The 52046-nt window shown below is 71.6% G+C and carries 37 protein-coding genes, 6 tRNA genes, 2 pseudogenes and 1 riboswitch (1 of these 46 running past the window's edge); of the genes and pseudogenes, 23 read left to right on the top strand and 22 right to left on the bottom strand.

Annotated elements, in window-relative coordinates:
* The 3 genes from AB0D74_RS05925 to purM form a co-directional block, all read left to right on the top strand.
* Positions 1-262 carry the 3' portion of an META domain-containing protein gene (locus AB0D74_RS05925; RefSeq protein ID WP_362580925.1) on the top strand. 86 nt of this gene lie to the left of the window's left edge, so only the last 262 of its 348 coding nucleotides appear in the window; its start codon lies beyond the left edge, outside the window; its stop codon occupies positions 260-262.
* Positions 263-505: 243 nt separating this feature from the next.
* Positions 506-2035: an amidophosphoribosyltransferase gene (purF, locus tag AB0D74_RS05930; RefSeq protein WP_362580927.1), complete on the top strand. Its 1530-nt coding sequence runs from the start codon at positions 506-508 to the stop codon at positions 2033-2035.
* 31 nt (positions 2036-2066) lie between these two features.
* On the top strand, positions 2067-3137 hold the full coding sequence (purM, locus tag AB0D74_RS05935; protein WP_362580929.1) for a phosphoribosylformylglycinamidine cyclo-ligase: 1071 nt from the start codon (positions 2067-2069) through the stop codon (positions 3135-3137).
* Between the two features lie 81 nt (positions 3138-3218).
* Here purM and AB0D74_RS05940 read toward each other — a convergent pair whose 3' ends face one another.
* Entirely contained in the window at positions 3219-3482 is a 264-nt protein-coding gene (locus tag AB0D74_RS05940) for a DUF3073 domain-containing protein (protein WP_046733692.1), read from the bottom strand.
* 300 nt (positions 3483-3782) lie between these two features.
* Entirely contained in the window at positions 3783-4874 is a 1092-nt protein-coding gene (locus AB0D74_RS05945; protein WP_362580931.1) for a Glu/Leu/Phe/Val dehydrogenase dimerization domain-containing protein, read from the bottom strand.
* A gap of 255 nt (positions 4875-5129) precedes the next feature.
* On the opposite strand from AB0D74_RS05945, the gene AB0D74_RS05950 reads away from it, so the two are divergent.
* Both AB0D74_RS05950 and bldC read left to right on the top strand, forming a co-directional pair.
* A complete protein-coding gene (locus AB0D74_RS05950; protein WP_362580933.1) occupies positions 5130-5972 on the top strand; it encodes a hypothetical protein in 843 nt (280 codons plus the stop codon).
* Between the two features lie 655 nt (positions 5973-6627).
* A complete protein-coding gene (gene bldC / locus AB0D74_RS05955; RefSeq protein WP_003949541.1) occupies positions 6628-6834 on the top strand; it encodes a developmental transcriptional regulator BldC in 207 nt (68 codons plus the stop codon).
* 538 nt (positions 6835-7372) lie between these two features.
* On the opposite strand, the gene AB0D74_RS05960 is transcribed toward bldC, so the two are convergent.
* The 4 genes from AB0D74_RS05960 to AB0D74_RS05975 form a co-directional block, all read right to left on the bottom strand.
* Positions 7373-7564, bottom strand: coding sequence for a DUF6274 family protein (locus tag AB0D74_RS05960; protein ID WP_362580934.1), 192 nt, complete (start codon positions 7562-7564; stop codon positions 7373-7375).
* 153 nt (positions 7565-7717) lie between these two features.
* Positions 7718-7792, bottom strand: a tRNA-Asp gene (locus AB0D74_RS05965).
* Positions 7793-7886: 94 nt separating this feature from the next.
* Complete coding sequence (hrpA, locus tag AB0D74_RS05970) at positions 7887-11855, bottom strand: ATP-dependent RNA helicase HrpA (RefSeq protein ID WP_362580936.1); 3969 nt, start codon at positions 11853-11855, stop codon at positions 7887-7889.
* Between the two features lie 161 nt (positions 11856-12016).
* Entirely contained in the window at positions 12017-12322 is a 306-nt protein-coding gene (locus tag AB0D74_RS05975; protein WP_362580938.1) for a hypothetical protein, read from the bottom strand.
* Between the two features lie 247 nt (positions 12323-12569).
* Here AB0D74_RS05975 and AB0D74_RS05980 point away from each other — a divergent pair.
* Positions 12570-12656, top strand: a pseudogene (locus tag AB0D74_RS05980) (PH domain-containing protein); the annotation flags it as partial.
* 109 nt (positions 12657-12765) lie between these two features.
* Here the strand turns inward: AB0D74_RS05980 and AB0D74_RS05985 are convergent.
* The 4 genes from AB0D74_RS05985 to AB0D74_RS06000 all read right to left on the bottom strand — a co-directional run bounded on the left by AB0D74_RS05985 (position 12766) and on the right by AB0D74_RS06000 (position 14740).
* Positions 12766-12839 (bottom strand) — tRNA-Phe (locus AB0D74_RS05985).
* A 24-nt stretch (positions 12840-12863) separates the two neighbouring features.
* A tRNA-Asp gene (locus AB0D74_RS05990) sits at positions 12864-12938 on the bottom strand.
* A 37-nt stretch (positions 12939-12975) separates the two neighbouring features.
* Positions 12976-13048: transfer RNA gene (locus AB0D74_RS05995), tRNA-Glu, on the bottom strand.
* Positions 13049-13129: 81 nt separating this feature from the next.
* Positions 13130-14740, bottom strand: a complete 1611-nt coding sequence (locus tag AB0D74_RS06000) for a metallophosphoesterase (protein WP_362580940.1) — start codon at positions 14738-14740, stop codon at positions 13130-13132.
* A gap of 105 nt (positions 14741-14845) precedes the next feature.
* Between AB0D74_RS06000 and AB0D74_RS06005 the strand changes: the two genes are divergently transcribed.
* The 6 genes from AB0D74_RS06005 to AB0D74_RS06030 all read left to right on the top strand — a co-directional run bounded on the left by AB0D74_RS06005 (position 14846) and on the right by AB0D74_RS06030 (position 22433).
* A complete protein-coding gene (locus AB0D74_RS06005; RefSeq protein WP_218162377.1) occupies positions 14846-15199 on the top strand; it encodes a metallopeptidase family protein in 354 nt (117 codons plus the stop codon).
* A gap of 85 nt (positions 15200-15284) precedes the next feature.
* Positions 15285-15809 (top strand): hypothetical protein, encoded by a 525-nt coding sequence (locus AB0D74_RS06010; protein ID WP_362580941.1) that lies wholly within the window; start codon positions 15285-15287, stop codon positions 15807-15809.
* 367 nt (positions 15810-16176) lie between these two features.
* Complete coding sequence (locus AB0D74_RS06015) at positions 16177-18372, top strand: DEAD/DEAH box helicase (protein WP_362580943.1); 2196 nt, start codon at positions 16177-16179, stop codon at positions 18370-18372.
* Positions 18373-18540: 168 nt separating this feature from the next.
* Entirely contained in the window at positions 18541-20664 is a 2124-nt protein-coding gene (locus AB0D74_RS06020; RefSeq protein WP_362580945.1) for a VCBS repeat-containing protein, read from the top strand.
* A 48-nt stretch (positions 20665-20712) separates the two neighbouring features.
* Positions 20713-22251, top strand: coding sequence for an amino acid permease (locus AB0D74_RS06025; protein ID WP_362580947.1), 1539 nt, complete (start codon positions 20713-20715; stop codon positions 22249-22251).
* Between the two features lie 109 nt (positions 22252-22360).
* A tRNA-Lys gene (locus AB0D74_RS06030) sits at positions 22361-22433 on the top strand.
* Positions 22434-22819: 386 nt separating this feature from the next.
* Here AB0D74_RS06030 and AB0D74_RS06035 read toward each other — a convergent pair.
* A complete protein-coding gene (locus tag AB0D74_RS06035) occupies positions 22820-23164 on the bottom strand; it encodes a winged helix-turn-helix domain-containing protein (protein ID WP_362580949.1) in 345 nt (114 codons plus the stop codon).
* A gap of 216 nt (positions 23165-23380) precedes the next feature.
* Between AB0D74_RS06035 and AB0D74_RS06040 the strand changes: the two genes are divergently transcribed.
* Complete coding sequence (locus AB0D74_RS06040) at positions 23381-24034, top strand: anti-sigma factor antagonist (RefSeq protein WP_362580951.1); 654 nt, start codon at positions 23381-23383, stop codon at positions 24032-24034.
* A gap of 72 nt (positions 24035-24106) precedes the next feature.
* Here AB0D74_RS06040 and AB0D74_RS06045 read toward each other — a convergent pair.
* The 3 genes and pseudogenes from AB0D74_RS06045 to AB0D74_RS06055 all read right to left on the bottom strand — a co-directional run.
* Positions 24107-24469: pseudogene (locus tag AB0D74_RS06045) on the bottom strand (class I SAM-dependent methyltransferase); the annotation flags it as partial.
* 46 nt (positions 24470-24515) lie between these two features.
* Positions 24516-25157 (bottom strand): GTP cyclohydrolase II, encoded by a 642-nt coding sequence (gene ribA, locus AB0D74_RS06050; protein WP_362580953.1) that lies wholly within the window; start codon positions 25155-25157, stop codon positions 24516-24518.
* A 166-nt stretch (positions 25158-25323) separates the two neighbouring features.
* Positions 25324-25848 carry a MarR family transcriptional regulator gene (locus AB0D74_RS06055; RefSeq protein WP_362580955.1) on the bottom strand — a complete coding sequence of 175 codons (525 nt, stop codon included), beginning with the start codon at positions 25846-25848 and terminating at the stop codon, positions 25324-25326.
* A gap of 72 nt (positions 25849-25920) precedes the next feature.
* Here AB0D74_RS06055 and AB0D74_RS06060 point away from each other — a divergent pair, with 72 nt between their 5' ends.
* The 5 genes from AB0D74_RS06060 to AB0D74_RS06080 all read left to right on the top strand — a co-directional run bounded on the left by AB0D74_RS06060 (position 25921) and on the right by AB0D74_RS06080 (position 31192).
* Complete coding sequence (locus AB0D74_RS06060) at positions 25921-27051, top strand: dihydrofolate reductase family protein (RefSeq protein WP_362580957.1); 1131 nt, start codon at positions 25921-25923, stop codon at positions 27049-27051.
* 109 nt (positions 27052-27160) lie between these two features.
* Positions 27161-27234 (top strand) — tRNA-Met (locus AB0D74_RS06065).
* 226 nt (positions 27235-27460) lie between these two features.
* Positions 27461-28555, top strand: a complete 1095-nt coding sequence (locus AB0D74_RS06070; protein ID WP_362580959.1) for a PP2C family protein-serine/threonine phosphatase — start codon at positions 27461-27463, stop codon at positions 28553-28555.
* 250 nt (positions 28556-28805) lie between these two features.
* Positions 28806-28966: riboswitch (cyclic di-AMP (ydaO/yuaA leader) on the top strand.
* 7 nt (positions 28967-28973) lie between these two features.
* A complete protein-coding gene (locus AB0D74_RS06075; RefSeq protein ID WP_362580961.1) occupies positions 28974-30011 on the top strand; it encodes a M23 family metallopeptidase in 1038 nt (345 codons plus the stop codon).
* A 236-nt stretch (positions 30012-30247) separates the two neighbouring features.
* Positions 30248-31192, top strand: a complete 945-nt coding sequence (locus tag AB0D74_RS06080; RefSeq protein WP_362580963.1) for an aldo/keto reductase — start codon at positions 30248-30250, stop codon at positions 31190-31192.
* A 91-nt stretch (positions 31193-31283) separates the two neighbouring features.
* On the opposite strand, the gene AB0D74_RS06085 is transcribed toward AB0D74_RS06080, so the two are convergent.
* The 4 genes from AB0D74_RS06085 to AB0D74_RS06100 all read right to left on the bottom strand — a co-directional run bounded on the left by AB0D74_RS06085 (position 31284) and on the right by AB0D74_RS06100 (position 36448).
* Positions 31284-32525, bottom strand: a complete 1242-nt coding sequence (locus AB0D74_RS06085) for a PrsW family intramembrane metalloprotease (protein WP_362581024.1) — start codon at positions 32523-32525, stop codon at positions 31284-31286.
* A 130-nt stretch (positions 32526-32655) separates the two neighbouring features.
* Positions 32656-33456 (bottom strand): tRNA (guanosine(46)-N7)-methyltransferase TrmB, encoded by an 801-nt coding sequence (gene trmB, locus AB0D74_RS06090; protein ID WP_362581026.1) that lies wholly within the window; start codon positions 33454-33456, stop codon positions 32656-32658.
* A 166-nt stretch (positions 33457-33622) separates the two neighbouring features.
* Positions 33623-34843 (bottom strand): L-2-hydroxyglutarate oxidase, encoded by a 1221-nt coding sequence (gene lhgO / locus AB0D74_RS06095; RefSeq protein WP_362581028.1) that lies wholly within the window; start codon positions 34841-34843, stop codon positions 33623-33625.
* Between the two features lie 180 nt (positions 34844-35023).
* Positions 35024-36448 (bottom strand): MFS transporter, encoded by a 1425-nt coding sequence (locus AB0D74_RS06100; RefSeq protein WP_362580965.1) that lies wholly within the window; start codon positions 36446-36448, stop codon positions 35024-35026.
* Between the two features lie 749 nt (positions 36449-37197).
* On the opposite strand from AB0D74_RS06100, the gene AB0D74_RS06105 reads away from it, so the two are divergent.
* Both AB0D74_RS06105 and AB0D74_RS06110 read left to right on the top strand, forming a co-directional pair.
* Complete coding sequence (locus AB0D74_RS06105; protein ID WP_362580967.1) at positions 37198-39276, top strand: asparagine synthase-related protein; 2079 nt, start codon at positions 37198-37200, stop codon at positions 39274-39276.
* A 264-nt stretch (positions 39277-39540) separates the two neighbouring features.
* Positions 39541-42852 carry a BTAD domain-containing putative transcriptional regulator gene (locus tag AB0D74_RS06110; protein WP_362580969.1) on the top strand — a complete coding sequence of 1104 codons (3312 nt, stop codon included), beginning with the start codon at positions 39541-39543 and terminating at the stop codon, positions 42850-42852.
* Here AB0D74_RS06110 and AB0D74_RS06115 read toward each other — a convergent pair.
* Positions 42839-44704, bottom strand: a complete 1866-nt coding sequence (locus tag AB0D74_RS06115) for a sigma-70 family RNA polymerase sigma factor (protein ID WP_362580971.1) — start codon at positions 44702-44704, stop codon at positions 42839-42841. The two genes, AB0D74_RS06110 and AB0D74_RS06115, sit on opposite strands and share 14 nt — an antisense overlap.
* Positions 44705-44910: 206 nt before the next feature.
* Positions 44911-45687 (bottom strand): helix-turn-helix domain-containing protein, encoded by a 777-nt coding sequence (locus AB0D74_RS06120; protein WP_362580973.1) that lies wholly within the window; start codon positions 45685-45687, stop codon positions 44911-44913.
* Positions 45688-46090: 403 nt separating this feature from the next.
* Here AB0D74_RS06120 and AB0D74_RS06125 point away from each other — a divergent pair, with 403 nt between their 5' ends.
* Positions 46091-47470 carry an NAD(P)/FAD-dependent oxidoreductase gene (locus AB0D74_RS06125; protein ID WP_362580975.1) on the top strand — a complete coding sequence of 460 codons (1380 nt, stop codon included), beginning with the start codon at positions 46091-46093 and terminating at the stop codon, positions 47468-47470.
* A gap of 192 nt (positions 47471-47662) precedes the next feature.
* Positions 47663-49306, top strand: coding sequence for a SpoIIE family protein phosphatase (locus AB0D74_RS06130; protein WP_362580977.1), 1644 nt, complete (start codon positions 47663-47665; stop codon positions 49304-49306).
* Between the two features lie 243 nt (positions 49307-49549).
* Here AB0D74_RS06130 and AB0D74_RS06135 read toward each other — a convergent pair whose 3' ends face one another.
* Positions 49550-50824 (bottom strand): MFS transporter, encoded by a 1275-nt coding sequence (locus AB0D74_RS06135; protein WP_362581030.1) that lies wholly within the window; start codon positions 50822-50824, stop codon positions 49550-49552.
* 141 nt (positions 50825-50965) lie between these two features.
* Between AB0D74_RS06135 and AB0D74_RS06140 the strand changes: the two genes are divergently transcribed.
* On the top strand, positions 50966-51511 hold the full coding sequence (locus AB0D74_RS06140) for a MarR family transcriptional regulator (protein WP_362580979.1): 546 nt from the start codon (positions 50966-50968) through the stop codon (positions 51509-51511).
* Positions 51512-51830: 319 nt separating this feature from the next.
* Here AB0D74_RS06140 and AB0D74_RS06145 read toward each other — a convergent pair.
* Positions 51831-52046: hypothetical protein (locus tag AB0D74_RS06145; protein ID WP_352094450.1), on the bottom strand; the 216-nt coding region annotated here is incomplete at its 5' end.

Raw genomic sequence — 52046 nt, forward strand, 5'->3', positions numbered from 1 at the left:
CGCCCACCTGAAGATCGAGGACGGCCGCGCGGCCGGCAGCCTCGGGTGCAACCAGTTCAGCGGACCGGCGGAGATCACCGGTGACCAGCTTCGGCTCAGCCACCTCCGCACCACGCGGATGGCCTGCGACAACGCGCGGATGACCTTCGAGCGCGCCCTCTCCCGCACGCTCACCTCGGGACCGCTGACCATCACGGGCGAGGGCGGGAAACTCACCCTCACCGCGACCGGCGGCGACCGCGTCCAGCTGTCCGGGACCTGACCGCGTCCCGGGCCGCGGCCCCCTCGCGACCCCCCGAATGATGTGCGACACCTCACTCAGGGATACGGTGTGAGGGGGTTGCGCGGGCACCGGTCCGCCCGAACCGGCACCGCCTGGAGAAAGCTCCCACCTCGCTGACCTGCGAAAATGGAGAAAGCCACAACCGCGTCCGCAGTCGTAGATCCATTACGGCTGTGTATCCCCAATTCGGACCAGTGGTCGATCTCGCCTACACTCGGTGCCGTGCCACGTGGTGACGGTCTCCTCAATCACGATCTGCTCCCCGGTGAGAAGGGCCCCCAGGACGCTTGCGGCGTCTTCGGTGTCTGGGCTCCCGGTGAAGAGGTCGCCAAGCTCACGTACTTCGGGCTGTACGCCCTCCAGCATCGGGGCCAGGAGTCCGCGGGTATCGCGGTCAGCAACGGCTCCCAGATCCTCGTCTTCAAGGACATGGGCCTCGTCTCCCAGGTCTTCGACGAGACCTCCCTAGGCTCGCTCCAGGGCCATATCGCGGTCGGTCACGCCCGCTACTCGACCACCGGTGCCTCCGTGTGGGAGAACGCCCAGCCGACGTTCCGCGCCACCGCGCACGGTTCGATCGCGCTCGGCCACAACGGCAACCTCGTCAACACGGCGCAGCTCGCCGAGATGGTCGCCGAACTCCCCAAGGACCACAACGGCCGGTCCACCCGGGTCGCGGCCACCAACGACACCGACCTGCTCACCGCCCTCCTCGCGGCCCAGACCGACGAGGACGGCAAGCCGCTGACCATCGAGGAGGCCGCCCACGCGGTCCTCCCGAAGGTCCGGGGCGCCTTCTCGCTCGTCTTCATGGACGAGCACACCCTCTACGCCGCCCGCGACCCGCAGGGCATCCGCCCGCTGGTCCTCGGCCGGCTGGAGCGCGGCTGGGTCGTCGCGTCGGAGTCCGCCGCGCTCGACATCTGCGGCGCCAGCTACGTGCGCGAGATCGAGCCGGGCGAGTTCGTCGCCATCGACGAGAACGGCCTGCGCACCTCGCGATTCGCGGACGCGAAGCCCAAGGGCTGTGTCTTCGAGTACGTGTACCTGGCCCGCCCCGACACCGACATCGCCGGGCGGAACGTCTACCTCTCCCGCGTGGAGATGGGCCGGATGCTCGCCAAGGAAGCCCCGGTCGACGCCGACCTGGTCATAGCGACCCCGGAATCCGGCACCCCGGCCGCCATCGGCTACGCGGAGGCCTCCGGCATCCCCTTCGGCAACGGTCTGGTCAAGAACGCCTACGTCGGCCGGACCTTCATCCAGCCCTCGCAGACCATCCGGCAGCTCGGCATCCGCCTGAAGCTGAACCCGCTGAAGGAAGTCATCAAGGGCAAGCGCCTGGTCGTCGTCGACGACTCGATCGTCCGCGGCAACACCCAGCGGGCCCTGGTGCGGATGCTGCGGGAGGCGGGCGCGGCCGAGGTCCACATCCGGATCTCCTCGCCGCCGGTCAAGTGGCCGTGCTTCTTCGGCATCGACTTCGCCACCCGCGCCGAGCTCATCGCCAACGGCATGACCATCGAGGAGATCGGCACCTCGCTCGGCGCCGACTCCCTGGCGTACATCTCCATCGACGGCATGATCGAGGCGACCACCATCGCCAAGCCGAACCTGTGCCGCGCCTGCTTCGACGGCGAGTACCCGATGGAGCTCCCGGACCCCGAGCTGCTCGGCAAGCAGCTCCTGGAGACCGAGCTGGCGGCCGGTCCGGCAGCCACGGCCGCGGCCGACGCGATCCGTCGCCCGTAAGCCCCGTCATCAACCCGAAAGATCCCAGGCAATGTCTGAGAGCCCTGTTTCCGGTGCTTCCTACGCGGCTGCCGGCGTCGACATCGAGGCGGGCGACCGCGCGGTAGAGCTGATGAAGGAGTGGGTGAAGAAGACGCGGCGCCCCGAGGTCCTCGGCGGCCTCGGCGGCTTCGCCGGCCTCTTCGACGCCTCCGCCCTCAAGAACTACGAGCGCCCGCTGCTGGCCTCCGCCACGGACGGCGTGGGCACCAAGGTGGACATCGCGCGGCAGCTGGGCGTGTACGACACCATCGGGCACGACCTGGTCGCCATGGTCATGGACGACATCGTGGTGTGCGGTGCCGAGCCGCTGTTCATGACCGACTACATCTGCGTCGGCAAGGTCCACCCGGAGCGGGTCGCCGCGATCGTCAAGGGCATCGCCGAAGGTTGTGTGCTGGCCGGGTGCGCCCTCGTGGGCGGCGAGACGGCCGAGCACCCCGGCCTGCTCGGCCCGGACGACTTCGACGTCGCGGGCGCCGGTACGGGCGTCGTGGAGGCCGACCGGCTGCTCGGCGCGGATCGTATCCGTACGGGTGACGCGGTGATCGCCATGGCGTCCTCCGGTCTTCACTCGAACGGGTACTCCCTGGTCCGGCACGTGCTGCTGAACCAGGCGGGCCTCGCCCTCGACGCGCACATCGAGGACCTCGGCCGGACCCTCGGCGAGGAGCTCCTGGAGCCGACCAAGATCTACTCGCTGGACTGCCTGGCCCTCATGCGGACGGCGGAGGTGCACGCCTTCAGCCACATCACCGGCGGCGGACTCGCCGCGAACCTGGCCCGGGTGATCCCGGACCACCTGCACGCGATCGTCGACCGCACCACCTGGGCCCCCGGTCCGATCTTCGACCTGGTCGGGCGTACCGGCAGCGTCGAGCGGCTCGAACTGGAGAAGACGCTCAACATGGGCGTCGGCATGATGGCGATCGTCCCGCAGGAATCGGTCGACGTGGCACTGACCGCACTGGCCGACCGCGGGGTCGACGCCTGGGTCGCCGGCGAGATCACCGAACGCGGCGAGCACACCACCGGCGCGGAACTGGTGGGCGACTACGCGTAAGGCTCTGTGAGGCCAGCACAAAACCCGGTCCGGCATGAAACCCCGGACCGGGCAAGTGAAGCGGCTCAGCAGCCGCCGGAGTCAAGCACCGCGACGATGCTGGGAGTGCGGACCGGACTGGTCGTCCTCGTCCTCGTCCTCATCGTCGTCGTTGTAGAGATCCGCGTACTGGGCGTACGGGTCGTCATCCTCGTCGTCGTCCTCGAACGGCTCGCCATTCGGCGGCTGGCTCGAAGTCGATGCGCCCAGCTCGCTGGCCAGACGTGACAGGTCTGTCCCACCGCTGTTGTACTTCAGCTGGCGGGCGACCTTCGTCTGCTTGGCCTTGGCCCGGCCGCGCCCCATGGCTCGACCCCCTCGGTGACGGGGCTCGATGGCCCCAGAGTCTGACACGCGTTCATGATCCGGAACGGGCTCTCCTCGGAGAGACCGGTCCGTAGGGCTTCCACGGTACCTGAGCCCGCGCCCATACGGTACGTCGCCCGCACCACGCGCCTGGCTGCACGACCCGCGAGGTGCCCCGTCCCCGCTGGTCAACCACGATTTTAACCACTTCCTGGCGGCCGACCCGCCGACGAACGTGAGAGTTCTCTCCAAGTGCCCGTCGGCGGGTACCGGAAATCCGTCCGGAAACCCCGTGTTCGGTCAGTGTCCGCCCACCGTTGCCGCTTCGTGCATCCGCTGTTCGGCGATCCGGTCGGCCGCCGCGGCCGGCGGAATCCCGTCGTCCTTCGCACGTGCGAAGATCGCCAGTGTGGTGTCGAAGATCTTCGCCGCCTTCGCCCGGCACCGCTCGAAGTCGAACCCGTGCAGCTCGTCGGCGACCTGGATGACCCCGCCGGCGTTCACCACGTAGTCCGGCGCGTAGAGGATCCCGCGGTCGGCGAGGTCCTTCTCGACGCCCGGGTGGGCGAGCTGGTTGTTGGCCGCGCCGCACACCACCCGGGCGGTCAGCACCGGCACGGACGCGTCGTTCAGGGCACCGCCGAGCGCGCAGGGGGCGTAGACGTCGAGGCCCTCGATCCGGATCAGGGCGTCGGTGTCGGCGGCGACCCCCACGGCAGGGTGCCGGTCGGCGATCCGCCACACGGCTTCCTGCCGTACGTCGGTGATCACGACCTCGGCGCCCTCGTCCAGCAGGTGCTCCACCAGGTGGTGGCCGACCTTGCCGACGCCCGCGATGCCGACGGTCCGGCCGCGCAGCGAGGGGTCGCCCCACAGGTGCTGGGCGCTGGCCCGCATGCCCTGGTAGACGCCGAACGCGGTGAGCACGGAGGAGTCGCCCGCGCCGCCGTTCTCCGGGGAGCGGCCGGTGGTCCAGCGGCACTCGCGGGCCACCACGTCCATGTCGGCGACGTACGTGCCGACGTCGCAGGCGGTGACGTACCGGCCGCCGAGCGAGGCCACGAACCGCCCGTAGGCGAGCAGCAGCTCCTCGGTCTTGTCGCGGTCCGGGTCCCCGATGATCACGGCCTTGCCGCCGCCGTGGTCGAGCCCGGCCATGGCGTTCTTGTACGACATCCCGCGCGCGAGGTTGAGGGCGTCGGCGACGGCCTCCTCCTCGTTGGCGTACGGGTAGAAGCGGGTGCCGCCGAGGGCGGGGCCCAGCGCGGTGGAGTGGATGGCGATGACGGCCTTGAGGCCGCTCTTGCGGTCCTGACAGAGCACGACCTGCTCGTGACCGCCCTGGTCCGAGTGGAACAGGGTGTGCAGGACGCCGGTGGAAACGTCGGTCACTGTGGTGACTCCCGGTTGTGTCGCGTGTGTCGCGGCGGGTGGAAGCGGGGGCTCCCGTAAGGGTGGCGGGGGCCGTGGCATGAGCGTAGAGCCATTGCCCGTACACCATCCGCGCAGTGTTCAGGATCACTCTCCCGTGCCGTGTGTGCACGTATGAGCGTGGGACGATTTGCTGTGGTTTCCGCGGTCGGCCCGGTCCGGCTCCGTCGTGGGTTCCGCTGGTTTCGAGCCCGGTCCGATGGGGAGGGAGCAGGCGTGCCCAAGGTGTCCTCGGTGGTCGTCCCGTATGCGACGTACCTGCGTGTGTACGAGCCGCTGGCAGCCTTCCCGGACCGGGAGCGCGACCACTGGACGCGCTACGCCCGTCGTCCGGGGCGCCCTTCCTACCAGGACGAACTCCGGCGCTCCCTGGCCGACTTGCTGCCCACCCCGCCGATTCCGGTGCCGGTGCAGGAGAGCGCCGACGCCTTCGTGCTGGAGGTCGACGGCGTCGTCTGCGTCTGCCCGTGGCGGACCCGGCTGCGCGGCTGGCAGGCCCTGCAGGAGCTCTCCGACGAACTGCCGAAGCCGGTCCTGGACGCGATGCTGCCGCCGGTCGTGCGCCGGCAGGCCACGGTGGACTACGAGCGCTGGCTGGTCCGCAATCCCGACTCCCGGCCCTGGATCCGCACCGCGACCTGGCAGGTGCCGCTGAACTGGTTCGTGCTGGTCTCCGACGAGGAGCGCCGGTACGAGAAGGGCACCGCGGAGATCCCGCCGATGCTGCGCTACCGCACGCCCATGGTGCAGGCCCGGCGCCGGGTGGCCCGGGCGCTGCGCACGCTCAAGGACACCGTGGAGGAAGGGCCGCTGATCGACGGCCTGGTGGACGTCGGCCGCTGGCTGGAGGAGTTCCATCCGCGCTCGGTGGTCGAACTGGACTACGGCGGGCTCGTGCACGCCCTGCCGGCCGGGGACCTGGAGGGCGACCACTCGGCGGCCGACGTGGCGGCCGGCATCGAGGCGCTGCGCCAGGGCGACGGGGCGGCGGCCGGCGAGGCGTACGGGCGCCTGGTGGAGCGCTGGAGGGGCGTACGGGACCGCCGTTCGGCGAACTGAGAGCCGCACCTGGAGCCGAACTGTGAGCCGAAGTGCGAGCCGGGCTGAGTGCCGGTGCCCACTGCTCCGTACTAGGTGACGGGGCGTCTGGTGTGGTTTACGACCGGATGACACCTGCGTGACGTGTGTGCGGTGAGTGAGGTACGTCACGGCCCAGAAGGCATGAAACAACGTACGTTGACGGCACTTCAGTGAACGCACTGGACGTTGGGTCCCGATCCGGGCTTTTGCGCCAAGGGTGACGGATAGCACTTACGCGGCTCTTGCGCCTCTTGCCACTCCCCGTGCCAAAATAGGACAAGGAGTCCGGGGAGGTCTCCATCCGTCCAAGTGTGGTGCACTGTGGGCGGATTCTCAGCATTACGTGCTTTGGGGGGTCTCGTGACTCCTGATCGTCCTGTGACTGATCGTCACAGTGGCGTGACTGTCCGCTATGGCATGGTCCATCGGCTTCCGCGGCTGATGCCTACCTGGGAGGGCAATTCCATCGGTTTGGCCGACGCGGCTGGACGGATGGTGTAGTTGTAGTGCCGAGGACAAGCCGTTCGTCCTATAACCGACTCGACTCGCGTCCGCCATTTCGGGCAACGCGGGTCAAGGTGCAGAATTTAGAGGAAAGAACCGAGAAGGTTCGGTTCTCCCGAGGAGGCCGCTCATGACCGCTCGCACCCCTGATGCCGAGCCGCTGCTGACCCCGGCTGAGGTCGCCACGATGTTCCGCGTCGACCCCAAGACGGTCACGCGGTGGGCGAAGGCCGGCAAGCTCACGTCGATCCGCACGCTCGGCGGACACCGCCGCTACCGCGAGGCTGAGGTGCGCGCCCTGCTGGCGGGCATTCCGCAGCAGCGCAGCGAAGCCTGATCCAACTGAATAGCGGGCAAACCGACCGGTCCCCCAACTGGCCGAGACGCCCGAAACCCTAGCTACAAGCGACGCGGGACCTGCCCCAACAGGGCCCACGCCCAGGCCGACAAGAACCTCTCAGGCAAGCGACACAGGGTGCGTCGTAGATCGCGCTGGACTCCGCCGGGTCCAGCGCGATCTTTTTTGTGCGTCCATGGGGTCCCGTGGGGGCTTCGCCCACCGTAACCAGCGCCTCTGTGAGCAGCCTTGTCGGAGTCTGGGGATCACTGTCGGATCTGCTGTGCGGGACTCCGGAGGGGGGCCGGGGGGCGGCTCCGAGGGGGGTCCGGGAGGGGTCTACAGGGTGGTGCAATTGCACATATTAAATCGACCAGTTGTAGGAAGGGGGTAAGTAGCGCCCTTTCGGAAACTCATGCGGTGATACCCGTCACATACCGCACGGGTTGTTTGTACTGCCCCGGGTGCGCTAGAGGAGTCTCGCGCGCCACCGGCCCCTGGGGGAAGGGGGGTTGGGCCGGGCGCCGGCCGCGGGCTGTCACGCGCCGACGGGGTCCTGGTCCTCCGTGGCGTCCTCGGCGGGTTCCGCGGTGTGCGGGGCGGAGTCCATCGCCAGCCGCAGCAGCCGATGGCAGACCGGACAGTGGCGGGTCAGATGCCGGTACGACGAGGCGGCGGCCAGATGGGCCCTCAGCAACGCCCGCGTCTCGTGCCGCACCGAAGCCGCCATACGCCACCTCCAGAGGGGGCCGACACCAACCAGGCCCTCCCTCCTGGGTAGCCAGCGAATGTGACGCCGTCAAGGGCGCCGACCGCTCCCCGCGGCCCACAGGGCACGCAAAAGGCCCGCTTCCCTCGCGGGATGCGGGCCTTAATCACTGTGCGGTCCTGACGGGATTTGAACCCGCGGCCTCCACCTTGACAGGGTGGCGAGCACTCCAAACTGCTCCACAGGACCATGTTTCGCGGCACTTTGTCTTGCGTTGTGCTGCGAGAAGGACTGTACAGGAGGGGGCGGGCCCTGGTCGAACTCACCCAGCGTGCCCGGTCGGTTACGGAGCCGCCGTGTCGATCGCCTTCACGATCCGCTTGTCGGAGACCGGGTACGCCGTGCCCAGCGCGTGCGCGAAGTAGCTGACCCGCAGCTCCTCCAGCATCCAGCGGATGTCCAGGACCTGCTGCGGCACCGGCCGGCCCTTCGGGAGCTGCTCCAGGAGCCAGGCGTACTCGTCCTGCATCTCGTGGACCTTCTCCATGCGGGTGGTGTCCCGCTGGACGTTGGTCGGCATCTGCTGGAGCCGGCGGTCGGCCGCCACCAGATAGCGCATCAGGTCGGGCAGCCGTCGTATACCGGCCCAGGTGACGAAGCCGGGCTTCACGAGGGCGTCCAGCTGCTTGCGGACGTCCGTCAGGTTCGCGAGCAGCGCGGGGCTCCGTACGCCCTTCAGGCGGCGCTCACAGGCCTGCCAGGCGGCGAGGACCTGCTGCACCTGCCCGACCGTACGGACCGTCGTGTCGACGATCTCGGCGCGCACCTTGTCGTAGAGCTTCCGGTACGACTCCTCGTCCCAGACCGGACCCCCGAAGTCGGCGATCAGCTTGTCCGCCGCCGCCATCGCGCAGTCGTCGAACAGGGCCTGGATCGTGCCGTGCGGGTTCGCCGACAGCGCGAGCTTCTGGGCGTTCGTCAGCTTCTCCGACGCGAACTTCGCCGGGTTCACCGGGATGTTGCGCAGGATGAGCCGCCGCATGCCCTTCCACATCGCCTCGGCCTGCTCCTCCTCGGTGTCGAAGAGGCGCACCGAGACCGTGTCGCCGTCGTCGACGAGGGCGGGGTACGCCTTGACCGGCTGGCCGGCCCGGCGGGTCTCGAAGACGCGGGTGAGGGTGCCGATCGTCCAGTCCGTGAGCCCCTTGCGCTCCAGGGACTCGCCGCCCTGGCGCTCCGCGGTGGCCGCGGCGGCCTGGGAGAGGGCCTGGCGGGCCTTCGGCTTCAGCCGGAGCCTCAGCGTCTCCAGGTCCTTGTCCTCGGCCAGCTTCCGGCGCCGTTCGTCGACGATCCGGAAGGTGATCTTCAGGTGGTCCGGGACCTTCGCCCAGTCGAAGTCCTCGGCCTCGAAAGGCACCCCGACCATGCGCTTGAGCTCACGCGCCATGGTCACCGGGAGGGGCTCCTGCAACGGCACCGCCGTGTCCAGGAAGCGCTTCGCGAAGTTCGGGGCCGGCACGTAGTTGCGGCGGATCGGCTTCGGGAGGGTGCGGATCAGCTCCGTGACCACCTCTTCCCTGAGGCCCGGGATCTGCCAGTCGAAGCCCTCGTCCGTCACCTGGTTGAGGACCTGGAGCGGGATGTGCACGGTCACGCCGTCCGCGTCCGCGCCCGGCTCGAACTGGTACGTCACCCGGAACTTCAGCTGCCCCTGCCGCCAGGAGTCCGGGTAGTCGGCCTTGGTGACCGCCTCCGCCGACTCCCGGATCAGCATCTCCCGCTCGAAGTCCAGGAACTCCGGCTGCTCGTGGCGCTTGTGCTTCCACCAGGAGTCGAAGTGGGCGCCGGAGACGACGTGCTCGGGCACCCGCTGGTCGTAGAAGTCGAAGAGCGTGTCGTCGTCGACGACGATGTCCCGGCGCCGGGCCCGGTGCTCCAGCTCCTCGACCTCGCTCAGCAGCCTGCGGTTGTCGGCGAAGAACTTGTGGTGGGTCCGCCAGTCGCCCTCGACCAGGGCGTTGCGAATGAAAAGCTCACGGCTGGCCTCGGGGTCGATCCGGCCGTAGTTCACCTTCCGGTCGGCGACGATCGGTACGCCGTACAGCGTGACCTTCTCGAACGCCATCACGGCCGCCTGGTCCTTCTCCCAGTGCGGTTCGCTGTACGTCCGCTTCAGGAGGTGCTCGGCGAGGGGTTCCACCCACTCCGGCTCGATCTTCGCGTTGACCCGGGCCCAGAGCCGCGAGGTCTCGACGAGTTCGGCGGACATCACGAACCGGGGCGTCTTCTTGAACAGCGCCGAGCCGGGGAAGATCGCGAACTTCGCGCTGCGGGCGCCGAGGTACTCGTTCTTCGCTGTGTTTTTCCCGCCCTCCCCCCCGGCGTTCTTCACGTCCTTCATCCCGATGTGGGAGAGGAGCCCCGCGAGCAGGGAGACGTGGACGCGGTCGCCCGGGGCGTCCTCCTCGTTGAGGTGGATGCCCATCTGCTTGGCGACCGTGCGCAGCTGCGTGTAGATGTCCTGCCATTCGCGGATGCGCAGGAAGTTCAGGTACTCCTGCTTGCACATCCGCCGGAAGGAGCTGGAGCCGCGCTCCTTCTGCTGCTCCCTGATGTACTTCCACAGGTTGAGGAAGGCGAGGAAGTCGCTGGTCTCGTCGCGGAAGCGGGCGTGCTGCTGGTCGGCCTGGGTCTGCTTGTCGGCCGGGCGTTCCCGCGGGTCCTGGATGGAGAGCGCGGCGGCGATGACCATGACCTCGCGGACACAGCCGTTCTTGTCGGCCTCCAGGACCATGCGGGCCAGGCGCGGGTCGACGGGCAGCTGGGCGAGCTTGCGACCGCTGTCGGTGAGCCGCTTGCGGGCGTCCTTCTCGTCCGGGTTCAGGGCGCCCAGCTCCTGGAGCAGCTGCACACCGTCCCGGATGTTGCGGTGGTCCGGCGGGTCGATGAAGGGGAACTTCTCGATGTCGCCGAGGCCGGCCGCGGTCATCTGGAGGATGACGGAGGCGAGGTTGGTCCGCAGCATCTCGGCGTCGGTGAACTCCGGGCGGGCGAGGAAGTCCTCCTCGTCGTACAGGCGGATGCAGATGCCGTCCGAGGTACGGCCGCAGCGGCCCTTGCGCTGGTTCGCGCTGGCCTGCGAGATCGCCTCGATGGGCAGCCGCTGCACCTTGGTGCGGTGGCTGTAGCGGCTGATCCGGGCGAATCCGGGGTCGATGACGTACTTGATGCCGGGCACGGTCAGCGAGGTCTCGGCGACGTTGGTCGCCAGCACGATCCTGCGGCCGGTGTGCGGCTGGAAGACGCGGTGCTGCTCGGCGTGCGAGAGCCGGGCGTACAGCGGCAGGACCTCGGTGAACCGGTACTGCTTCTTCTCCAGCGCGTCCGCGGTGTCCCGGATCTCGCGCTCGCCGGAGAGGAAGACGAGGATGTCGCCCTTGCCCTCGCCCTGGAGTTCCTCCACGGCGTCGCAGATGGCGGTGATCTGGTCGCGGTCGGCGTCCTCGGAGTCCTCTTCCAGGAGCGGCCGGTAGCGCACCTCCACGGGGTACGTCCGGCCGCTCACCTCGACGATCGGAGCGTCCCCGAAGTGCCGGGAGAACCGCTCGGGGTCGATGGTGGCGGAGGTGATGACGACCTTGAGGTCGGGCCGGCGCGGCAGCAGCTGGGCCAGGTAACCGAGCAGGAAGTCGATGTTGAGGGACCGCTCGTGGGCCTCGTCGATGATGATCGTGTCGTAGGCGCGCAGCTCGCGGTCGGTCTGGATCTCGGCGAGCAGGATGCCGTCCGTCATCAGCTTGACGAAGGTGGCGTCGGGGTTCACCTGGTCGGTGAAGCGGACCTTCCAGCCGACGGCCTCCCCCAGCGGCGTCCGCAGCTCCTCGGCGACCCGCTCGGCAACGGTACGGGCGGCGATCCGGCGGGGCTGGGTGTGCCCGATCATGCCGCGCACGCCGCGTCCGAGCTCCAGACAGATCTTGGGGATCTGCGTGGTCTTCCCGGAGCCGGTCTCACCGGCGACGATCACGACCTGGTGGTCGCGTATCGCCTCCGCGATCTCGTCCTTCTTCTGGCTGACGGGCAGCTGCTCGGGGTACGAGACGGCGGGCACGACGGCGCGCCGGCCGGCCATCCGCTCCTCGGCCCTGGCCACCTCCGCCTCGATCTCGGCGAGGACGGCGGCCCGGGCCTCCGGTTTACGGATCTTGCGCGCGCCTTCCAGCCTGCGCCCGAGCCGGTGCGCGTCGCGCAGTGAGAGCTCGGTCAGGCGAGGGGCGAGGGGGCCCAGGGCGGGGGCGGGATGCGTAGACATACGCGGTCCAGGATCTCACCTCGGAGAAATTCCTGGCGAACGCTTTTGCCTCCGGCGGTTTGGCCGGGGTGTCGTCGTGGGTGCGGTGTTTCGGGTGCGGATGGGCGGGGGGTGCTCGCGCAGTTCCCCGCGTCCCTTACGGGGCGCTGTCGGCCGTGTCCCTATGGGGTGCGCTGGGCCGGGGTGGTGGGGGTTTCGGCGGGAGGTGCTGCGGGAGGTGCCGCGGAGGCCGCTGCCATGGACTTGGCCGTGTTCGAGACGGCCTTGATGCCCAGGTACGCCGTGGTCATGCTGCTCACCGCCGTGAACGCGGCGGTGAGGACGCCGATGATCACGGACTCGTTGCCGTTGAGCCGCCAGACGCCGAAGACCGCGACCCCGGCGATCGCGAGGTTGCTGACCACGACGGCGAGGAGGCCGTAGCGGGCCCGGTCCTTCTCCAGCTGTATGTCCTGATCCCGGCTCATCTTCCCCACCCTGGTGACGTGTTGACCCGCCAGAACCTAGCGGCGGCGGGTCACGACGCCAAGGAGATTCAGGCCGTGGCGGGTAAGAGGTCGTACTCAGGGGTGCGCGCTGCTGACGGCGGCGTGGGCGGGGGCCGTGACGGTGGATGCCGGCCGGGACCTCGCCGCGCACCGGATCGGAGCGGCCGTGCCCCTGTGGCTGGTGCTGGGACTCATACCGACCGTGCTGTTCGTGGTACTGGCCGGTATGCGGACGGGGGTCACCCGCATCGACGCCCAGGGCCTGCGTACCCGGAGGATGACCGGGCGGCGGCGGGTGGCCTGGTCGGAGATCGAGAGAGTCCACGAGCTCGCGGGACGGGGCCGCCGGGGCATGAGAGACCCCGCATCAGAGGCCACGCATGAGAACAGCCCCTCCGGAATCCCGGAGGGGCTGTCTGTTGTGGCTGGGGCCGGGGTCGAACCGGCGACCTATCGCTTTTCAGGCGATCGCTCGTACCAACTGAGCTACCCAGCCACGAGGTTTCACGTGAAACCCCAGCGGTCCTGACGGGATTTGAACCCGCGGCCTCCACCTTGACAGGGTGGCGAGCACTCCAAACTGCTCCACAGGACCAAGCTGTGCGTGCAACAGTGTTGCACACGATCTTGCGTGCCCCCAACGGGATTCGAACCCGTGCTACCGCCTTGAAAGGGCGGCGTCCTAGGCCGCTAGACGATGAGGGCTATCGGCCCGCCTGGGCGCTTCGTCAGCGCGTCGGGGACGTGAGAAGCATATGGGATGGCGGGGAGTATCGCCAAAACGGTTTACGGCGCCGCGGGCGAGCGTGTGCTGGTGGTGCCACCTGGGGGTGACGGGCTCCGTGAGGGGGACGGGGTCGCGCCCGGTTGGTTGTCCGCCGGGAGGTGACGGCTGACCTCGGCCGTCGTCTCGCCCAGGCCGCCGAGTCTGATCTCGTCCCAGGCCTGGAGCCGGCGGCTGTCCCGGTCGAAGTAGAGGATCGAGGCCTCGATCGGGTCCGGGTACCTGCCCTCCACGGCCCGTAGCCCGCTGCCGCCGGTGGAGCCCTCCACGCGGAGCCGGGTGCCGTGCGGGAGGAGCTCGGTCTGCTCGTGGTGGAGGTGGCCCGCCAGCACCAGGGGCACCTCGCCGTCCGTCATGCGGGCCGCCGACGGCTCGTGGACGATCGCGACGTCCACCGGGGTGTCCGCCGCCCGCTGCTCCCGCAGGGCCGTGGCGAGGCGGTCCCCGGCCAGTTCCTCGGCCGCGTCGCCGCCGGGGACGGACGAGCGGTCGGGGGTGAACTGGGGGTCGCCGATCCCGGCGAAGCGCAGCCCGGCGATCGTCTCTGCGCGGCCGTCGTCCAGGACGTGCACGTTCTTCATCCGGGCGAGGTAGCGCTGGGTGGTGCGCGAGTCGTGGTTGCCCCGGACCCAGACGTACGGCACGCCCAGGTCGGCGACGGGGTCCAGGAAGCCGTTCTCGGCCGCGGTGCCGTGGTCCATGGTGTCGCCGGAGTCGACGATCACGTTCACCTTGTACTGCTCCACCAGCGAGGCGATGATCTTCCAGCTCGCCGGGTTCAGGTGGATGTCGGAGACGTGCAGGACGCGGAGGGTGGCCGGGTCCGGGGAGTAGGCGGGGAGCGTGGACGTGACGTCGTAGAGCTTCGTCACGTTCGTGACCAGGCGGGCCAGTTCCTTCTGGTAGACGTCGAATTCGGTGACGATGCTGCGTGCGTTGCCGACCAGGGCCGGAGCGGAGGAGAGCAGGCCGGAGAACCTCGGCTCCAGGACCGACTCGGGGTTCCAGGTGGCGAACGCGGTCGCGCCGGACGAGGCCAGCAGGGCGAGGGCGAGGCCGCCGGCGGTCAGGGCGCGGCGCGGGCGGCGGTAGACGGCGAGGCCGAGGGCGGTGGCGCCGGCGACGACGGCCACGCAGGAGCGTACGGCCAGGTCGAGGGTGCCGTGCTCGACGTCGTGGGCGACCTCGTCCTGGAGTCCGGAGAGGCGCTCGGGGTGGTCCACCAGCGCCTGGGCGCGGACCGGGTCGAGCTGGTCGACGTTGACGTCGAGGCGGACGGGGCCGGCGTGGGTGTCCAGGTAGAGGGCGCCCAGCGGGGAGACGTTGATCTTCGTGCCGCCGGTGAGGGACGGGCGCAGCGTCATCGTCGTGTCCATCGGACCGACCTGGGCTCGGACGTTCCCGACGATCAGCAGGCCGAGCCAGGCGCCGACGAGGACGACGGCGGCCAGGCCGAGGACGCGGCTCCAGACGGGCGGGCGGTGCGCCTCGGGGGCCAGTTCCAGGACGGGCAGGGGGGCGCGGGTTCCGGTTCGGGGCTCGGCCCTGGCTCGGGCCGGGGGCTCGGCCCGGACCGGGGACCGGGCTCGGGTTCGGGTGCGGACGCGGGCCATTGGTGCCGTATGCCCAGGCTTGGGCGCCGGTATGCGGGGCCCGTGGCGTGCATGTCCGGGGGCTCACGGCTCTCGTACGGGCGTTCCGTACCGGACAATGGGCCTGTGCTGGAGATGACGCGCGAGGAGTTCGAGGAACTGGTCGCCGAGGCGCTCGACCGGATCCCGCCGGAGCTGACCCGGCTGATGGACAACGTGGCGGTGTTCGTCGAGGACGAGCCGGACGATCCGTCGGACCCCGAGCTGCTCGGGCTCTACGAGGGGACTCCGCTCACCGACCGCGGGGAGTGGTACGCGGGCGTGCTGCCGGACCGGATCACCGTCTACCGCGGGCCGACGCTGCGGATGTGCGCGTCGCGCGAGGAGGTCGTCGCGGAGACCGAGGTGACGGTGGTGCACGAGATCGCCCACCACTTCGGCATCGACGACGCCCGCCTGCACGCGCTGGGGTACGGCTGACGGGTGCCGTGTCCGGTGCGTGTCCTCTTGTGGGCGGCGGGAGTTGGGCAGGTTGACTCCTTTCTCCGTCCCGGAGGTGGCCGCCGTGCGCCCCTTGTACGTACCCGTCCGTCTGGCCGTCACGGTGATGGCGGTCGCGGTCGCCGCCGGCTGCGTGAGCGTGGGGGACGACGCGGGCAGGGCGAAGCCGTCGCACTCCGCGGGGCACCGGGACGGCGAGGCGGCCGGCGGCGGGTCCGGGGTGTCCGGTGAGGGCGATGCGGGGTACGGCGGTGCCGTGGCCGACGGGAAGCGCGGGCACGGGGAGAAGGCGAAGCCGGGGGAGTCGGCGTCGGCGTCCGCCAAGCCGACGAAGGGGTCGAGCGCGGTGTCGGCGGTGCCGGTGAAGCCGGGCGGGAGCGTGCCGCCGGGGGTGCCGGCCGGGCCGACGGGGGCCCCGACGACGCCCGCGCCCCCGGCCGCCTCGCCCACCCCGCCACCGGACTCCCCCACGCCACCGCCTCCGGCGACCGATCCGCCGTCGGCCGAGCCGTCCTCGTCGGCCCACGAGGACACGGGGACGCAGCTGGTCCAGCGGGAGCCGGCACCGGCTGCGGGGACACCGGCGTGAGCGGGGGCCGAGCGCCGTTGCGGCGGGGAAGAGTTCCGGGCGGCCGGGTGTTGAGGGGCTCGTAGGGCTACGCGTCCGGTCTGTCTGATCCGGTGTACGTGATCTGTGCGTCGGTGGACTGGCGTGAGCGTCGACAGGGTTGTGGTGAAGCTGCTGTGAGCTGCGAGGATGCAGCTCGGTTTGCCTTCGTGGGTGTTGGGTGCGTATGGTGGTAGATCGTTTGATCCCATTTGCCCGGCGCCACCGCAGAGCGCGCCGTGTGGCGCGTACTCTCCCTTGCCGTGGCGGACCGCATTGAGGCGGTCGTGAGCGAATCACGGAGTTGACGGGCGCGTGCCGAAGAGACTCCGGAAGGTTTCGCATTCGCATGTCCGTGTCCAGTAATGATCAGATCGTCGTGCCCGAGAACGTCCAGGACGACGAGCTGGTGACCCAGGTCTCCGAGGAGACCGCTGACACCACCGACACCACCCCCCAGACCACCTTCGCCGACCTCGGCCTCCCCGAGGGCATCGTGCGCAAGCTCGCGCAGAACGGCGTGACGACCCCCTTCCCGATCCAGGCCGCGACCATCCCGGACGCCCTGGTCGGCAAGGACATCCTCGGCCGTGGCCGCACCGGCTCCGGCAAGACCCTCTCCTTCGGTCTGCCCACCCTGGCCACGCTGGCCGGCGGCCGTACCGAGAAGAAGCGCCCGCGCGCCGTCATCCTCACCCCCACCCGTGAGCTGGCGATGCAGGTCGCGGACGCCCTCCAGCCCTACGGCGACGTCGTCGGCCTGAAGATGAAGGTCGTCTGCGGCGGTACGTCCATGGGCAACCAGATCTACGCCCTGGAGCGCGGTGTCGACATCCTCGTCGCCACCCCGGGCCGCCTGCGCGACATCATCAACCGCGGCGCCTGCTCCCTGGAGGACGTGCAGATCGCGGTCCTCGACGAGGCCGACCAGATGTCCGACCTGGGCTTCCTGCCCGAGGTCACCGAGCTGCTCGACCAGGTCCCGGCCGGCGGCCAGCGCATGCTCTTCTCCGCGACCATGGAGAACGAGATCTCCACCCTGGTCAAGCGCTACCTGGTCGACCCGGTCTCGCACGAGGTCGACGCCGCCCAGGGCGCGGTGACGACCATGTCCCACCACATCCTCATCGTGAAGCCCAAGGACAAGGCGCCGGTCACCGCGGCCATCGCCTCCCGCAAGGGCCGCACGATCATCTTCGTCCGCACCCAGCTGGGCGCCGACCGCGTCGCCGAGCAGCTGCGCGACGCCGGGGTGAAGGCCGACGCGCTGCACGGCGGCATGACCCAGGGCGCCCGGACCCGGACCCTCGCCGACTTCAAGGACGGTTACGTCAACGTCCTCGTCGCCACCGACGTCGCCGCCCGCGGCATCCACGTCGACGGCATCGACCTCGTGCTGAACGTCGACCCGGCCGGCGACCACAAGGACTACCTGCACCGGGCCGGCCGCACCGCCCGCGCGGGCCGCACCGGCACGGTCGTCTCGCTCTCGCTGCCGCACCAGCGCCGCCAGATCTTCCGTCTCATGGAGGACGCGGGCGTCGACGCCGGGCGTCACATCATCAACTCCGGTACGGCCTTCGAGCCCGAGGTCGCCGAGATCACCGGCGCCCGTTCGATGACCGAGGTCCAGTCCGAGTCCGCGGCCAACGCGGCGCAGCAGGCCGAGCGCGAGGTCGCCCAGCTCACCAAGGAGCTGGAGCGGGCGCAGCGCCGGGCCGCCGAACTGCGCGAGGAGGCCGACCGCCTGGTCGCCCGGGTCGCCCGTGAGCGCGGCGAGGACCCGGAGACCGCGGTGGCCGAGGCGCAGGTCCAGGCCGAGGCCGCGGTGGCCGAGGAGGCCGTCGTGGCGGCCGAGCCGACGGTTCCTGCGGCGCGGGAGACCGAGCGCCGGGACAACCGGGAGCGTGGCTTCGAGAAGCGTTCCTTCGACCGTGACCGGGACCGCGGCGACCGCCCGTTCAACCGCGACCGTGACCGTGGCTTCGAGCGCCGTGACGACCGTCGTGACGACCGCGGTGGCCGTCCCTTCGAGCGCCGCGAAAACCGCGAGCGCGGTTTCGAACGCCGTGACGACCGCCGTCCGTTCGACCGCGACGACCGTGGCGGCGACCGTGGTGGCCGTTCCTTCGACCGCGACCGGGACCGCACCGACCGTCCGTTCAACCGTGACCGCCGGGACGACCGTGGTGGCTTCCGCCGCGACGAGCGTCGTGACGACCGCGGCGCCGGCGGCGGCCGTTCCTTCGAGCGCCGTGACGACCGTGGTGGCCGTTCCTTCGACCGTGACCGCGACGACCGTGGCGGCCGTTCCTTCGAGCGTCGCGACGACCGCGGCGGTTTCCGCCGGGACGACCGTCCCGCCGGTCACCGTGGCAGCGACCGCCCGTTCAACCGCGACCGCCGCGACGACCGCCCGGGCTTCCGCAGCGGCGGCCACAGCGGCCACGACCGCCCGTTCGGCCGTCGTGACGACCACCGTGGCTCGTCCTCCGGCTCCTTCGGGCGCCGCGACGACAAGCCGCGCTGGAAGCGCAACGGCTGACACCGAGTGAGCTGAGCTGAGGAAGGGCCCGTACGACGACCTGTCGTACGGGCCCTTCCGCGTTCCCGGACCCCCCGCCAACGGACTTCTGTTCACGGTCAATTCACTATTGATGTCTGTGTGCCGGTTGTTAACATCCTTTGACTTTTTGACTTCCTGGGGGGTTCCTTGAGCCGGCATGCCCGGATCGCACTCACTCTTGTCAGCCTGGCCGCCCTTGGCGCCGGTTCGCTGACCACCGCGGGCACGGCCGCCGCGGACACCACCCCGACGCCGATCACGACGGACGGCGTCTGGGGCATCGACTACGCGGGCGGCTTCCTGACGAGCGTGGAGAACACGCCGAGCGGCTACCAGTGGGTGATCGGCCGGAAGATCTCGGCCGACGGCTCCACGGTGCTGGAGAAGACGGACCGCGGGTTCGCCGACACGCTCGCGGTCGGCAGCCATGTCCAGCGGGTGCCGTGCGACGCGGGTCCGCAGGGCTGCGTGCCGATGCGTACCTTCGGCAACACCTGGGTCGGCGACTTCATGGACGACGGCACCGGCAAGCAGACGGCCCAGGTCTACCTGACCGACGACACGATGGACGGTGGTCCCGAGCCGACGGTCACCGGCGGCCGTTTCGTCGACGCCACCGGCCGCTATTACATCTACCAGGCGTCCTCCACCGGCAAGCAGTACGTCGACGCCGTGAACCCGTACCGCTACGAGGACGTCCGGCTGACCCGGTCCATCACCGCCGCCTCCGTGTGGGGTTCGACGCTGTGGGCGCCGGGCACCGGCAACGGCGTCGTCACCGGATACGACCTGGAGGCGAAGAAGACGGTCGCGACCGTCTCCACCGGCGCGCCCTGCACGGTCAAGGAGCTCCAGGTCGTCGGCCGCTGGATCTACTGGAACTGCGGTCCGACGGGGGTCGCGGGCGTGTACGACCGTACGGCGAAGAAGAACATCAAGGTGCCCTCCGGCCCGGTGCTCGTCGGCGACGGCTACCTCGTCCAGCACGACCGGACCGCCGGCAAGCTGATGCTGACGGACTTCCACACCGGGACGGCGGCCACGGCCCGCGCGATCGCCGACCTGCCCGCCGGACAGACCGCCGACCAGCGGCGGCTGACCTGGTCCGTGGACAAGTTCGGCGGCGACATCGCCTACGTCGGCCCGGACCACGTGATCCGGATCGTGCCGAGCGGGGTGCCGACGCAGTCCCTGACCGGGATCGAGTCGGACGTCGACGACTCGGACGAGAACGCCATGGAAGGCGTCTCGGGCAGCACCACCTGGGACAGCCTCTGGCAGCTCAGCAAGCCCGCGAACTGGACCTTCACGGTGAAGGACAGCCACGGACACGCCGACCGCACCATCAAGGGCAGCGGAGCCTCGATCGACCTCGACTGGGACGGGACCAACGACTCGGGCGGCTACCCGCTCAACGGTCCGAAGACCTGGACGCTGACCGCCACCGCCGTCGAGGGCTCGGGCACGTACACGACGAGCGGGAAGTTCGGCTACACCGGCGGCACGCAGGGCTTCCACGACCAGAGCGGGTACAGCTACGGCGACCTGGCCACCCTCAGCTCCTCCGGCGGCCTCACGCTGCACTCCACCACCGGCAACGGCAAGTTCAGCGGGAACTGGGCGGCCTTCGGCTGGTCGGCGGGCACGGTCGCCGTGCCCTTCGGCGACATGACCGACGACCGGTGCGCCGAGATGCTGGTGCGGATGCCGAACGGGGAGCTGCGCCGGTACAACGGCAAGTGCGGGGGCTCGTACAAGCCGTCCGACAAGCACGTCTCCCTCGGCACCGGCTGGAACGCGTACAACGTGCTCACCGCCCCCGGCGACCTCACCGGCGACGGCCGGACCGACCTGCTGGCCCGCAAGGCGTCCACCGGGGACGTCTACCTGTTCGCGGACGCCGGCAACGGCAAGCTGAAGGCCGGGGTCAAGATCCGTACCTGGTCGGCGTACACGAAGATCGTCGGCGCCGGCGACCTGAACGGCGACGGTTTCGGGGACGTGCTGGCGGTGGACAAGGCCGGGACGCTGTGGCGCTACGACGGCACCGGGACGGGCCAGGTGAAGGAGCGGGTGAAGGTCGCCGCGCACTGGAACGCCTCCTACAACGCGGTCGTGGGCGTCGGCGACATCACCGGGGACGGCAGGAACGACCTGGTGATGCGGGACACCGCGGGCAACCTGTACCGGCAGACGGGCACGGGCAAGGGTTCGTTCGCGGCGCGCGTGAAGATCGCGACCGGCTGGCAGGGCTACAAGGCGCTTTTCTAGCCAACTTGTGATGCATGTCACGCCCCCGGCGAGGGAATCGCTGGGGGCATGACAGATGACGCGGCAGGCACGCCGCTCTCCGACGCACCTTCGGACGCACCCTCCGACGAGGAACGGCTGGCCCAGCTCGGCTACACCCAGGTCCTGGCCCGCCGTATGTCGGCCTTCTCGAACTACGCGGTCTCCTTCACGATCATCTCGGTCCTCTCCGGCTGTCTCACCCTCTACCTCTTCGGCATGGTCACCGGCGGCCCGGCCGTGATCACCTGGGGCTGGGTGGCCGTAGGCCTGATGACCCTCTTCGTCGGCCTCTCGATGGCCGAAATATGCTCCGCGTACCCGACCTCGGCGGGCCTGTACTTCTGGGCCCACCGCCTCGCTCCGCCGCGCAGCGCGGCGGCCTGGGCCTGGTTCACGGGCTGGTTCAACGTGCTCGGCCAGGTGGCGGTGACGGCGGGCATCGACTTCGGCGCCGCGTACTTCCTCGGCGCGTACCTGAACCTCCAGTTCGGCTTCGAGGTCACCCCGGGCCGGACGATCCTCCTCTTCGCGGGGATCCTGGTCCTGCACGGCCTCCTCAACACCTTCGGCGTCCGGATCGTCGCCATCCTGAACAGCGTCAGCGTGTGGTGGCACGTGCTCGGCGTCCTGGTGATCGTCGGCGCGCTGACCTTCGTCCCCGACCACCACCAGTCGACGTCCTTCGTCTTCACCGAGTTCGTGAACAAGACGGGCTGGAGCAGCGGCCCGTACGTCGTCCTCCTCGGCCTCCTGATGGCCCAGTACACCTTCACCGGGTACGACGCCTCGGCGCACATGACCGAGGAGACCCACGACGCGTCGACGGCCGGCCCGAAGGGCATCGTCCGCTCGATCTGGACGTCCTGGATAGCCGGCTTCGTCCTCCTCCTCGGCTTCACGTACGCGATCCAGTCGTACGACAAGGAGCTGGCGTCCCCGACCGGCGCGCCGCCCGCGCAGATCCTCCTGGACGCGCTCGGCGCCACCACCGGCAAGCTCCTCCTGCTCGTCGTGATCGGCGCCCAGCTCTTCTGCGGAATGGCCTCGGTGACGGCCAACAGCCGCATGATCTACGCCTTCTCCCGCGACGGCGCGCTCCCCTTCTCCCGGATCTGGCACACGGTCAGCCCGCGCACCCGCACCCCCGTCGCGGCGGTCTGGCTGGCGGCTCTCGGCGCCCTCGTCCTGGGGCTGCCCTACCTGATCAACTCCACGGCCTACGCCGCCGTGACGTCGATCGCCGTGATCGGCCTGTACGTGGCGTACGTGATCCCGACGCTGCTGCGGGTGCGGAAGGGCGACGCGTTCGAGCGCGGCCCCTGGCACCTGGGCCGCTGGTCGCAGGTCGTCGGCGTGATCTCGGTGACGTGGGTCGTCGTCATCACCGTCCTCTTCATGCTCCCGCAGGTGTCCCCGATCACCTGGAAGTCCTTCAACTACGCCCCGGTCGCCGTCCTCGTCGTCCTCGGCTTCGCCGCGATCTGGTGGCAGGCCTCGGCCCGTCACTGGTTCCTCAACGCGGACAGAGCGCGGGCGGCGGACCCCGCCAAACTGGTCGATCTCTGACCCACCGGACCACGCCCGTCCCACTTCTGCCACACGACGCGGCCACGACCCCGATACCCGATCGGCGAGACGCCTGTGTCCGGCTATGCTCGGGGAGGCAACTTCGCCTGGGCCGTTAGCTCAATTGGCAGAGCAGTGGACTTTTAATCCATTGGTTGTGGGTTCGAGTCCCACACGGCCTACGGGTTGCAGGCGGGGGTCATCCCCTCTGCCCTGCTACGCAGCGCCTGAGTCGGCTTCGGTCGGGTCGGGCGCTGCTTCGTTCTCGGGCCCGTGGGCGTGAGCGGATCCGTTCAGCTCTGGCTCGCAGGGTTTCTGACGATGCCGCAGTCCGCCGGGGCGACCGTGTGACAGCGTCCCCCGGGCGCCGTGCCGCCGCCGAGGCGGTGCCTGCCGTGAGGGGGATCCTCTGGGCGGGATGGCTGAAGAGCGCCGCCATGCCGGGGGCAGGACGGGGCACGGGGAGGGAAGCCCTTGCTCCCCGTCGACAGGATCCGTCATGTTCTCCGCGGTATGCAGCCTCCTGTGCCGCACCCGCCGGCGCAGCCTCGCACCGGGGGGCGCCGGGTCAGGAAGCCGGCTGTTCGCCGCCTGCCGGAGCCTGGGGGCGGGTGCTCTCGTGCCGGTCGAGGATCGCCAGGAGCTGGGCGACCGTGGCCGGTGCGTCCGCGGGGTGGCGCAGGAGCGTGTCCGGGACCACCCGGTAGACGTTCGAGCGGCCTTCGCGGACATGGGTGAGGTAACCGCCCTCTTCGAGGTCGGCGATGATCTTCTGGACGGCGCGTTCGGTCAGTCGGCAGCGTGCCGCGATGTCCCGTACCCGGGTGGTGTGGTCCTCGGAGATCGCTGCCAGCACCCGCGAGTGGTTGGTGAGAAACGTCCAGCCTGCATGGGGTTCCGGCGCTCGGTCCATGGTCCCAGCGTACGCGCACTGTTTCACGCATACAAAAGGACGTATCAGATTTCATGTTTTGGTTGACGTGAACGGGTTCCGGGGTGATTCTGGGAATGTTCGAAAAGACGGCATGCGCGGGAGCTTGAAATGTCCCTTCACGCGGCTCTCCCCCCAGATGAGGGGCCCTGCACCGAGTGCGGTACTGCGTTCGAGCGCGCTCAGGCGCCGACGCCGGTGACCTTGAACGTCGACACGAACGGCGACCGGTTCGTGGTGACGGTCTGCGGTGAACTCGATCTCGACAGCGACCAGCAGTTGCAGCAGACGCTGAGCGACGCGCTCGACCACGCCCGCGGGGGCGTGGAACTGGATCTCGCCGGCGTCGATTTCTGCGACTGCTCCGCCCTCAACGTGCTGCTGCGCGTGCACCATCGCGCCCGCGAGCACGCGAAAACCCTCGTTCTGCGAGCCAGCAGCCCGGCAGTGGAACGCCTGATGGCCCTCACCGAGACCCGCCCCCTGTTCACCGCGGAGCCCCGCAAGCCCGACCAGCAGCAGTCGCCGCCCGCCCCCACCACCGACGACCTCGCGGCCGAGAACGCACAGCTGCACCGGGCCATGGAGACCCGCGCGACGATCGACCTGGCCCAGGGCATGCTCATGGGATCGTTCCGGCTGACCGCGTCGCAGTCCTGGCAGGTCCTGGTCGCCGCGTCCCAGCACAGCAACACGAAACTCCACCGCGTCGCCGACGCCCTCGTGCAGACCACCAACGGCCACGACCTGCCCGCACCCCTCGCCGGCCACCTGGCCACCGCGGTCGAAGCACACACCGGGCAGCCCACTGACCGGCCACCTTCCCGTGGACAGGGAACCGGGGAGCACTGACATCTGCTCTGCGGCATAGCACTGCGGGAGCGGCGGGAGCGGCGGGAGGTCGCGGTGGCTCACCGCGTTGTCGACGGCGAGGATGCCGTACGGCTTCAGGGCGCGTCGCAGGTCCGGCCAGTAGTCGGTGTAGGCCGGTCGTTCGGCGTCGAGGACGACCAGGTCGAGGGAGGCGTCCGGGGTGGCGGCCAGCATGTCGGCGCCGTCGCCGTGCAGGACGTCCGCGTACCCCAGGACTCCCGCCCGCTCCAGGTTGGCCGGCGCCGCGGTGACCCGGTCGGCGTCGATGTCCACGGTCGTCAGGTGGCCGCCGGTGTCGCGGAGGGCGTCGGCGAACCAGATCGCCGAGTAGCCGTTGGACGTGCCGATCTCCAGGACGGACGTGGCACGCTCCCGGTGGAGGTCGTCGAGAACACGCGTCAACCGGTCGTCCACGGGGGCTCCCTTTCGTCGGCGTACCCGTTGCCCGTCGCGGCGGAGCTCAGCCCGCGTTGAGCTCCGTCAGCTCGGCCAGCGGCAGCGTGTGCTGGGTGTGCAGGACCTTGGCGCGCAGGTAGCGGACGTTGTGCGCGGTGCTGAAGACGCCGGTCGGGACGCGGTCGCGGACGGTGACGCCGAGGCCGCGCAACTGCTCCGCCTTGTCGGGGTTGTTGGAGAGCAGGTCCAGTTCGGTGATGCCGAGGGCGGCCAGCATCTGGGCGGCGGCGGTGTAGTCGCGGCCGTCCTCGGGCAGGCCGAGGGCGGCGTTCGCCTCGTAGGTGTCGAGGCCCTGGTCCTGGAGGGCGTAGGCGTCCAGCTTGTTGTAGAGGCCGATGCCGCGGCCCTCCTGGCGCAGGTAGAGCAGGACGCCGCCGCGCTCGGCGATGCGCTCGACGGCCTCGCGCAGCTGGGGGCCGCAGTCGCAGCGGGCCGAGCCGAAGACGTCGCCGGTCAGGCACTCGGAGTGCAGGCGCACCAGCGGGAGGGCGCCGGGGGCGGGCTCGCCCAGGACGACGGCGACGTGCTCCTGGCCGTCAGTCAGGCCATGGAACGTGACGATTTCGGCGTCGACGCCGTAGCCGTCGTTGAAGCGCAGCGGGACCCGGACGCGGGCGCGCTGGGTGGCGGCGGGGAAGTCGGTCATCGGGTTCTCCAGTGGGACGTCGCGGGTGCCTGCTTCAGATTTGAAGCAGATCCACGGCTGGAACCCTACCCCATGTTTTAAATTTGAAGCAACAGATTTCCGAACGGTTTCGGGAAAACGGGTTCACGATCAGGGGGCGGGAGCCGGGACGGCTTGGGGGCCGGGGTCAGGAGCCCGAACAGGGGGACGACCGGCGCCGCCACGGCAGCTCGTCCGGCGTCGGCCGCGGGGTCGACTCGTCGCCCTCCAGCGCCCGCGCGATCACGGAACTGATCTCCTCCAGCTGATCCACCTGCTCGGCGGAGAGATGGTCGAAGACCGCCGCCCGTACCGTCTCCACATGGCCAGGCGCCGTGCGCTCCAGCACCGCCATGCCCTCGTCCGTCAGGATGGCGAAGCTGCTCCGCTTGTCCCACTGGCAGTCCTCGCGCCGGATCAGCCCGTCCTTCTCCAGCCGGGTCACCGCGTACGTCAGCCGGCTCCGGGTGATCTTCGACTTCTCGGCGAGATCGGTCATGCGCAGCTTGCGCTCCGGCGCCTCGGAGAGGTTGGCCAGGATGCCGTAGTACAGGTGGGGCATGCCGGCGTCCTGCTGGAGCTGCCGGTCGATCGCGTCCTCCAGGAGGTGCGTCGCCGCCATGTAGGCGCGCCAGGCGCGCTGCTCCTTCGGAGTGAGCCAGCGAGTCGTCATGGCACCAGTGTAGGTTTGTTTCAAACTTTAACCAAGCGTCCGTGTCAGGGCAGTCGAGAGTGAGCGCGTCCGATGCCGTACCCCCACGTCCTGCTGTCCGCCGCCGTGTCCCTCGACGGCTTCCTCGACGACACCGGCCCCGACCGGCTGCTGCTCTCCTCTCCCGCCGACTTCGACCGCGTCGACGAGGTACGGGCCTCCGTCGACGCCATCCTGATCGGCGCCGGCACCATCCGCGCGGACAACCCGCGGCTCCTGGTCAACTCCCCGGAGCGGCGCGCGGCCCGGACCGCGGCCGGCCGGCCCGAGTACCCCCTCAAGGTCACGGTGACCGCCACCGGCGACCTCGACCCGGACGCGAGGTTCTGGCACACCGGCGGCGAGAAGATCGTGTACACGACGGACGAGGGCGCGCAGCGGGCCCGCGCCCTCGGGATCGCCGCCGACGTCGTCTCCCTCGGCGCCGACCTCGACTGGCGGCTGCTCCTGGAACACCTGCACGACGTGCGGGGCGTACGGCGGCTGATGGTCGAGGGCGGCGGCACCGTCCACACCCAGCTCCTCCAGCAGGGTCTGGCCGACGAGCTCCAGCTGGTCCTGGCCCCCCTCTTCGTCGGCGACCCGAAGGCGCCGCGGCTGTTCGGTCCCGGCGGGTACCAGGGCGGGCGGCTGCGGCTCCTGGAGACCCGCCGGATCGAGGACGTCGTCCTCATGCGCTACGAGCCCACGGCACCCGGCACCGGCGGGTCGGCGTCCGCCGCGGACCGGCACTGGCTGCGGCTCGCCTGCGAACTGGCGGCCCAGTGCCCGCCCTCCCGGACCGCGTTCAGCGTGGGCGCGGTGGTCGTCGCGGCCGACGGCACGGAACTGGCCCGCGGCCACTCCCGGGAGGCCGGCGACCCCGTGGTCCACGCGGAGGAGGCGGCCCTGGCCAAGATCCCCGCGGACGACCCCCGGCTGGCCGCGGCCACGGTCTACACCAGCCTGGAACCCTGCACCCACCGCGCCTCCCGCCCGCACCCCTGCGCCGAACTGATCCTCCGGGCCGGGGTACGACGCGTGGTGACGGCATGGCGTGAGCCGGACACGTTCGTGACGGCGGCCGACGGGACGGGGGCGCTGCGGGAGGCCGGGGTGGCGGTGCTGGTGCTCGGGGAGTACGAGGGAGAGGCGAAGGCGCCCAACGGGCATCTGCTGACCTGAGCGGACCTGACCTGAGCGGACCTGATCTGACCTGAGCTGACCCGTGGCGTCCACCGGAAGTAACCCGTGTGACTTCACCTCTTCCGATGGCGTATGCTGGTTTCACCGACGCGGGGTGGAGCAGCTCGGTAGCTCGCTGGGCTCATAACCCAGAGGTCGCAGGTTCAAATCCTGTCCCCGCTACTGAAACCCAGGGCCGGAATCCGATTCGAGGATTCCGGCCCTGAGTCATATCCGGGTGCAGGTGCCTCTCCCCACCCGCCCGTACTCATCCGCCCGGCCCACACCAGTCGCTTCACCCGCCCACAGCCGCAAACCTGGACGGACAGGCATCGAACCCATCGAATACGTCAGGCATGTCGAGCGCGTCGAGCACGTCGGACACGTGGTGCATCAGGGGGGTCGTGTGGTGGGCCGTGGAGAGGCGGAGCGGCGCGGCCCGGTGTCCGCCCGCACCCTCGCCCGCATCCTGCCCGCGCTGCTGATCTGCACGGGTGTCTGCTACGACGTCCTCACCCCCGCGGCCTTCACCGCGGTCCCCTTCTTCACGGCCGCCCCGTTGATCGCCGCGCCGCTCGCCTCCCTGCGCACCACCCTCCTCACGGGTCTGGCCGCGCTGCTCGCCACGTACGCCGTGCACGCGCGGTCCTCTGTTGTCCCGGACGCCGACGCTGTCACCGAGATCGTCACGGTGGCGACCGTCGCCGTCCTCGCCGCCGGCATCAACCGGATCGTCCGGATCGGCGACCAGCGCCTCGCCTCCGCCCGCGAGGTCGCCGAGGCCGCCCAGCGCGCCGTGCTGCCCGAGCCCGCCGAGCGGATCGGCGGCTTCGAGATCGCCGCCCGCTACCAGGCGGCCCAGGAGGGCACCCTCATCGGCGGCGACCTGTATGCCGTCCAGGACACCCCGTACGGCGTGCGGCTGGTCGTCGGCGACGTGCGCGGCAAGGGGACCGGCGCGGTCGCCGCCGTCGCCGTGCTCATCGGCGCGTTCCGGGAGGCCGCCGAGCAGGAGGCCACGCTGGAGGCGGTCGCCGGACGGCTGGAGCGGGCGCTGGTGCGCGAGGGCGTGCGGCGCGGCGGGATCGTCGCCGACGAGGGGTTCGCCACCGCCGTACTCGCCGAACTCCCGCACGGCGACGGCACGCTCCGGCTCGTCAACCGCGGTCATCCGCCGCCCCTGCTGCTGCTCGGCGACGGCGAGGTGCGCCCGCTGCGGGCACCGGAGGCCGCGCTGCCGCTCGGGATGGGCGGGCTGGGCGCGTGGCCCGACCGGGCGGCCGAGTACGCGTTCCCGAGCGGGGCCACGCTGCTGCTGCACACCGACGGCCTCTCCGAGGCGCGGGACGCGCACGGCCGGTTCTACGACCCGGAGCGGCGGCTGGCCGGCCGTACCGTCACCGCCCCCGGCCCTCTGGTGGACCGGATCGCGGCCGAGGTGCGCCGGCACACCGGCGGCGGCTTGACGGACGACATGGCGCTGCTCGCCGTACGGCGGCCCTGAGCGGCGCGCGGTCACGGTGGGTGTCCGGACGACCGCCCTGCGCATAACAACTGAGTCACCATCAAAACCTGTGTGACTCCTGAGCTGAGCAGCGTGCACCGCCGACTCGACCGTTTTTGACCGGTCGTGGCAGGTAAGTCCATGCTTTGAAAGCTTAATGATCAAGACGAACTGCTTGGAATCTGGTAGCCGCGTCTATTAACGTTCGATAACGCAGCGCGGTCGTCCCAGCCGTCACCCGCGACGGCTCCGTGCGCACGCGCCGAATCCCGCAAGGGAACCGGGGAACCACCACCATGGGGTGAATCGCACGGCTACCGCCGGGTAGGAAACGGCCGGTATACGCGCGTAGGAGACCTTCCCGCTCCGAACCCGTCAGCTAACCCGGTAGGCAGCGGAAGGAAAGGAGTGCGCCCGCGTGGCGTCCAACCCGCCTGCTCCTACAGCCCCGTTCGTGCCCAGCCAGCGTCAGCCCGAGACCTTCGGCTACGGCGGCTACCGCACCGACGAGGGCCCGTTCGAGGAGTGGAACCCCACCGAGGAGTCCCTCTCCGCGGTACGCGGCCGGCACCGGGTCGCCAAGCAGAAGGGCGGCGGGCTCGCCCGCAGCTCCACGGTTCTCGGCGTCGGCGTGATCGCCGCCGTCGGTGCGGGCGGCATGGCCAGCGCCAACACCGGCAAGCCGCCGGTCTCCATCTCGCTGCCCGACCTGCCCTCCTCCGTCGACGCCCTGCTCGGCGAGGGCAGCGGCCACCAGGCCACCCAGACCGCGCTCAGCAGCGTCACCACGACGACCGCCACCGACGCGGACTCCTCGTCGTCCGACGCCGGCGAGGCGCTGCGCAGCCGGATCATCGCGCAGGCCGCGCAGCAGCAGAGCCAGCTCGACACCAAGGCCAGCGCCAAGGCCGTCGCCGCCGCCGACAAGGCGGTCGCGGACGCCGAGGCCAGGGCGGAGAAGGCCGCCGCGACCCAGGCCGCCGACGCCAAGCAGAAGGCCGAGGCCTCCGCGAAGGAGAAGGCCGAGCAGGCCCGCCTCGCCGAGCTGGCCAAGCAGTACACGCTGCCCGTCGTCTCGTACACGATCACCGGCACGTTCGGCCAGGCCGGCTCGATGTGGGCCTCCGGCTACCACACCGGCCTCGACTTCGCCGCGCCCACCGGCACGCTGATCAAGGCCGTGCACAGCGGCACGGTCACCGAGGCGGGCTGGGCCGGCTCCTACGGCTACCGCACGATCATCACCCTCGACGACGGCACCGAGCTGTGGTTCTGCCACCAGTCCTCGATCGGCGTCAAGGTCGGCCAGAAGGTCGCCACCGGCGACGTCATCGGCCGCGTCGGCGCCACCGGCAACGTGACGGGCCCGCACCTCCACCTGGAGGTCCACCCGAACGGGCAGGCCACCGCCATCGACCCGATGACCTGGCTGCGCGGCAAGGGCCTCAACCCCTGACCCGACCTGGCCCGACTGACCTGAGACCGATCTGATCTGAGACCGATCTGATCTGGGACCGACCGGATCTCAGACTGACCGGACGCGGATTCGGACCGCGCCCACCGGCCCCCGGCGGCCCTGACGGCAACCCCCCGGCGTCAGGGCCGCCGGTGTGCCGAGCCGTGGCTTCCGCTTTTACGAGACCTTCGTAAAACACGGGATGGGTCACCAGGCGGCCCGTGTTGAAGTGGAGCATGACTGCTCTTCGCAAACTCGGCTCTTCCGACCTCGAGGTCTTCCCGCTCGCCCTCGGCGGCAACGTCTTCGGCTGGACCGCCGACGAGGCCACCTCCTTCGCCGTCCTCGACGCGTACGCCGCCGCGGGCGGCAACTTCGTCGACACAGCCGACTCGTACACGGCGTGGATCGAGGGCAACAAGGGCGGCGAGTCCGAGACGATCATCGGCAAGTGGGTCAAGGCGCGCGGCAACCGCGACGACGTCGTCATCGCGACCAAGGTCAGCCAGCACCCCGAGTATCCCGGCCTGTCCGCCGCCAACATCAAGGCCGCCGCCGACGCCTCCCTGCGCCGTCTCGGCACCGACCACATCGACCTGTACTACACGCACTTCGACCAGCCCGAGGTCCCGGTCGAGGAGATCATCGGCGCGCTGGACGAGCTGGTGCGGGCGGGCAAGGTGCGGCACGTCGCCGCGTCCAACATCACGCCGGAGCGGCTCCAGGAGTCCCTGGACCTCTCCGACCGCGAGGGCCTCGCCCGGTACGTCGCCGTCCAGCCCCACTACAACCTGGTCTCCCGCGACACCTACGAGGGCCCGCTCCAGGACCTGGCCTCCCGCACCGGCCTCGCGGCCATCCCCTACTTCTCGCTGGCCGCCGGTTTCCTCACCGGCAAGTACCGCCCCGGTACGACCGTCGACAGCGCGCGAGCGGGCCGCGCCGCCCAGTACGCGGAGTCGGAGCGCGGCCAGAAGGTCCTTGCGGCCCTGGACGAGATCGCCGCGGCCCACGAGGCCCCGATCCCCACGGTCGCCCTTGCCTGGCTGGCGGCCCAGCCCACCATCACGGCCCCGATCGCCTCGGCCCGCACCCTCGACCAGCTCCCGCCCCTGCTGGGCGTGGCGGACCTGACACTGACGGACCGGGAACTGGCCCAGCTCACGACGGCCTCCGCCTGACGGCTGCCGCCTTTCGTTCTTTTCCGCCGCACCGGCGCCCGGCCTCCGCGGCGCATCTCGGCGGTGCCGAAATCCCCCGCAGCCCGAAGCGCTAACTCCGGTACGGGTTGTAGGCCGGATAGGCCGTGTAGGCCGGATACGGCACCGCCGACCCGTAAGGGGCGTGCCCCGGCGCGCCCGTCCGGGCCGCGTACTCCAGGGCCGGCCGCACCAGCTCCCGTCGGCTCCACAGCTCCGTCAGCAGCTCCCGCTCCCGCACCACGAAGTCGGCCCCGGCCCGCCCCCGCTGCCCCCGGCGCCGCAGCAGCGCCAGCGTCGTCGCGTACCCCTCGTACTCGGTGACCGCCCGCCCCGCCGCCTTCCCGAAGTGGTACGCGGCGTACTCCCGGGCCATCTGCCGCGCCCGCATCGACCCGAGCACGAACGGCTCGGCCGTCCCCAGCCACCCCGCGTAGACGTACGCCGGCAGCTCCTCCCGCACGGTCCGCAGCTCCCGCTGCCGGGTCCAGACGGCCAGCCAGGTCAGCAGCCCGAACGCCGGCACCATGAACATGCCGTACACGGCGAAGAACCCGTACTGCCCGAACGTGGACGACCCGTTCCAGAACGCGTGCATGCCCATCGCGAGCAGCAGCCCGGCGACCGGCACCAGCACGCGCCGCGCCCGCTGCCGTTCCCCGGAGAGCGCGGCGATGCCGAAGCCGATGCCGGTAAGGACGGTGAAGAGCGGGTGCGCGAACGGGGAGAGCACGATGCGCACGAAGAACGTCGCGGCGGTGACGGAGGCGATCCCGCTGTCCCCGGTCAGCTGGTCGGTCCCGAAGGCCGTGCCGAGGTAGAGGATGTTCTCGGTGAACGCGAACCCGGTGGCGGTGACCCCGGCTATCACCACCCCGTCGACGATCCCGGTGAAGTCCCGCCTGCGGAAGAGGAAGACGAGGAGGACGGCCGCCGCCTTCGCCGACTCCTCGACGACCGGCGCTATCAAGGTCGCCCCGAGCGTGTCCGCGCCGCTCGGGTCGGCGGTCGCCGTCGCTATCCATCGCGTCGCGAAGCTGTTGGCGACGATGGCTATCAGCGCGGCTGCGCAGGCGCCCCAGGCGAAGGCGAACAGCACGTTCCGCCAGGGTCCCGGCTGCACCCGGTCCAGCCACCGGAACGCGCCCACGAGCAGCGGCACGGGCAGTACGGCGAGCCCGAGCCCGACGAGGAAGCCCTCCGTCCCGGTCTGCTCCCGCACCAGCGCGAGGATCACCAGACCGGAGAGGGCGAGCAGTGTGCCCAGCGCCCCGTACCGCACCCAGCGCCGCTGCCACCAGCGCGGATGCCGCAGACCGGGTCCTGCGGGGCCCGGCGGCCCGGCGGGGTCCGGCGGGCGCGGCGGATACGCCGGTCGCGGTGGCTGCGTCGGGTACTGCGGGCACGGCGAGTACGGCGGCGGGGAGGTGGCCACGGCATCGACCCTAACGAGGTGACTCCGGACGGTGCTGCTCGCTCTGCGGCACCCGGTGCTGTACGCGACGGAAGAGCAGATCGTTCACCACATGTCCCTTGTCCAGCCCCTGGCCCTCGAAACGGGTCAGCGGCCGGTGCGCCGGACGTGGCGCGAAACCGCCGTCGGCCTGCGTGTTCTCGAACTCCGGGTGGGCGTCGAGCACTTCGAGCATCTGCTCGGCGTACGGTTCCCAGTCGGTCGCGCAGTGCACGACCGCCCCGGGCCGCAGCCGGGTCGCGGCGAGGTCGAGGAACTCGGGCTGGATCAGCCGCCGCTTGTGGTGCCGCTTCTTCGGCCAGGGGTCCGGGAAGTACACGCGCAGCCCGTCCAGCGAGTCCGGCGGGAGCATCTCCCGGAGCAGGATGATCGCGTCGCCGTTCCCGACCCGGACGTTGGACAGCCCCTGCTGGTCGGCGAGGTTGAGCAGGTTCCCCTGCCCGGGCGTGTGCACGTCCACGGCGAGGATGTCGGTGCCCGGGTCCTCGGCGGCCATCTGCGCGGTGGCCTCGCCCATCCCGAACCCGATCTCCAGCACCACCGGGTTGGCGTTGCCGAACAGCTCGCCGAGGTCGATGACCCGCTGCCCGTCGATGTCCAGGCCCCACTTGGGCCACAGCCGCTGCAGCGCGTCGGCCTGCCCGGCGGTGACCCGGCTCCGGCGCGGCTGGAAACTGCGGATCCGCCGCTCGAAGTGCGACCCGGCCGGATCGGCCCTGGGCCCGTCCGGGAACCGCGGCTCCCCCTTCGCCCGGGTGTGCCGGACGGACACCCCGGGGGCGTGGTCGGGGTGCGCACCGGGGACGTGCCCGGCGGGGCCGGTCCCGGTGAGGCCGGTTTCGGCGGGGCCGGTTTCGGTGGGCCGGGGGGCTTCGGAGGCGTTGCGGGAGTCAGACACAGTGCGTCGATTTTACGGCCCCCGCGGACGGCCGACGGGGTCACACCGAGCCCAGCGTCGCCAGCGCCCTGCGGGCCACCTCCCGCCCGATCGGCAGCGAGGCGGTCGCCGCGGGCGAGGGCGCGTTCAGCACATGGACCGCGCGCGGCCCCTCCTTGATCAGGAAGTCGTCGACGAGCGTCCCGTCCCGCAGCACGGCCTGCGCCCGCACCCCCGCGGCGGTCCGCACCAGGTCCCCCTCCTCCGCGGCGGGCAGCAGCCGCCGTACGGCCTTCGTGAACGCCTTCTTCGACACCGACCGGAGCAGCTCCCCGCCCCCGTACCGCCAGTGCCGCCTGGCCAGCGTCCAGGACCCCGGCCAGGCCAGCGTCCCGGCGATCTCCCGCGGCCGTACGACGTCCCACGCGTAGCCCTCCCGGGCCAGCGCCGGGACCGCGTTGGGCCCGATGTGGACGCCGCCGTCGATCCCGCGGGTGAGGTGCACCCCGAGGAACGGGAACGCCGGGTCCGGCACCGGGTACACCAGCCCCCGCACCAGCTCCGGCCGCGCCAGCTCGTAGTACTCCCCGCGGAACGGCACGATCCGCATCCCCGGCTCGTCCCCGGTCAGCCGCGCGACCTCGTCGCAGTACAGCCCGGCGCAGTTGACCAGCACGCGTGCGCGTACGACGTCCCCGCGCGAGGTGAGCACCGCCACGCCCCGCTCCGGGCGCCGGTCCACGCGGACCACCCGGGCGCCGTACCGGATCTCTGCCCCCGAGGCCTCCCCGAGCTGCCGGGCGACGCCCACGAAGTCGGCCACCCCGGTCGTCCCGACGTGTATGGCGGCGAGCCCGCGCACCTCCGGCTCGTACTCGCCGATCTGGGCGGCCCCGAGCTCGCGCACCGGTATGCCGTTCTCCCGGCCGCGCTGCACGAGCGCGTGCAGCCGGGGCAGCTCCGCCCGCTCGGTGGCGACGATCAGCTTGCCGGTGACGGCGTGCGCGATGCCGTACTCCGCGCAGAACTTGACCATCTCCGCGCCGCCCTTGACGGCGTACCGCGCCTTCAGCGACCCGGGCCGGTAGTAGACCCCGCTGTGGATGACCCCGCTGTTCCGCCCCGTCTGGTGCCTCGCAGGACCGGCCTCCTTCTCCAGCACGGTGACCCGGGTCCCGGGCGCGGCACGGGTGACCGCGTACGCGGTGGACAGCCCGACGATGCCACCCCCGACGACGAGCACGTCACAGTCGTAACCAGTCCCGGCCCGCACCTGCACCACCTCCCACCCTCGATAGTGCACTGCGCCACTGACATCCACTTCAAACGCACGGGCGGTGAAGCGCCCCGCAAGGGGCGCGGGGCCGTATTCGATATGCGGCTACCGCCGCGTGGGCGCGAGCAACCACGACGCACCCGCACCCGCCGACCGGACAGGACCCGGCAGACGAGCGGGCGCCCGTCACGCCGGCGCCATCAACAACGGCCTCGCCCGCTCCCGCAGCTCCACCACCCGCGGCTCGTCCCCGTACGGCTCCAGCCGGTGCAGCAGATCCTTCACGTACTCCGTGGTCCGCGCGGACGATATCCGCCCGGCCACCTCCACGGCCCGCACCCCCTGCTCGCAGGCCGCGTCGAGGTTCCCCGACTCCAGCTCCGCGACGGCGGACACGACCAGCCGCAGCCCGTGCGACCGCACGAATTCCTCGGTCGGCTTGGACAGCGCCTGCTCCGTGAAGCGCCGCACCTGCCGCGGCGCCTTCAGGTCCCGGTAGCACTCGGCCGCGTCCGCGGCGAACCGGTCGTAGCCGTAGAAACCGAGCCAGGAGGGATCGTTGTCCCCCTCCCGCGCCCGTTCCAGCCAGCCCTCCGCCGCCTTCAGCGCGGCCCCCGCGGCCTGCGCGTCACCGGCACGCGCGTGTGCCCGCGCCTCGACCAGCCGGAAGAAGCTCATGGTGCGCGCGGTCGCCAGCCCCCGGTTCCGCTCCACGGCGGCCTGCGCGAGGTCGACGCCCTCGTCGCCGAAGCCCCGGTACGTCGCCTGCAGGGACATCGATGCCAGGACGTACCCGCCGAGCGGGACGTCGGCCGCCGCGCGGGCGAGCCGCAGCGCCTGGATGTAGTACCGCTGCGCGGCCTCCTGCTGTCCGGTGTCGAAGGCCATCCACCCGGCCAGCCGCGTCAGTTCGGCACTCGCCCCGAACAGCGCCCGCCCGACTTCGTCGGAGTACGCGCCGAGCAGCAGCGGTGCCGCCTCGACTCGTAAGCACTCCGGCACCATCGACGAACGCCAGTCGCCGCCGCCGTACTTGGAGTCCCAGCGCCGGGCGTCCTCGGCGGCCTCCCGCAGCTTCTGCACGTCGCTGTGGCCGACTTTGAGCGCTGCGCCCGCGCCGTCCATGGCGTTCGCCTCGCGCGCGACCGAGCTGTCGGCGGGGGTTATCAGCCACCGCGAGGCGGGCGTTGCGTATGCGCTTACTGCGAACGAACCGGCCAGCGACTGCCAGATGCCGCCGGCACCGGCCCGGCGGCCGGCGAGGTCGAGCCGGTACAGCTCGGTCGCCGAGCGCACCGCCTGGCCGACGTCCCGGGGGAAGGCGAGGCCCACTTCGGGGGCGGGATCCGCGTCCGCCAGGCCGATCTCGTGGAGCGGCACCGGGCGGCCGAGCTTCTGGCCTATCGCGGCGGCGATGAGGTGTGGCGCGGCGCCCTGCGGCACCATGCCCTTCGACACCCAGCGCGCCACCGACGTCTTGTCGTAGCGAAGAGTCAACCCGCGTTGAGCGCCAAGATCGTTGACGCGTCGCGCGAGTCCTGCGTTGCTGATTCCCGCGAGGGCGAGAACGGCGCCGAGCTTTTCGTTCGGCCCGCGTTGCTCCCTGGACATGCGCCACCCCTCGACACAGACGGCTGCCGCGCTGGCATAACCACGCGGCATTCGTAAACCCAGCGTAGTTCGCCGCATCCCAAGCGTTAAGGGGCATTGTTCCGGATGGCGGGATTGTGGTCCGTACGCGAGTGCGGCCCATATACGCACCGTGCACGGCCTGTCGCGGCGTGCCCCCGCCGTGTGGCCGTGCGCCCGCCCGTGCGCTCTTCTCCGGCCAACGGGGGAGCGATTCCATGGCTAGTGCGTGGGTCGGCCCGCTGTACTGGATCCAGTGGGCTGGGGGACACCGCCACCTTCATCCCCGCGGGTGGCGGACCGGTCCGGGAGGCGATGCCCGCCTCCCGGACTGTGCGTGTCCGAGCACGCGCGCGTGTGCTGCGCAAAGCATGTACGGAGCGTGCGCAAGTCCGCGCCGCCGTCGCCGATTTGGCCGAAAATCGACCCCACCTTTTTCGGCGACCCAACGCTCCTACCACGGCAATTGAGGGCGTGAACGGCGTTTTTGGGGAGCGTACAGGGGGCGCATTCGCGTCGAGGTCGCCCGGTGCCGTACGGCGGCCGGCTCCCGCCGCCACTCTTCCACGGGCACGCGCGTGTGGCCCGTCCTGCGGCAACTCCACGGCAACCACGGGAAATCTTCCAGGGATCAAAGGCGGCCCCACCGTCCCTCCTGACCGCGTCCTTCATGGCAGCATGGGGACCCGGTTCGTACCGTGCATGGTTGTCCACAGCCTGTGGAGGCGTCGATGCGGTGGTTGGTGGGATGGAGCAGCACCATCTCCGGTGCCGCCACGATCGGCTCTGCCGGTGCCATGGGCTACGACGGCGAGACCGTCCACCCCGTCGGCTCCCAGCTGCTGTGGGGCGACCCCGACCCGCTCTGGGCGGTCGGCGACTGGCGCCCCGACGAGGTCCGCGTCATCAAGGCCGACGCGCAGAACCGCATCGCCGTCCTCGGCACCTGCGGCGCCACCGACGAGGAACTGCGCCTCGGCCTCTTCACGGCGCGCGGGGGCGCACTCCGCCATCTGACCGCCTGGCCCGGCAGCTACACCGCCGTCGTCCAGGTCGGCCGCCGGGTCACCGTCTGCGGCGACCTCGCGGGCGTCCGCCCGGTCTTCCACAGCGCCTGGGCAGGCGGTACGGCCTACGCCACGGCCGCGCTCCCGCTCGCCGACCTCATCGAGGCCAACCTCGACTACGGCCATCTGGCAGCCCTCCTGGCCGCCCCCGACGTGCCGGCCGCGCTGCACGACTCGACCCCGTACGAGGGCGTGCGGCGCATTCCGCCGGGGCATGCGCTGATCCTGCGCACCGGGGCGCGCGAGGTGGCCGGGTACGAGCAGGTCGCCTCGCTCGCGGTCGCGGCACCCTCCGCCGACCCGGACCGCGCGGTGGACGCCGTACGGGACGCGCTCGTAGAGGCGGTACGCGCGCGGCTGTCGGCGCCCCGGCACGTCCCGGACATCGACCCTGGTCCGGTGCCCGGAATGGGTCCCGCCGAACGGCGCGCGGCGCGCGGGATGCCGGTTCCGGGCATCGGCGCCGACCTCTCCGGCGGCCCGGCGTCGGGGACGCTGGCCCTGCTGGCCGCGGGCCTGCCCGGCATGCCCGGCACGGTCCTCGGCCACGGCACCGGCGCCGGCGAGCGGCTCCTCGCCGTCACCTTCAACGACCTGGCCGTCGGTGGCCGTGAGGCCGAAGTCCAGCGCGCGGGCACCCTCGCCGCCAACCCGCGCCTGCACCACGTGGTGGTCACCGGCGGCGAGGAGATGCTGCCCTACGCCGACCTGGACGGCCCCCTCACCGACGAACCGGGCCCGTCCCTGATCTCCGCGGCCCGGCACCGCGCCCGGCTCGCCGCGGGCAGCGCCGACCACTTCACCGGCTACGGCGCCCGCCAGGTCCTCGACGCCCACCCCGCGCGCCTCGCCGACCTGCTGATGGACCGCAAGCGCCGCCACCTCGTCCGCCCGGTCGCCGCGCTCGCCAAGGCCGACGGCTCCGTGATGGTCCCCGCGCGCGTGTACGGCGCGGCCCGCCGCCTGGCGCGTACGCCGTACCGCGCGGGCGTCGAGTCGCTCGCCGAGCGCCTGCTGCGGCGCCGGTTCGACGACCCCGGAGGCGCGGTGGGCGCGTCCCTCGCGGCACTCACCTGGGCGAGACCGGGCCCGGCGGCCCGCTGGCTGACCGGGGAGGCCCTCGCTGAAGTATCGGTTCTGCTCCAGGGGTCGGCGAACCGCTCCGGCGTCGGCCCCGGGCAACGCCCCGGAGACTACCGCGCGCGTGCCGTGCTGGCCCGGCACGCGGCCGACATCCGCGTCCTGGAACAGGCGGCCGAGATCCGCTCCCAGCGCCTCCACACGCCTTTCCTCGACAACCAGGTGGTCCGCGCCTGCCGCGAACTCCCCGAGGCACTGCGCGTCCAGCCGGGCGCCCGCGCGGCGATCCTCCGTACGGTCCTGGAGGGCGCAGGCGTCACCGACCTCCCGCCGGGCTGGGGCGCCCCCTCCCACGCGTCCTCGGCCGCCGCCACCCGCACGGGGCTGCGCGTGGCGGCCGACGACCTGATCTCCCTCTTCTCGACGCCGCTGCTGGCGCAGGCGGGGCTGGTGGAGGCGCGGGTGGTCCGCAAGGCGCTGCGCTCGGCCGCCGCGGGGGAGCCGCTGCCGCTGGACGGCCTGGCCGACCTGGTCTCCCTGGAGCTGTGGCTGCGCCGCCTCCTCTCCCGCCGAGGCACCTGCTGGACGGGAACACCGGCCCGCGCACGGGCGGTACCCGCGGGGATACGGCCGATGCGGGGTGCCCTGGCGTCGGGGGCGTGACCCTCCGGGGGTGCGGCCCCTGTGTTTCGGCTGCGGACCGGTGGGGGCTTGTCGCGCAGTTCCCCGCGCCCCTTGCGGGGCTTCTTGGCTGCGGGCAGGCGTGCCGCAGGGCGGCACGGGTGGGCGCAGGCGGCACCCGGCCAGCGCCGGTGAGCGTCCCCCCGGCACCCGGGCAGCGCCGGTGAGCGGCCGGCCCCCCGGCACCCACGCCGGGTGCCAGGGAAACCCTCGGCGTTGAAAGCCGCCCCCGGTGACAATGACCTCGTGCGGTACCGAATCCTGGGCGTGGCCCAAGCCAGCGACGACCAGGGCACGCCCATACCCGTCGGCGGCCCCCGCCTCCGCGCACTGCTCACCGTCCTCGCCCTCCACCCCACCCGCACCCTCACCCCCGAGACGCTCATCGAGGAGATCTGGGCGGCGGACGACGCCCCGCCCCAGGACGCCCCGGCCGCCCTCCAGGCCCTCGTCGGCCGGCTCCGCAGAGCCCTCGGCAGGGGCAGCATCACCTCCACCCCCGGCGGCTACCGCCTGGCGGCGGCCGAGGACGACGTCGACCTGCACGTCTTCGAGCGGCAGGTACACGAAGGCACCCGGGCCCTGGCCGACGGCGACCCGGCGACCGCCCACCGCCTCCTCACCGCGGCCCTCGACCTCTGGCGCGGCCCCGTGCTCGCCGACCTCCCCGACCGCGCGTCGGCCGCCGCCCGCCCGGAGGCGCTCCGGCTGGAAGCCACCCGCGCCCGCGCCGCCGCCGCGCTCCGCCTCGGCCGGGCCGCCGACGCCGTACCGGAGCTGACCGAACTCACCACGGCCCACCCGTACGACGAGCCGCTGCACGCCCTGCTCATCCGCGCCCTGCGCGACACCGGCCGCCCGGCGGACGCCCTCGCCGCGTACGGGACCGCCCGCCGCACCCTCGCCGAAGGCCTCGGCACCGACCCCGGCCCGGAACTCCAAGCCCTGCACGCGTCGTTGCTCACGCAGGAGACAACCCCGCTGCCGGGGCCCCCGCCCCGCACCGGCAACCTCCGTCCGCGGCTTACCTCTTTCGTGGGCCGGGAACCCGAGCTCGAAGCCGTTCGTTCCGAATTGCACAGGGCCCGTCTCGTCACCCTCACCGGACCGGGCGGCTCCGGAAAGACCCGTCTCGCCGAGGAGGCCGCCGCCGGACTCCCGCAGGCATGGCTCGTCGAGCTCGCCCCGCTCGACCGGCCCGAGGCGGTGCCAGGCGCGGTGGTCAGCGCGCTCGGTCTGCGCGAGACCGTGCTCATGACCAACGAGCTGGCGACGGTGCAGACCGACCCCACGGCCCTGCTCGTCGAGTACTGCGCCCCGCGCAGCCAACTCCTGATCCTTGACAACTGCGAACATGTCATCGAAGCGGCAGCCGCCCTCGCCGAGACCCTGCTCACCCACTGCCCGGGGCTCACGGTCCTCGCCACCAGCCGTGAACCCCTCGGCGTCCCGGGCGAGTCGGTGCGCCCGGTCGAACCCCTCGCCCCCGAGCAGGCACACCGCCTCTTCGAGGAGCGCGCCGCCGCCGTCCGCCCCGGGACGGGGGCGGGGACGGGCGCCGCGCCGGGCGACTCGGCGGCCGTCGACGAGATCTGCCGGCGCCTGGACGGACTGCCCCTCGCGATCGAGCTCGCGGCGGCCCGGCTGCGGCTGCTGACGCCCCGGCAGATCGCCGACCGGCTCGACGACCGCTTCCGCCTGCTCACCGCCGGCAGCCGCACGGTCCTGCCCCGTCAGCAGACCCTGCGCGCGGTCGTCGACTGGTCCTGGGACCTGCTCGACGAGCGGGAGCGGACGATGCTGCGCGAGGTGTCCGTCTTCGCCGGCGGCTGGGACCTCATGGCGGCGGAGGCCGTCTGCACCGGACCTGCCGCCGACGTCGTCGGCGCGCTCGTCGACAAGTCCCTGATCGTCGCCGCCCCGGACGGCGCGGACGGCACCGGCGGTATGCGCTACCGGATGCTGGAGACCATCCACGAGTACGCCGTCGAGCGCGCCGCCGAGGTCCCCGGGCTGCGCGCGGAAGCCGAGCGGCGGCACGGCGCATGGGTGTGCGCGCTCGTCGAGGAGGCGGAGCCGAGACTGCGCTCCGGGGAGCAGCTGCCCTGGATCCGCCGCCTGGAGACCGACCTCGACAACATCCGCGCCGCTCTCGACCGGGCGGTCCGCGCGGGCGACGAGGTGCGGGCGGGCAGGATCGTCCTCGCCGTCGGCTGGTTCTGGTGGCTGCGCAACTACCGCCAGGAGGCGACGGCCTCGGTGCGCGCGGTACTGCGACTGGGCGCCGCCCGGGACGCCCTGCCCGAGGACGCCGACCCGGACGAGCTGCGCGCGCTCGCCGACGCGGCGGACCCTGTGGAGGCGCTGCTGGCCGACCCCGACGCGCAGGCCGCGCACCCGCTGCACGAACTGCGCATGGACCTCAGGATGCTCGACCTGTTCCTGGTGTCCGAGTCCGGTCAGCCGGACCTGGCGGCGGACCGGCGGACCCCGCGGTACGTCGCGCTCGTCCGGGCCGCCTTCGAGCCCGGCGGTCCCCGGGCCGCCCGGATGCCGGGCATCATCTGGCCGCTCACCGCGTGGACCCTGGGCGGCCCCGCCGTGGACATCGCCCCGGACATGTCCGCCGTGGTCGCCAACTGCCGGGAGTACGGCGGTGACTGGGAGGTCGGCGTCACCCTGATGTACCGCACCCACATCATGGTCGACTCACCCGGCAACCTGCGGGGCGTCGACGAGGACCTGGCCGAGCTGCGCGCCCTCAGCCGGCGGGTCGGGGACCGCTGGATGGGGGCCCAGGTGTGCAGCGCGGCCGGCGAGGCGGACATGGCGCGAGGGCGGTTCGCGGCGGCGGAGGGCGAGTACCGGGAGGGGCTGCGGCTCGCCCACGAGGTCGGCGCGCACGCGGAGACGCCGTTCCTGCTCGCGCGGCTCGCCGAGATCGCCTTCCGCTCCGGCGACCGGGCGGGTGCCCGGACCACCCTCGACCGGGCCGGTGAGGCCGCGGACCGGTACGGGGTGGCGGAGTCGAAGGCGTACGTGGCGGTGCTGCGGGCGATCCTGGCCCACTACGACGGGGACCAGGCCCGGGCGCGCGAGCACTACGAGACCGCCAGCGCCATGACGTCGGCCGGCTCCGCGCCCCCGCAGTTCATGGCCGCGATCCACGCCGTCGACGCCATGCTCACCGCGTTGGAACAGGGCCCCGCACAGGCCCTGCCGGTCGTGGCCGAAGGGCTGCGCGAGGCGGTCGAGCACCGGTGCGCCGAGGTGATCACGGCGGCGCTGGTCGACGTCGGCGCCGACCTGCTGGCCCGGCTCGGTGATCTGGCCGGTGCGGTACGGCTGTACGCCGCCGCCGACCACTGGCGCGCCGGGAGCAGCCGCCCCGAGCCGGAGCGCAGCCGCGCCGAGGAGGTCGACGCCGCCGCCCGGGCGACGCTGACCCCGCGGCGCTACGCGGCCGAGCGCTCGCGCGGCGCCTCCCTCACCGAGGAGGACGCCCTGCGCGAGCTGTGCGGAACTCCGACGGCTCCGACGGCCGCTACCGGCACGTGAACTTCGACTCGGCCCAGTCGGCGAGCGCCACCGAGTCGAAGGCGCTCCGCGGTTCGACGACCAGGCGGACGGTCCTGCGCCCGGTGAGGTCCACATGGACGGGCACGGCGTCCTGTCCGCCCCCGACGACCCCGGACCGCCACAGCGGCACCCCGTCCGCGTAGACGGCGAAGGTGACCTCGCCGAGGCCGAGGGTCATGTCGTCGACGCCGGCCAGCGCGTCGTAGGCGGTGCACTGCCGGTTGAGGTCGATGGTGACGGAGGACCGGCCGTGCACGGTGACGCCGTGCGCGTACTCCTTGTCGGCGACCGTCACGCCGTACCGCTGCCACACCCAGCTGCTGTCGCGGAGCCGCATCTCGGGCTGGGTGCCGTCGCCAGTGACGTCGAAGCGCAGCTCGCTCCACTGGTAGACGACCGGGGCGGGCGGCGGGGTGGGCGTCGGTGTGGGGGTGGGGGTCGGTTTCGGCGGGGTGGGCGTGGGGGTCGGGGTGGGGGACGCCTTCGGGCTGGGAGCGGGCCGCGGGCTCGGGGTCGGCGTCGGAGAGGGGGTCGGGGCCGGCTCGGGGGCGAGGACGACCGGCACGGGCGCCGGTTTCCTCTTCGTCGGAGTGGGCGTCGGTGCCTCGGGCTGCGCGGCCGGCGCGGACGGGCTGGGTTTCAGGGCCTCCTTGACCGGGTGGCTGTCGTTCGTCAGGGCGAGGGCCACCACGGCGATCGCCGCGGCCACCACTCCGGCGGCGATACCGGCCTTCACCGGCCCCGCGAGCCCCTCCGAGGCCGCGGCGCCCCCGGCCCCGCCGCCCGCCCCGCCGGACGAGCCGCTCGCCGCGGCGGCTGCACCCGCGGCCCCCACCCCGGCGCCTCCGGCGACGATCCCGAGCGCCTTGGCGTACCCGGCGGCCCCGAACCAGCCGATGACCGCGACCGGTACGACGGCCGGGATACCGCTCGCGACCTCCTCGATCTGGGCGGCGGCCAGCCGGCACCTGGCGCACTCCTCCAGGTGCTTGCGCAGCCCCCGCTCGGCGCGGACCCGCAGCTTGCGGCGGGCGTAGCCGCCGAGCTGGTCGGCGTAGCGGGCGCACTCCTCGTCGTCGACGAGGGCGGCGCTCACATGGGCCTGGAGGTAGGCCTGCTTGAGGCCCTCACGGGCCCGGCTGGCGAGGACCCGGGTGCCGTTGGCGTCCAGCCCGAAGAGGACGGCCACCTCGCTCGGCGACTCGTCCTCGACCTCGGTGTGCCACAGCACGGCCTGCCAGCGCTCCGGCAGCGAACGGAAGGCCTGCATCGCCATCGACTGCTCGGCCTCGTGCATCGCGCGCACATCGGCGCCGAGGTCCAGAGTGTCGTCGTCCGACACCTCGGAGCCGCGCCCGGCATGCGCCGCGAACAGCGCGAAGTCGTCGACGAGTTGCTCGCGCCGGGCCGACTTGATCCACTGCGCGGCGACCCGGCGTACGGAGGTGAGCAGGTAGGCGCGCACGGCGTACTCGGGCCCGGACCCGCCGCGCACCGCCTGCAGCATGCGGGCGAACACCTCGGCGGTGAGGTCGTCGGCGGTGTGCCCGTCCCGGCAGCAGGTGCGCGCATAGCGCCGCACCGCGTCCGCGTGCCGCCGGTACAGCGCCTCGTACGCCGAGTCGTCGCCGGCCCGCATCCGCTCGATCAACTGGCTGTCGGGATGCGGCAGTTCCCGGGGCGGCGGCAGGACGCTCCCGTGGCGCTGTGCCGGAACGTTCCCCTCCGGCGGTTCCGCGTCCGGCGGCACGGCGGCCCGCCCGCCCTGGCTCGGCACCTGCGGCGAGGTCGTCCCCTCACCGAGGGACTCGTCCCACCCGTCAACGCTCATCGCGGAGGCCCCCGATGCCTGCCCGAACCGACCGATTCACCGGCTCAGACTGCCACACCGCCTTTTACCGAGGCCCCCGAGCGACGAAACGGTCACCCGGAAGAGGAAACCCCCCGGACTGCAGCCCCGCGCCGCGTAAGGGGCGCGGGGAACTGCGCGACCAGCCACAGTCGACCCGCACCCGCCCACGGCCTTCGCGAGCATGCTCACTGCCGGGACCGCAACCCCTCCAGCAAGATGTCCAGCAACCGCGCCGAAGCCGCCGCCTGCTGCGCAGCATCCGGCAGGGACGGCGCCGCCGTCGCGATCACCAGCAGCACGTCGGAGACGGAGACGTCCGGCCGCAACTCACCGGCCGCCCGCGCCCGTTCCACCAGGCGCCCCACGACGTCGAGCAGCGCGGTCGCCCCCGCGTCGTCGTCGGCGCCGGCCACCGGCTCCCGCTCCTCCGAGACCAGCCGCAGCTCCCCGGCCGCCGGCTGCGTCCGCTGCTGCGGCACCCGGGCCTCCTCGGCCCCGGAACCGGCCTCGCCGCCGATCTCGTCCGGCACCCCGACCCGCAGCACCTGCGGCGGCAGCAACCGCCCCGCCCCCGACGCCACCGACGTCCGCAGGAAGCGCGACAGCGCCGACCACGGTTCGTCCTCCTGCCCGAGCGCGGCCCGGGCCTGGTCGGTCAGCCGCGAGGTCTCCTCCTCGGCTATCCGCCGTACCAGCACGTCCTTGCTCGGGAAGCGCCGGTAGACCGTGCCGACCCCGACCCGCGCCCGCCGCGCCACGTCCTCCATCGGCGCGCCGTACCCCAGCTCGCCGAAGACCTCGCGTGCCGCACGCAGCACGTGCTCCAGATTGCGCTGTGCGTCCACCCGCAACGGCGTCGTACGCGGCCCGTCACCGCGTCCGTTGCCCGCCGCCGCGCTCACCGTTCCGCCACCGGCCGCAAGAGCGGAAGCCGATGACCAATGCGTGTCCTGAATATGCATCTGTGTTCCCCCGGTTAACGACGTCTCCCCCCGGAGACTCTCCCCGTCACTGAAAGCCGGAGCGAGCGGAACTGCGGCCGACCCATGACCGATCCATGGACCGCGGGCCGGGCGGACCGCCCGTCGCGACCCGTTCGACCACATCCTCTGCACCCCGTCGACACACGAACATAGTTGAGAGGCTGTCAATTCAGAAGGGGGACGTTCCGCACGGTGCGCCCCCCGATCGGAGTACGGGTCGTATACCTCCCGATTCGGTGCCTTCGCGCCCCCCTGCCCGCCCCCGCTGACCTGGTCCCTTTCGTCCGCCCCGGGGCGTGCGCCCGATGCTCCGGAAAGCTGTCCGCCGGTCACACAAGTTGCCGGGGCTGTGGACAAACAACAGTCACGGGTGCGTCATGGGATGGTGAAGGAACGTGCGCGCATTCTCGTTGTCGGCGGCGGCTACGTCGGGATGTACACGGCCCTGCGGCTGCAGCGGAGGCTGAAGCGGGAGCTCAGGCAGGGTGAGGTCGACATCACCGTCGTCACCCCCGACCCCTATATGACGTACCAGCCGTTCCTTCCCGAAGCGGCCGCGGGTTCGATTTCCCCTCGTCATGTCGTCGTACCCCTGCGGCGCGTTCTGGACCGGTGCCATGTCGTCATCGGCGAGGTGACGGCCGTCGACCACGCCAAGCGCACCGCCGAAGTAGCCACCCTCGCCACCGCCGAGGAGCGAAAAGGCGCCACTTTCCTGGAGTACGACGAACTGGTCCTCGCCCCCGGCTCGATCGCGCGCACGCTGCCCGTCCCCGGTCTCGCCGAGCACGGCATCGGCTTCAAGACCGTCGAGGAGGCCATCGGCCTGCGCAACCACGTCATCGAGCAGATGGACATCGCCTCCTCCACCCGCGACCCCGCGATCCGCGACGCGGCCCTCACCTTCGTCTTCGTCGGCGGCGGCTACGCGGGCGTGGAAGCCCTCGGCGAACTGGAGGACATGGCCCGCTACGCCACGCGGTACTACCACAACGTCCAGCCCGAGGACATGAAATGGATCCTCGTCGAGGCCACCGACCGGATCCTCCCCGAGGTCGGCCCCGAGCTGGGCCGCTACACCGTCACCGAACTGCGCCGCCGCAACATCCAGGTGCTGCTGGAAACCCGCCTGGAGTCCTGCGCCGACCGCGTCGCCGTCCTCAGCGACGGCCAGCGCTTCCCGACCCGCACCCTCGTCTGGACGGCCGGCGTCAAACCCCACCCCGTGCTCGCCGCCACCGACCTTCCCCTCACCCCGCGCGGGCGGCTGAAATGCACCCCCCAGCTGACCGTAGACGGCGTCGACCACGCATGGGCCGCGGGCGACGCCGCCGCCGTCCCCGACGTCACCGCCACCGAACCCGGCACCGAGACCGCCCCCAACGCCCAGCACGCGGTCCGCCAGGCCAGGGTCCTCGGCGACAACATCGTCCACGCACTGCGCGGCGAACCCCTCGACACGTACGCCCACACCTACGTCGGCTCGGTCGCCTCCCTCGGTTTCCACAAGGGCGTCGCCCAGGTCTACGGGCGCAGGCTGAAGGGCTACCCTGCCTGGTTCATGCACCGCGTCTACCACCTGAGCAGAGTGCCGACCGTCAACCGAAAGGCCCGCGTCCTCGCCGAATGGACCCTCTCCGGGCTCTTCAAACGGGAGATCGTCTCGCTCGGATCACTCGAACATCCCCGAGCGGAGTTCGAACTCGCGGCCGGTGGAAAGCCTCCTCACAGTCCCTCCGACGACTCGAACGGGTCGTCCTGACGGAACTCAGGAACTCCACGGACCGCCCCGGCGTCTGACGGATGTCGTCGCCGACGGCCACCCTGCCAGACTGCCCCCCGACCGAGCACAAGGCTTCCGCCCACCTTCTCCCCAGAACTGCACCGGGGGACTTCCCCCGGCCCCCGGCCGCTCCCCGAGCCGGCCGGAGACGACGACACGAGGCAAGGTTTCGTGAACTTCACGCGCTGGAGCGCCCGGCTCCCCGGAACGCAGCGCCGCGCCGCAGCGCGGACCGAGCACGCGGTCTCCCCGGACCGGCGGGGGGACTCCGTACCCGCGGCCCGCGCCGAACAACTGACCGACGACTCGCCCTGCGTACCCGCGGTCGACGAGCTGCCCGCCCGCGGCGTCCTCGACCACGTCCCGGCCCTGGTCGCCCTCGTCCACGGCCCCGACCACCACATCGCGTACGTCAACGGCGCCTATACGACGGCCTTCGGCGCACGCCCCCCGGGCGCCCCCGCCCGCGAGGCCCTGCCCGAACTCGCCGAACTCGGCCTCCTCCCCCTGCTCGACCAGGTCCTGCGCAGCGGCAAGCCCCGCACGCTCAAGTCCCGCAAGGCGCTCGACGGCCGCACCTACACGTTCACCTGCACCCCGGTCGCCGAGAACGGCGACCGCGACGGCGGCGTCCTCCTCTTCGCCACCGACGTCACCGACCACGCCGAGGCCGCGGAGCGGCTGCGCGCCAGCGAACGCCGGCAACGCGAGACCGCGGTGACCCTCCAGCGCAGCCTGCTCCCCCAGGAACTCGAACAGCCGGACGACCTGCGCATCGCCGCCACCTACCAGCCCGGCGGCACCGAGGCCGCGGTCGGCGGCGACTGGTACGACGTCATCACCCTCGGCGGCGGGCGCACCGCCCTCGTCATCGGCGACGTGATGGGCCGCGGCGTCCGCGCGGCGGCCGTCATGGGCCAGCTCCGCACGGCGGTCCGCGCCTACGCCCGCCTCGACCTCCCCCCGCACGAGGTCCTCCAGCTCCTCGACGGCCTCGCCACCGAGATCGACCCCAACCAGATCGCCACCTGCGTCTACGCCGTCCACGACCCCAACGAGGGCCGCCTGGTGTACGCCTCCGCCGGGCACCTTCCGATCCTGGTCCGCGACGAGAACGGCAGCGTGCTGCGCACCGAGGAACCGACCGGACCGCCGCTCGGCACCGGCGGCTGGGTCCACGCCTCCGCCTCGGTGCCGCTGAGCCCCGGCTCGACGGCCGTCCTCTACACGGACGGCCTGGTCGAACGCCGGGACGAGGACCTGGACCAGGGCATCGCGGCCCTGGAACACGCACTGGCCGGCGCCACCGGCACCCCCCAGGTCATCTGCGACCGCCTGGTCCGCTCGGCCGGCGTCACGGCCGACCACTACGACGACGTCGCCGTCCTCGTCCTCCAGCATCCGGCCCGTACGGGCCCCGACAGCGAGCTGTTCCGCAACGCCGCGCTGGAACTCCTCGGCGGCATCGAGGCGGCGCCGCGCGCCCGTGCGTTCGCCTCCGGCGTGCTGACCAGCTGGCGCTTCCCGGCCGACCTCCACGACCTGGGCGTCCTCGCCACCAGCGAGCTGGTCGCCAACTCCCTCCAGCACGGCACCCCGCCCATGCGGCTGCGGCTCCGCCGCACCGACCGCCGACTGATCATCGAGGTCACGGACGGCGACGACCACCTGCCGCGCCGCAGACGCGCGGAACCCGGCGACGAGTCGGGCAGGGGCATCGCCATCGTGGCCACGATCGCGTCCGGATGGGGGTCCCGCCGGACCCCCGGGGGCGGCAAGGCCGTGTGGTGCGAGTTCGTACTGCCGAAGGGGTAGGGAGCGCGCGGCCGTCGGGCGGGCGCGGGTGAGCGGGGGGTGCTCGCGCAGTTCCCCGCGCCCCTAAAAGACATCAGCCGCGGGCAGCCGGTCCACCGCGGCCCGGTGGGGGCTGGCCGCGCAGTTCCCCGCGCCCCTTGCGGGGCACCTTAGCTGCGGGCAGGCGTGCCGCAGGGCGGCACGGGTGGGCGCGGGCGGCACCCGGCCAGCGCCGGTGAGCGGCACCCCCGCCCTCCAGCCCCACTATGCGGACACGGACTCCGAAGCAGCCCCACCCCGCGCCACGACCCTGCTCCTTGCAGCGAGCCAAGGCCGGTCCTGTACCTCCGTGAGCCGCTTTCCGAGGCGTACTGCCAGCACGCTGATCCCCAGCGAGAACAGCAGGAACGTCACGACGTACGGTGCGGGCAGCGACGCCCCCAGCGGTCCGCCCACCGCCGGCCCCACGGCCAACGCCAGCTGCTTGACCAGCGCGAACGCCGAGTTGTACTGCCCGGCCATCCCCTCCGGCGCCAGGTCGGCCACCAGCGGAGCCACCGTCGGCGACAGCATCGCCTCACCCAGCCCGAACAGCGCGTACGTCGAGACGAACGCGGCCGTCGCCATCTCCTGGCTGCCGTGTCCCAGCCCGGCGTACCCGGCCGCGACCCACGCGACGGCCCAGATCAGCCCGACCCCGGCGATCACCCGCGACCGCCGCCTGCGCTCGACGAACCGGAGCACGGCGAACTGCGCGACGACGATCATCAGCGTGTTCGCGGCCAGCGCGGTGCCCAGCGCGGACGTGGATATCCCCGCCGCCTCCACGCCGTACGCGCTCAGCCCGGACTCGAACTGCCCGTAGCAGGCGAAGAACAGCACGAAGCCGAGCACGGACAGCTGCACCATCGCCCGGTTCCCGAGCAGCTGCTTCCAGCTGCCCTTCGCCGACGCCGCGGCCGGCGCGTCCGCGATCCGCGGCGAGTGCGGCAGCCGCACCGTCGCCATCACGGCGACCAGCAGCAGGAACATCGCCGCCTCGATCGCGAAGAGCAGGGTGAAGGAGGAGACCCGGGTCGTGTCGACGAGGTGGCCGCCTATGAGGCCGCCGACGCCCAGCCCCAGGTTCTGCAGGAAGAACTGGGTCGCGAAGGCCCGGGACCGGGTCTCCGCCGTCGAGCAGTCCACGATCATCGTCGCCAGCGCGGGCTGCATCACGGCCTGTCCGGCCCCCAGCAGCGCCGCCGCGGCCAGCACGGCCGGACCGCTCCCCGCCAGCCCCAGGCTCAGCGCACCGACGGCGGCCGTCACCAGGGCGGTGAGAAGGACCGGCAGTGGGCCACGCCGCACGATCGCCCGGCCGGCGAACGGCAGCACGATCAACGCGGCCACGGCAAAGACGGCGAGCACGACACCCGCCGTCATGGCACCCAGCCCCCGCACCTGCGCCACATAGACGTACAGGTAGGGGACGGTGAAGCCGAGCCCGAACGCGCTGAGTGCGTTGCCCACGTGGATCCGGCGCATCGCTGCGCCCATCGCCCTGGTCACGTTCACCTCTCTCAGGTCGTCAAGTCGACGGACTGCTGAAGTCTGAAGACTTTGAAGCTAAAGTTCGAAGCTAAAGACTACATCGCGAAGGACTTCAACGCCAAGCGTGTCCGTGCGATACTTCGGACCATGGCCGACACCACCGGCGGCGAGCCGACGCTCGACGAGCAGATCGCCGCCTACCAGCGCGAGTTCCAGGACCTCGACCCCCAGGTCGAGAAGATCGTCTCGGCGCTGTCCCGGCTCAACCGCCGTATGAACGTCGCCTACGGCCGCCAGACCGGCGCCCTCGGGATCAGCAACGCGGAGTGGGAGGTCCTCAAGGCCCTCGTCCTCTCCGGGGGGCCCTACCGCATGGGCCCCAGCGAACTGGCCAAGCGCCTCGGCCTCACCCCCGCCGCGATGACCCACCGCATCGACCGGATGGTCGCCGAGGGGCTCGTCACCCGGGAGAGGGACGAATGCAACCGCGTCCGGGTGATCGTCGAGCTGACCCCCGAAGGGCGCGAGAAGTGGCTGGAGGCCATGCGTCTCGCCTCCGTCTTCGAGGAGGATCTGCTCCAGGACCTTTCCCCGGCGGAGCGCGCGGTGCTGGGCGAGGTCCTCACCCGGCTGCTCCGCCGTGTCGAGCACGCCCAGCCCGACGCCGGCGGCCGGCTCACCGACCTGGACTGATGCCCGGGCGCGCGGGCCGCGGAAAAAATCTTGACAGGGAGGGTTGACACCCACCTGCCCGCCCCGTAATGTTCTTCGAGTTGCCACGGGGCCGTAACGGTTCTGCGACAGCAACTCCGCCGCATGAGCGGCACCCAAACCACCAGCACGATCTCCCGACCGGGTTGATTTCGGCGTGCCCGAATTCAATTCGATTTCGGAGCTCAATGGTGTCCGGTCGGACCGAGAGGCCCGATTGGGAATCGCGGAGCGGATCCGCTAGTGTTTGGGACGTCGGAACGGCCCAACGGCCGCGAGGACAACACCCGCTGACTGGGAATCAGACGCCGAAAGGATCTGATAGAGTCGGAACCGCCGGAAAGGGAAACGCGAGAGCGGAAACCTGGAAAGCACCGAGGAAATCGGGTCGAGAAAAGATCTGATAGAGTCGGAAACGCAAGACCGAAGGGAAGCCCGGAGGAAAGCCCGAGAGGGTGAGTACAAAGGAAGCGACCGTTCCTTGAGAACTCAACAGCGTGCCAAAAGTCAACGCCAG

The sequence above is a fragment of the Streptomyces sp. NPDC048278 genome, assembly GCF_040652195.1.
Taxonomy (GTDB): Bacteria; Actinomycetota; Actinomycetes; order Streptomycetales; family Streptomycetaceae; genus Streptomyces.

Coding starts and splice junctions, on each gene's coding strand:
- hrpA (WP_362580936.1), bottom strand. CDS start 11,855: ATGTCTACGCATCCCGCCCCCGCCCTGGGCCCCCTCGCCCCTCGCCTG.
- AB0D74_RS05960 (WP_362580934.1), bottom strand. CDS start 7,564: ATGGCGGCTTCGGTGCGGCACGAGACGCGGGCGTTGCTGAGGGCCCAT.
- AB0D74_RS06140 (WP_362580979.1), top strand. CDS start 50,966: ATGGCCGACACCACCGGCGGCGAGCCGACGCTCGACGAGCAGATCGCC.
- AB0D74_RS06015 (WP_362580943.1), top strand. CDS start 16,177: ATGTCCGTGTCCAGTAATGATCAGATCGTCGTGCCCGAGAACGTCCAG.
- AB0D74_RS06120 (WP_362580973.1), bottom strand. CDS start 45,687: ATGCATATTCAGGACACGCATTGGTCATCGGCTTCCGCTCTTGCGGCC.
- AB0D74_RS05975 (WP_362580938.1), bottom strand. CDS start 12,322: ATGAGCCGGGATCAGGACATACAGCTGGAGAAGGACCGGGCCCGCTAC.
- AB0D74_RS06125 (WP_362580975.1), top strand. CDS start 46,091: ATGGTGAAGGAACGTGCGCGCATTCTCGTTGTCGGCGGCGGCTACGTC.
- bldC (WP_003949541.1), top strand. CDS start 6,628: ATGACCGCTCGCACCCCTGATGCCGAGCCGCTGCTGACCCCGGCTGAG.
- AB0D74_RS06055 (WP_362580955.1), bottom strand. CDS start 25,848: ATGACGACTCGCTGGCTCACTCCGAAGGAGCAGCGCGCCTGGCGCGCC.
- AB0D74_RS06060 (WP_362580957.1), top strand. CDS start 25,921: ATGCCGTACCCCCACGTCCTGCTGTCCGCCGCCGTGTCCCTCGACGGC.
- AB0D74_RS06025 (WP_362580947.1), top strand. CDS start 20,713: ATGACAGATGACGCGGCAGGCACGCCGCTCTCCGACGCACCTTCGGAC.
- AB0D74_RS06100 (WP_362580965.1), bottom strand. CDS start 36,448: ATGTCCAGGGAGCAACGCGGGCCGAACGAAAAGCTCGGCGCCGTTCTC.
- AB0D74_RS06080 (WP_362580963.1), top strand. CDS start 30,248: ATGACTGCTCTTCGCAAACTCGGCTCTTCCGACCTCGAGGTCTTCCCG.
- AB0D74_RS06115 (WP_362580971.1), bottom strand. CDS start 44,704: ATGAGCGTTGACGGGTGGGACGAGTCCCTCGGTGAGGGGACGACCTCG.
- AB0D74_RS05940 (WP_046733692.1), bottom strand. CDS start 3,482: ATGGGGCGCGGCCGGGCCAAGGCCAAGCAGACGAAGGTCGCCCGCCAG.
- AB0D74_RS06035 (WP_362580949.1), bottom strand. CDS start 23,164: ATGGACCGAGCGCCGGAACCCCATGCAGGCTGGACGTTTCTCACCAAC.
- purM (WP_362580929.1), top strand. CDS start 2,067: ATGTCTGAGAGCCCTGTTTCCGGTGCTTCCTACGCGGCTGCCGGCGTC.
- AB0D74_RS06135 (WP_362581030.1), bottom strand. CDS start 50,824: ATGGGCGCAGCGATGCGCCGGATCCACGTGGGCAACGCACTCAGCGCG.
- AB0D74_RS06105 (WP_362580967.1), top strand. CDS start 37,198: ATGCGGTGGTTGGTGGGATGGAGCAGCACCATCTCCGGTGCCGCCACG.
- AB0D74_RS06000 (WP_362580940.1), bottom strand. CDS start 14,740: ATGGCCCGCGTCCGCACCCGAACCCGAGCCCGGTCCCCGGTCCGGGCC.
- ribA (WP_362580953.1), bottom strand. CDS start 25,157: ATGACCGACTTCCCCGCCGCCACCCAGCGCGCCCGCGTCCGGGTCCCG.